Genomic DNA, 53487 nt, shown 5'->3' with positions numbered 1-53487 from the left:
AATGGCCGATCGACCATGGCCACCTCTCCGAGGCCGCATAATACGCGCTCCAGGAAATCAACAAGGTGCCGCGCTCTTCTGAGGGAGCAGAGGCGGTGCGGAAGCGCTTGCGCTCGGTAGAAGAAACCTGAACACGCACGTGTCGGCGGAGATGAAGATATTGATCGTCGGCCGGCCCTGCCCGATTCCGGATTCTCTGTCAGATTATGTCGCTGACTGTCCAGAAGCCGGCAGGAACCCAAAAGGGTGCGTGCTATGCAAGAGCTATATATGTCGCTGATACCGTTTCGCCGTCGTGATCATTCAAGTCTCGTAGGGAGAAATGCTCTTATGGCACTGACTGGCGGCGGCGGTTCATCGTCGAGAATCCTTCCCGGCCTTCTGCCACGTACCGCGGCGCTGACGATCGCGTTCGGACTGGCGTTCGCGCAGTTCGGTCAACCGGCGACTGCCGGCACCGGCGCTCACAGCGCCCAAACCACCGCCTCGGTTGAGGGCGACGACATCGGACCAGCCACCGGGGTCGGCACCGACGTCATCGACGAGTCGGATGTCAGTGCGGCGGCCGCCTCAAATTGCCAGTGCGTCGCGTTCGTGCAGCGATACTACGGGCTGACCGGACAGATGAGGAACGCCACCGACATGGGAGCCGTCCTGAAGCAGAACGGGTTCAAGTATGTCGGGCACGGCATGGCGCCCAGGAAAGGTGACGTAGCCGTGTGGAAGGACACCTACTATCCACGCTATGGACACATCGCCATCGTCGAATCGGTGACCTGGGACTCGCCTGGTTGGATCGTCAAATTCCGCGGCGCCAACCAGGGCGGGTCACTCTTCACGCAGAAGAACTGCAGAAATGTCAGCATTAGGGGAAACATGGGCTACACGGCGGCGTACTACTACCGCCGCTAGGGATCGTCTGACAAATGCTTTCCGTCGCGAGCGCGGATCCAGATGATGCATCGTAAGGCGGGGAGGAGGCCCTAGCGGATCCTACGGCTGACATTCCCGGGCCTCGCGGAAAGTCCAAGCTTGCGAGGCGCCACATTCTTCTATTTGCGTGACCGGCGAGAGCATGGCATCCGGGGTAGGGGACGTCAGGATCTCGGGCGTCAGAGGTCTTCAACCTAGCCGGCGACGATGCCGTCGGGCGGGGTTCGAGTTCGGCGCGGTTGTGGCCGGAGGCCATCTCTTCACCGCCCGGTCCTGCCGTGCCAGGCCGGCGGAGGCCCTGACGGCGATCAGCTCGGATGCGGTGCCGTGTCAGCCGCCGCGTCAGTACGGCAATGGCCCGGTATCAGAGCGTTCGGCGATCGTGGATGCCATGAACGGTTCAGCGATCGTGGCCTCGGGGCTGCGAAAGGCATACAAAGACAAGATCGTGCTCGACGGCATCGACCTGGATGTCCGGACTGGCACGATCTTCGCCCTGCTCGGGCCCAACGGCGCCGGCAAGACCACGACGGTGAACGTGTTGACCACGCTGCTGGCCCCCGACGCCGGGAAGGTGGTCGTCGCCGGGCACGACGTGGCCACGGAAACCAAGGCGGTGCGCGCGGCGATCGGGGTCACCGGGCAGTTCGCTTCGGTGGATGACCTGCTCACCGGCGAGGAAAACCTGCTGATGATGGCGGATCTCCTACACCTGCCCAAGGCGGAGGGCAAACGTATCGCCGACCGGTTGCTCGACCGGTTCGACCTGGTTGAAGCGGCGAGCAAACCGGCGGCGTCCTACTCCGGCGGCATGCGCCGCAAGCTGGACCTTGCCATGACGCTGGTCGGCGACCCGCAGATCATTTTCCTGGACGAGCCCACGACGGGACTCGATCCGCGCAGCCGCCGCACCATGTGGGAGATCATCCGGGAACTGGTCGCCGAGGGTACGACCATCTTCCTCACCACCCAGTATCTCGAGGAGGCCGACGAACTCGCCAACCGCATCGCCGTACTCGATCAGGGCCGGCTGGTCGCCGAGGGCACCGCCGATGAGCTCAAGCGCCGCGTTCCCGGCAGCCATGTCCGGCTACGGTTCACCGATCGGCACGAACTCGACGTCGCGGCGCGGGTCCTGCACGAGTCCACAAGGGACGACGAAGAGCTGACCTTGCGTGTACCCGGCGACGGCGGGGTGAGGTCACTGCGAGCGCTGCTCGATCGACTCGATGCGCAATCCATAGAAGTCGAGGAATTGTCGGTGCACACACCGGACCTGGATGACGTCTTCCTCGCCCTTACCGGTCACGGAAACAAGGAGATCAGCGCACGATGAACGCCATCGCAGCTTCCCTGGCGGATTCCGCGACCATGATGCGGCGCAACTTCCGACACACGATGCGGAACCCGCTGACACTGCTCAACGCCATCATCATGCCGATCTTCGTGATGTTCCTCATGGTCTACGTACTCGGCGGCGCATTCAGCGTCGGTACGGACTACGTCGACTACGCGACGCCAGGAATGATCATTATGACCATCGGCTACGGCATCGGTCCCACCGCGACCGGGGTGAATTCCGATATGACGACCGGGTTCATCAACCGGCTTCGCGTCATGGACGTATCACGGGCCGCGGTGCTGAACGCGCACGTGATCGCGACCATGCTGCGGACCCTGGTGGCCATCGCGTTCATCATCGGGGTCGCGTTCCTGATGGGATTCAGCCCGTCGGCGAGTTTCCCAGAGTGGCTCGGTGCGATCGGCATCGTCGTGCTGACGGTACTGGCGATCAGCTGGCTGACCGTCGCCGCGGGTCTCGCGGCGAAGTCACCGGAGAGCGCGGGCATCCTCGGCGTCCCGCTGATGCTCCTTCCCTTTTTGAGCAGCGCATTCGTACCGGCCGACAAGATGGGGCCGGGTGCGCGGCAGTTCGCCGAGTACCAACCGTTCACTCCGATCATCGAAACCCTGCGCAGGTTTCTGACCGGCACACCATCGACGGGCACGGCCATCACGGCGGCCGCCTGGTGTGTGGGACTCGCGCTGATCGGCTACCTGTGGGCGCGCGCGTCGTTCAAGAAGCGAGCGTGATCTCGGCCAGCTCACGCCAGTCCCGCCGCTGTCCGTCGCGGGTCGCCTCGGCGAACACCGTTTCGCCGAGGCGATTTCGCGTGTCCGCGGCGATCCTGGAGACGTCCGGCTGTGAACGATCCGGCGTACCGCGCACACCGTCGCTGGCCGCGAGCAATCGCACGGCCTGCTCGTACTGTCCCTGGCGCAGTGCGAGATCCGCGATCCCGATCAACACCTCGGCGATCAGCGGCGGATACGTCGCGCCCACAGCAGCGCGGAACGCCTCGCTCCGATGCGCGCGGGCCTTGTCGAGGTCCTCGGCGAGATAGCCGTACAGGTCCATGGCCTTGGCGCGGATGAAGTCGTTCGTTTCCGCGTGGCCCGGCGTCGCCCGCACCGTGGCCAGGTGCCGGCGTGCCTCATCGGGATCGCCGCGCCAGCGCGCCAGCTGCGCCTTCGAGAGCGCCAGCTCAGCAAGCGCGTCCGGCCAGGTGATCCCGCCCGCGCACCGCTGCGCTTCGGCCATGGCGGACGTGCTGGATCGCTCATCGCCGAGCAACCAGTACAGCTGAGCCTGCCGCACCCGCAGGCTGACCGCTTCCTCCCGCACGCCCAGCTCGCTCAGCGCCGTGCCCGCCTCTTCGTAGTGCTCACACGCGCGGGCGAACTCGCCGCGCATGGCGAGCCGATCGGCCAGGAACGCCAGCGCCAACGAGATCCCCATCCGGTCACCCAGCGCGCGGAACTCGGCAAGGGCGATTTCGGCGTCGATGTCCACATCGGTCTCGTCGCCGCCGAGCGTGAGCCGGAACCGGCCACGAGTGAGCCTGGCCTGCGCGCGCACCCATGGATCATCATCCGCGAGGAGCGGCTCCAACGCGGGCAGGAACCCCGTCGGCTCGTGCAGCATCCGCTCCCAAAGCCCGACGAACCCGAGCATGGGGTGGCGAGACCCGCTGCGCCGGGTGACCCGGTACGCCTCGTGGATCCACTCCTGCGCCTGATACTGATCGCTGCCGACCCCGGAGGTCAGGAACACTGTCACGATGGTGTACGCCAGCGCCCGCACCTCATCGGGCACCTCACCGGGCATCGAGGCCGCCGCGAGGCTCAATTCGGTGCCCTCGGCCCGGTGCCCGCTGAGGAACCAGTGCCAGCCCGCTGCCCCGACCAGCCGCATCGCCTCGTGGGCCCATCCCTCGGCGATCGCCCCGCGCAGGGCCGTACTGATGTTGTCGTGCTCGGTGTCGAGCGTGACCAGCCATTCCAGTTGTTCGGCCCGGCGCAGGTGCGGATCGGCCGTCTCGGCCAGCTCGGTGAAGTAGGCGAGGTGCGCCCGGCGGGCCGGCTCGGTCTCCCCGGCTTCGGCGAGCCGGTGCGCCGCGTACTCCCTGATGGTGTCGAGCATCCGGTAGCGCGGCGTGCCCTCGCCGTCGGCGAGCAGCAGCGACTTCTCGATCAACGCGGTGAGCACGTCGAATACCTGCTCCCCGGCGAACGCCTCGTCCCCGCACACCCGCTCGGCCGCTTCCAGGCTCGCCCCGCCGGAGAACACCGAGAGCCGCCGCAGCACGCCGCGTTCGGCCTCGGTCAGCAGATCCCAGCTCCAGTCCACGACCGCGCGCAGCGTCTTGTGCCGGGAGAGCGCCGTACGGCTGCCACTGGTCAAGAGGCGGAATCGGTCATCGAGCCGATGCGCCAGCTGATCGACGGTCATGGTGCGCAGCCGTGCCGCGGCCAGTTCGATCGCCAGCGGTATCCCGTCAAGTGCCCGGCAGATCCGCGCCATGGCCGCCAAGGTGGGCGCGTCGGAGCCGATGTCCTTGCGTACCAGATCCGCGCGGTCCCGCAGCAGCCGCACCGCGGGCGAGGACCCGACCTCGGAGGGGTCCGCTCCCTTCGCGGGCAGCGCGAGTGGCTCGACCTGCCACAGCACCTCCCCGGTGATGCCGAGAGGTTCCCTGCTCGTGGCCAGAATCCGCAGCCTCCGGCACTCCCCCAGAAGCCGATCGGCGAAAGCCGCGGCCGCCTCGATCACGTGCTCGCAGTTGTCCAGGATCAGCAGGATCGCGCGCTCCCGGACCGCGGCGATGAGCCGATCCATCGGTTCTCCACCCCGCGCGTCTCCGAGCAGCGGCTGGTCACGCAGGCCGATCGCGGTGAGGGCGGCCTGCGCCAGGTCACCGCCGGCCCGGACCGAGGCCAGTTCGACCAGCCACGCCCCGTCCGGCAGTTCGGCGAGCATCGTCCGCGCGGTCTCGGTGGCCAGCCGGGTCTTGCCGGAGCCGCCCGGCCCCGTCAAGGTGACCAGCCGGTGCTTGATGGCCATATCGGCGACCGCGGCGATGTCATCGGCCGTGCCGACGAAACTCGTCAGCTCAGCGCGCAGGTTCGTCCTGCGGTTCTCCGCCCGCTCGCCCAACTCGCCCCGGAGCAACGCGGTGTGCAACGCGGAAAGCTCGGCCGACGGATCGGCGCCCAGCTCCTCGGCGATCCGCTCGCGCGTCCGCTGGTACACGGTCAACGCCTCGGTCCCACGCCCCGCCTCGGCGAGCGCTCGCATCAAGGCCGCCACGAACCCCTCACGCAGCGGATACGTGGCGACCAGCTCGGTCAGCTCGGAGACCAACTCCGAGCCACGCCCGAGGCGAATATCTGCATCCACCCGATCCCCGAGCGCGGCAACGTGGAGTTCGTCCAGACGCGTGACCGCGGCGTCGAACGCATCGCTGCCTTCCAGTGCGATGTCCGCCATGGCCGTACCGCGCCACAATGCCAAGGCCGAGCGCAGCTGATCCGCCCGCGCCGCAGGCTCGGCGGTACGGGCCTGGCCGACCAGGTGCTCGAACCGGCACACGTCCACGGCATCAGGAGCCACGGCCAGCCGGTACCCGCCGGAATCCGCCTCGATCACACCGTCTGGCAACACCCTGCGCAGTCTGGACACCAGCGCCTGCAAGGCGTTCACTTCGTCCGCGGGCGGCCGTGGCCCCCAAATCCAGTCCACCAGCCTCGCACGCGTGACGATCCGGCCAGGTTCGAGGGCGAGTGCAGCAAACAGTGCGCGCAGCCGAACCCCAGGAACCTCCACCACGGACCCATCGCGGTTTCGGACCTCGAACGGTCCGAGCAATCCGACTCGCACGTCAGTCATTGTGCCGAACCGTGGCGACGGCGAGTGGATCGGAGGCCGGGCGACGGAGGGCTATGGCCGTCTGAGCCGCCCACCTTCCGGGAATCCCTGACGCGCATGCCACGACTGATCAGGATGGCGATGCCGATGATCAGGGTGACGCCTCCCGAAAGCGTGGCGAGCATCGCTATGACGGCTTCGCCGTCCGGATCGCCGACTCCAGAGGGGCTGCCCTCGACCCATCGTTCCGCGGCCGCCGCCTGCGTCATGACCAGAGCCCCGAACGCGGAGGTGATGCCTCCCAGAACGAAGCCGGGAGGCGCCGGGCGGGGCCGCTTGCTCCAGGGGCTGGCCCTCCAGGCGCCGAACACCAGCATGAGCGGAACGGTGAGGAACTGGCCGATGTCCAGACCCATCAGCGCGGCCAGCCGTACGTGATCGAAGCCGTCACCTCGTTGGAGCCATAGAAGCGGAACCAGCGCGATCCCGCTGAGAAGCCCGATGGCGAGGAATCGGATGATCCACATGTCCGGCATGATGCCCGACGGCGGAGGTGGCCGGTCAAGCGATGGGAGGCGGAAGCCCGGAGCGGCGAGGCCGAATCCAGGGCCGCCCCGCCTCACGAAGCGTCTCGTGGGCCCGGCTCAGGAGATGTCGCGGGTGGCGGCGGTCCGGATCCTGGCCACCTGGGATTCCAGGGCCTGGACGTCGAAAGGCACGGCTGAGCTCTCGAACTCCCGGCCCAACGCGTGCAGCATGTCCATGCCGTCCCAGCTCGCGGCGAACTCCTCGTCGATCGGCTGAATCAGGTCACCGAGCACGCTCTCGACCCGGTGACGCAGCACGAGGATCCGCCACTTCCCAAGGAACCTGCGGAACTCGGCCAGCCGCTCGCCCGCTTCGGCGACGTCGGAGACCACGTCGCGCAGTGCCTGGTTCACCTGCTGTGCCCTGGCCGACATCTCCAGCACGCTCTCGTGTACGGCGTCGCAGAGTTGGGGCACCTCGCGCAGCGAGGTCGGCGGCGCGATGCCGTCCACGACCTCGGCCGCGAACGCGGCGACCATGTCGTTGTGCAGGCTCGCCAACGCGATCCGGAACCGCAGGTCCGAGACGTATGAGCGAAGCGCGGCGAGCCGGGGCACCAGCCGCTCCAGCGTGACCACGGCGGTGTGCGTCGGCGTGGCCATCACCCGGGCGACGTTGCCCAGCACCGGCGCGGTGTCGGCGACCACCGCGGAGGCGTCCTGGGCCTTGGCGACCGTGCCGTCGAGTCGACGGGCGACGTCGAGGACCTGGGTGGACGACCCTATGAGCCGCTCGCTGAACTCCCGGTAGCTCTCCAGCCGCTCCACCAGGTCGGTCAGCATCGTTTCCAGGGCTCCCGCGCCGGCCAGCACCTCCGCGATCGGTCCCTGGGCCCGGGGGCGGGCGTAGGTCGCGGAAGCCAGCCGGCCGCGCGCCGCGACCTCGGTGGTCAGCGCCTCGGTGAGGAACTCGTCGTGTGAGTCGAACCCGAGCTCGCCCAGCAGCTGTTCGATCTGCTCCATGCCGAGCTGCGCCACATCGCGCCGGTTCATCCCGTTGCGTTTGGCCGCCTCGTACTCGATGTCGGCCACGTACTTGTAGACGCGCTTGACCGCCTCGAACAGTTCGGTCCGCGGCGCCATCCGTACCGACAGGAAGCCGTCTGACGAGGGCGTCATGGTGGCGAAAACCCAGTAGTGGCTGCCGTCCTTCGCCAGGTTCTGGACGTAGGCCCCCGCCGGGCGGCCGGTGAGCAGGCGGTCCCACATCAACCGGAAGACGCCGGCCGGCATGTCGGGGTGGCGCACGATGTTGTGCGGTGCCCCGGTGAGCTCATCGAGGGAGAACCGGGAGGTCCGGACGAACATCGAGTTGCCACTGCGGACCAACCCGTGCCGGTCGGTCGTGGAGAAGAAGAGCTCCTCCGAACCGATGACCTGCTCCACGCCATTGGGCACGATCAACTCGCCAAGACTCATCGTCCACCTTCCGATCTTTCGAGAGAATATCGGTCGGGTTCTGTGGGCCCCGACACGGCCTTGCGCGATCACCTGCTGCTCGCCCGGGTCTGCGTTGTGAGCAGGACAAAGAGCAGATCGAGCAGACGCACCCGACGATGCTCCCGGCGATTATGGTCATCCGAAATCCAGGCTCGGTCCCATCGCGAGCATGGCCACACGCCGTGGCGTGACTCTCAACGGTGGAGGTTGGACGATCGGAAACGACCTCACCGCCCGACAGGGCGGGCGGGCATGCCACAGGCCCACGCACGATCTGGATCGACCGCGGCACTCGGCCAGGTCAGGAGCACGATACGGATCACGTCGTCTCCGACGCGATCAAGGATATGGGCATTCGATCCTGTCATCGCCCTGAGCCTGGTGCCGGAGATCGGGGCGAGATCGCTGATCGCGGGTATGGTCGCTGACCATCCCCGGCCGCCTGACGGCCCGCTGAATTCCGCTGCGTTCCGTTCCTGCGGTCATTTGGAGCGGGCGTCTCCGCCGGGGAGATTCCTGACCCTTTCTGTCGACCGAATGACGGGGATCCCGTCGCGGTCAGGACGGTCGTCCCCGTGGCCGAGGAGATGAGTTCGGACAGGTCCGGCACAGTCCGTCGAACAATATGGCGTCCCGTAGACGACGGTCGGTCCCATGGAAAGTACGGTTGTGTCGCCGAACGGTCCGACAACGAATTCTGTGCGTGAGTTCGACACGGTCGCAGCCGTTCGCCAAAGAAACGGTCCTGCCCGAAAACGGTCCCGCCTGATCGGCGGCGGTGACACGCCGCGCTTCCTGTCACGGTGTTTGCCGGTGTACGGCGATCGACGCGCCGCACTGAGCGTGAGCGGATCTGTCGCGCTCTTCCGATGCAATTTCCCTGCCTGCTGCCCATAGGCGAGGCACCGGATCCGTCTCCACGGTTAGTCGTGACTTCGCCTGATCGCGCGAACTCCGCCCGAGAGCCGGGCATGAGAAGAAATCCGTTATAGCTGGGGGGTTATCGCGAAGCGAGATTACCTTCGATTCGAACGAGCGCTCACTCTGGGGTCGAAACGCCACGCCCACCCCCCAAGGAGACGTTGTGCGCCATCCCCTCAGACTCGCCTTGAGCGTGCTGACCGCCGCCACCGTCGTCGCCGTCGGAACTCCGGCGTCCGCCGACACCCCGCCGCCCCGCCCGACATCCACGGAATCGGTGGAGGTCTTCTCCCCCGACGGGAAGATCGGCCGAGTCGACATCCCGAAACGGGAGGAATCCATCACGACGTTCGCCGCGCCGCCGCCGGCGAACGTCACCGCCCTTCAGCAGACGGGCCCTTCCTCCCAGCGCTTCGACCTGGTCTTCGTCGGCGACGGGTACACCTCGTCGGAACTCGCCACGTTCCACGCCCATGCCGCGAGCCAGTGGGCCGTCATGACCAGCGTCGAGCCGTTCAAGACGTACAAGGACTCCTTCAACGTCTGGATGGTCGACGTCATCTCCACCGACTCCGGCGTCGACAACGACCCCACCCAGGGCGTGAGCAAGAACACGGCGCTCGGGATGTACTTCTGGTGCGGGTCGATCGAGCGCCTGCTGTGCGTGAACGAGTCCACCGCCCTGGCGTACGCCGCCAACGCTCCCGCGGTCGATCAGGTGGTGGCACTCGGGAACACCACCAAGTACGGCGGAGCGGGCGGCACTGTCGCCACCGCAGCCGGCGGCAACGCGAGCGCCGGCCAGATCGTCGTCCACGAACTCGGCCATTCGATGGCCGGCCTCACCGACGAGTACGAGGACGGCTACGGTCGCTACCGCGGCTCCGAGCCTTCGGCGGCCAACGCGACCATCTACACCGCCGCGCAGCTCACGTCGGGCAAGCGCAAGTGGTACCAGTACCTGGGGCAGGCCACTCCTGACGGTGGCGTGATCGGTGTCTACGCGGGCGCCAGCGGTTACTCGTCCGGCATCTATCGTCCGTCCCAGAACTCGCTCATGCGCACCCTCGGCCAGCCCTTCAACCTGATCGGTCTCAACGCGATGACCAAGGCCATCCTCGCCAAGACGGGATAGCCGGGAACGAGTGAGCGGCGCGTGTTCGGGATCGGCCTTCGGGGGCGATCCCGAACACGCGCCGCCATTCCCGTGGTTCGGATCAGATAGAGATATGGCCGCCGGTCACCTCGGCGACGCGTACCGCCTCCCGCAGGAGGTCCATCCGGGCGAGCAGTTTGTCAGGAGAGGAACGCCGGCGTCCCGCTCATCGACGTGATCGTCGTCATGAATCGTCTCGACCCAATGGGCGACGAGCGTGTTCAGCTCGGTCGAGAAAGCGGTCAGTTCCTCATGCGGGACCGTGAGGTTTTCGCCGGGCAGTTGCGCGAGAAACGGTAACCCGAGCAGTTGTGCCCCGCCCGCCTGCCCCGTCACCCGGCCCATGGACCCAGACGTCGTACGACATGGGTCCGAAGGCTATCGCGCGCGATCAGATGAGACGGGAGCCGAGGCGGCCGAGATCACCTTTTCCGGCCGGCGCGGATCGCGAGCCTGATGGCGAGAACGAGAAGGCCGACGGTAAGGCCGAAGATGACCAGCAGGATGATTCCGAAGATGGCGAGTTCTAGGGGGCCGACATTGCCCATGTGGACTCTCCTCACGTCACACCGGACTGCCTGATCCGTTCGTGATGATGGCATGTTCCGGTTCGGCCGGAGGCGAGATCGGGTAAATTGCCCGGATTTTCCGTGTCGCTCCATCGCGTAATCGAGCATGATCATGCTATGTCTGTTCCGATACAGCATAATGACGGCCTTATGGTGACACGTGTCTTGACAATGGGCGGATCCGGTTCTCGATGAACGGCGACCGGGCCGCGCTCGACGAGTACGTGCCGGCAGCCACGGAGAAAGAGCGTCCATCGGTCTGCGTCGGTCGTTTTCACGTCGCCTTCGAGTTGTCGCCCTGCGCTCCGACGCACCTGAGTCGTTGACACGCCGGATGCCCACAAAACGGTGGACGAAGCGGCTGGTCCCGGTCGCCGCCGTGACTCTCGCGGCGGCGGCCGTACTGATCTGGCAGCCGTGGAGAGAAGCGCTTCCCGTGCCGGTGGCGTGCCCGGAGCGATGGGGCGGAGACGCAGACGGTTTCGGTTTCGGTGATTGGGTGCCCGCCGCGGCGGACCTTCCCGGAGTCGAGGAGTCGCTGGTGCCCGGCACACCGAGCGAGGTGATGATCTGCGCGTATCCGGGCAGCAACACGCGTCCGGGGAACGAGCGTCTCGCCGGGAGCCGGATCCTGACCGACGGCGCCGGACAGATGGCGCGCGACCTCGCCTACCTGCCGGTGGGTGCGGACCTTGGAGGGTGCACTCTCATGGGCGGCCCGATGACGAACTATCTCATCCGGTTCACCTATCCCGATCAGCGGAGGCTGTGGGTCGGAAGCGCCGACGAGGTCAACGCCTGCGTGACGACGACGAACGGCACCGCGACCAGTCGCGCGTACGTGTGGTGCGGCACAGGTCCGGAGGGCGGACCTCCGAACCTGTGCCGGCTGATGCCGTACCGGGAACGTCCGCCTGGGAAGCGGCGCGGTTCCACCGGTCGGCGTGGTTCTGTGGTTCTAGCGCGGACGTCCGGACTGGCCGGTGTCGCCGAAGTCGTCGCGCTTGGCGCCGGGACTCTCCTTGCGCGACTGTTCCGGTGTCAGGTATCTGCGCAGGCGGGTGCCCAGCGACTCTCTCCTGTGGCCGGCCCCTGTCTCGCCCGGGCGGCCTGTCTCTCCCGGGCGGCCCGTCTGGCCCGAAGGCGTGGGCTCGCCGGGCAGTCCGCCCAGGCGCTCGCGTTCCTGCTGGCCGCCGGTGTGCGCCCAGCCCTGGCCGGGCCGGTTGGCCTGATCCCAGGACGCGTCCCAGTTCATGTCGTAGTAGCGGTAGAGCTCACGTTCCTGCTCCACGGACAGATGCCCGCCGGCGTCGACGTCGACGTTCGGAGCGCCCTTGACACGTTCCTTGTCGTACGGGACCTCTACATGGTCTTCGACCAGGTCCGCGTTGCGGATCGGAACGAACGTCTCGTTCATGCCGAACAGCCCGGTCTTCACGCACAGCCATTCCGGCTGCCCCGTGTCGTCGTCGAGGAAGACGTGTTTGACCTCGCCGAGCTTCTGTCCGCCGGTGCCCTGGACCGGGATGTCCAGTACCTGCGGAATCTGCTCCTGCCTGATCATCTTCTCCTCCGTCCTTCGCTGTCCTCCTCGGCCCTACCGCTGGACCTTGATGGGAAACGCGACGCACTGGATGGAGCGCCTAGATCTTCTGTGGTCCCTCTGTGGCGGTGGGCGTCACCGGTCGACGTCACAGCGCGCGAGCCATTCCCGCGTGAGGTCACGGAAAACCCGAGCTTGTTCGAACGGCACGTAATGTCCCGCATCGGTCAACGCGCTGAAGGTCGCGTACGGATAGGACGGCAAGGCACGGAACTGGTCGGCGTATCCGCCGATCCGGTCCTGCCGCCCGTTGACGAGGCTCGTGGGGCCCGAGTAAATCGCGTCGGCGCCCTCGTCGGAGACCGGATAACCCGTCGCCTGGAGCCGCGCCTGGTAAGCGTCGTCGCCTGTGGCCGAGGAGGCGAGTACGGCGGCCACGCGCTCGGCGACCTCGCGGTCCCGGTTGCCGAGCGCCAGGGAGAGATGGTCGCGCAGGTCGGCGGGCACGCCCGACAGCCACCCGTCGGGGTCGGCACGGTCCGGAAGCTCGGGAAGATCCCGATCTCCCCTCCCGATCTTCACTCCTGAGCAGACCAACAGAAGGCCGGCCACCTGTTCCGGGCGTCGGCGGGTGACCGCGGCGGCGATGTATCCCCCGTAGGAGCAACCGGCGAGCAGGAACCTCTCGGAGCCGATCCGCGCGTCGACGAACTCCAGCACGGCGTCCACGACTCCGTCGGAATTCTCGGGGCCGCCCGGCGACCGGCCATGCCCCGGCAGATCCGGATAGAACCGGCGCAGGGCGATCGTGTCAGTCAGGGCGGGTTCCATCGCCGCCGCCATGGCGTCGCCGTCCAGCCCGAACCAGGACAGGCAGACAAGGGGGAAACCGTCGCCGTACGTTGTCGATGCCAAGCTCATGCTCTGTGATCCAAGCACACCGGAAATCGCGCGGCGAAGCCGAAGGCCGGGCTAAAACCGTTTGAACCGCTGGTGGACGCACGGCAGGATTTCAGGCGCCCGACGCTCGGCCGGACCGGTTCGTCACTCGACCCCGCCGATCACGACCGTCGTCCTCTCACCGGATCCACTCCGACCCGAAGGAACCACGTGACCGACCAGCTGATCGCCGGCTCCGCCGTACGCGTCCTCGATGTCGGTGACCTGCCTGCGTGCCTGCGCCTGGGCGAGGACCGCGAGTGGTCGCCCGAGGAGCGCAAGTGGCGGTTGCTGTTCGAGGTCGGCGACGTCTACGGGATCGACGATCCCGACGGTGGGCTGGCCGCGACGGTCGTGGCCACCCGCTTCGGCCGGAAGGTCACCGCCATCGGCATGATGCTCGTCGCCAAGCGGCACGAACGCCGTGGACTCGGCGGCGGCCTGTTGCGGTACGCGCTGGACCGATCGGGCACGTCGAGCGCCTGGCTGACCGCCACCGCGTACGGGCGGCCGATGTATGAGAGGCAGGGCTTCCGGCCGGTCGGCGAGTGCGCCACCTATACGGGACAGGCGGTGGGGCTGCGCCGAGGGTCGTCCCGGCCCGCGACACCCTCGGATCTGCCGGCGATCCTCGCTCTGGACGCCGAGGTCTTCGGTGCGCCACGCGTCGAGTTGCTGACCCGGTTGCGGTCGTTCTGGGAGCAGTTCCGCGTGGTCGACGGCCCCGGCGGGCCGGCCGGGTTCGGCGGTGCCTGGCGCAACGTGAGCGACACGGTCCTCGGACCTGTGATCGCGCAGGACGCGGACATCGCGCTGGAACTGCTCTCCGATCTGGCCTCCGAGGTCGAGGGGCGGGTGCGCGTCGACATCGACACAGGCAGGCCCGAGCTGGTCGCCTGGGCGATGGAGCACGGTCTGACCCACGGCTTCTCCACCACGATCATGGAGTACGGCGAGGAACTCCCCGGGGACCGAGCTCGCCTGTTCACCCCTGTGATGGTCGCCCTCGGCTGATCGTTCCCCACGTTCGGCGCGGCGCCCCGCGGTCCTCACTCATAAGGCTCCACGGGCTGGGGAATCTCGGTGACGTCGGTGGCCACGAGCTCGGGGGCGACCATCCCGTTGGGAATCCTGTCGGACGTGGGGCGCACCCACGTGCCGGTGACCTCCACCCAGCTGTCCACCGGCGGCCGGGCAGCCTTGAGGACGGCCACCTTCAGCGGGATGCCGTCGGCGGCGCAGCAGTTCATCTGGATGCGCGTGACATACCACCGGTTCTTCTTCGCGGACGGCACCACGAACCCGGTGAGCCGGACCCGCTTCCCCGTGAGGGAGTAGGTCGAGTCCGCCCAGGCCCGGCCGATGAACTCCCCGATCGGCATCGCGGTCACCGTGTCCCCGGCGAGGGCGCTGTAGGTCTCCGCGGTGATCGGCGGCCGCGGCGGAGGCTCCTCGGAGCGGGCGGCGAACGCCCCGAGCGCGGGCGGGGCGATGAGAAAGATCGCGAACACCGGCAGGCAGAGCAGCCACGCCACCCGCGGACCGTGCGAGTGATCGTGTCCGCCGTGCTTGCCGTGTTCATCGTGGCCGCGGTGTTCATCATGGCCGCCGTCCGGGTGGTGGTCCGGGCCGGTGAGGTGCGGCTTGCGCCACTCCTGGATCAGGCCGATGACCCCGAGCGCCAGCACCACGGCGCCCGCCGCGATCAGGAACGGGCGGAACCCGGGTTTCACATAGTTGAGATAGGTCGTGGAGAACACGGTGATCCGCAGCACGGCTCCGCCGAGGAACACCATCACCAGGCTCTGCGACATCCGGTTCACAGCAGGACGCCTCCGACGGCCATGCTCACCAGCACCGCCAATATGAACGTCAGGGGGACGAACCGGGCCGCGAACGCCCGTCCGAACGTCCCGATCTGGAGAGCGATCAGTTTCAGGTCCACCATCGGCCCGACCACCAGGAAGGCCAGCCGTGCGGTAGGGGAGAACGCCGTCAGCGACGCCGCCACGAAGGCGTCCGCCTCCGAGCAGATCGACAACAGGACGGCGAGCAGCGCGAGCACCACGATGGACAGCAACGGCACGTCCGCCACCGTGGTCAGCCAGGAGCGCGGCACCACGACGTTCAACGTGGCCGCGGTCATTCCACCGACGACCAGGAAGCCCCCGGCGTGGAGCAGATCATGCTGCGCGGCCTCCCGGAACGCCTCCCATTTCGAACCGGCGGCAGCCGTACGGGTGGGGACGCGCAACCAGGTGGAGCGGCCGAAGCGCAGCCAGAGCCACCCGACGAGGACGGCCACGATGAGGGAGGCGGCGAACCGCGCGACGGCCATCATCGGCTGGCCGGGGAACGCGACCGCGGTGGACACCACGACCACCGGGTTGATCGCGGGTGAGGCGAGCAGGAACGCCAGCGCGGCCGCGGGCGTGACGCCCCTCGACATCAGGCCCGAGGCCACCGGGACGGACGCGCACTCGCACCCGGGAAGGACCGCGCCCGCCGCCCCCGCCACGGGAACGGCGGCGTACGGATGCCGGGGGAGGGCACGGGTCCAGAACGAGGCCGGCACGAAGGCCGTGATCGCGGCCGACAGCAGCACGCCGAAGACGAGGAACGGCAGTGCCTGGACGGAGATCGCCACGAAGATCGTCGCCCAGGTCTGGAGCGAGGGGAACGCCAGCAGAGGAGTCAGGACGAACCGGCCCGCGACCAGCAGGACGACGATGGCGGCGAAGATCCACGGCGTCGCAGGAGGCGCCGCGGACCTGCGCCCCCACTCGGAGGGCGGCAATTCCGTTGGTGCGTCGGCCAGGGCCCGGTCGGACATGAGGTCATCCTGGCAGACCTCCGGCGCCCGTCGGCCGGCCCTGTGGATAACCGGGTTCCGGTTCGTCCTGGGCGGCCGGCCCGGTGTCCATCCGGCGGAGTTCGCGGCTCGGTGCGGGGCCACAGGGCCGGATCAGTGGCGTGTCCACGAGCTGTTCCCGCCCGGTTCGAAGCGGCTCGGCCCCCGGTTCGGACCCGGTTCAGCCGGCACCAGCGGGCTCCGGTGAACGACGCGCCGAGGGCCTCCACCCGTCAGAGTTGGTTCAGCAGCCAGCGGGGACCGGTGAACGACGCCCCGAGGGCCTCCACCCGACGGCGGAGTTCGCGGTCCGCCGTGACGACGAGCATCTTCTCCCAGGGCATCGTGTCGCGTACCAGGGCCACGATCGCGTCGTCCCCACTGCCCGAAGCCTGGACCACCGTGACTCCCGAGACGTTGGAGACCGCCGAGATCTCCGACACCTCAGATGCGGCCTCCGGCACCGAAGAGACGCCGGTTGCCCCCTCTGAAACAGCCGGTACGGCAGGGCCTCCGATGGCTCCCCGCGCCGCCCCTTCGACCACGACGGTCAACCGGGGGAACCACTGGGCGAGTTCCGGCAGGCCGTCCGGAGGACGGCGCAGACCGTGCGCCGCGAGCGTGCCGAGCTCACCGATCAACCGGGCGGTCGCCCCGGCACGGTCCTTCCACCAGCCGTGCTCGGCTCGCGCGCCGATGACGTTGGCCGCGTCCACGACGACGACGAGCGGGGTGAGGGCGAGCCGTATCCGGGGCCAGGTCTCGGCGAACCCGGGATGCAGCTTTCTCGCCGCGATCTCGTCGGCCGCGATCCATCGCATGTCGGAGCTCTCGCCGTTCGCCGGGGAGGCGTCGAGCAGGCCCTCGGCCTGGGCGATCACGGTCTGGAACGACCAGCCGCCGTGGTCGTCGAGATAGACGCCCTGGACCCGGAGGAGGTCACCGGTCAGCGCCGCCTCCTCGTGGGCTTCGCGCAGCGCGCCGGTGATCGCGTCCTCGTGGCTGTCGCGGGCGCCGCCGGGAAGCCCCCATGTGCCGCCGTGATGGCTCCACCAGGAGCGTTTCTGCATCAGGACGTACGGCATGCCGTCCAGCGTGTGATGGACGGCGAGTAGGCCGGCCGCGCCGTGGATCCCCCAATGCCGGTGCCCGCGATCGCAGAGGGCCCAGCCGTCCCCGTCCTTAGCCGCCATGACCCTCGTCCTGTCGTGTCAGAGACTCACCACTGCTCGGCCGGGATGCTGGTCCCGGAGGCCAGGTCGTAAAGGATGGCGCCGTCCTCGATCCGGATGGCCTGCATCTGCGTCACCAGCCCGGTGTCCCTGAGCCGGAGCACGGCTTCGTGCGCGTTCTTGGCGAAATGGTAGCGATCGGTGGAGGAAAACTCGGGGCTCGGCCGCACACAGCGGACTTCGAAGCGGTCCGGTGGCCACAATTGGGCGATTGGACCTGAATTGTTCCAGCCAGACATCTGGTGCTTCTCCTGTCACGCTGTCGTCAGATAAAGCAATTGATCTATGGGGCGGCGTGGCCGGTCCGTTGGAACGTGACTGGCCCGATGGCTGATCGTTATGGAGTGGTAAGCGTTCCTTCCCGTTCCTCCTGCCACATCCGTTAGCGTGTGAGCCCTCGCTCGCGGTTCCCGGCGGCTCCGGGCACCGCGAGTTGTCATAGCACGGCACAGACGCCCGCCCCTTCGGCCGGAGGAGCGGGCGTACGCGTTTTCATGAGGATGCCTCCCCTGGCCACATGGCTGTGTCAGCTCCCTCAGTGTCTGGCCGAACTCCGGCCGAAGGTCGGACCAGAGGGTCAGCGTGACACGCTCGGTCCCGCTAGCACCAGTGCGATTCCCGGCGCGGGACGACTACCTGCCGCTCTTGGAGAAGTGCTGGTAGTCCTTGGCGCCGGACCAGTAGCCGCCCCAGCCCCAGCTGATCGTCTCGAAGGCCCGGACCACCCGGTCGCCCGCGTTGATCACTCCGGGCTTGTGCAGCGGGCGCTTGACGTACGCGTCGGCGTTGCGGTGGGCGTGCGACCCGTTCGCGTACACGTACGGGTTCTCGAGGGGGTTGAGGTCGACCGCCTGGCCGTACGCGTGCTCGGACCAGTTGGTCGTCCCCGTGGCGGCCCGGCAGTTGAACGCCGAGGTGTTGTCCGCGTCGATCGAGGCGTAGTCGTCGCCCTTGTAGGCGTCCACCGGCTCCATCCTGCGGATCGGATAGCGGAAGCCGTACAGCTTCTTGAAGACCGACACGACGTCGTCGGCGACGGTCTGGTTGACGACGAGCCTGCCGGTGTGCACCTTGCCGTCGAACCCCCAGTGGGGCATCGTGATCATGCGCAGACCGTTCAGAGGAACCGGGCATCCCTGCCGCCAGGAGTACCGCACCTGGTCTCGCGAAACCTTGGTGATCTTGGCCGAGAACGGCGGCGGGCCCGACGGAGAGGGTTTCTCCGTCGCCCCCGGGCTCGCTGTCGCCCCCGGGCTCGTTGTCGAAGCCGGTGAGGGAGTCACCGCGGCGCTTCCCGTGGGCGTGGCCATGACCGGAGCGGACATCGCCGACTTCCCCTCGGCGCTGCACGCCGTCACTCCGGCGATGGCCAACATCACTATCGCTGATCTGCGGAAATGTGTGGTAGCCATACGTCAGGGTAACTCCGCCGCGGCCACGGGACCGGACAATGGGGCGCCGGAACCGTCGGAGTGCCCCGCTATGGTGACGATCGTGCTTCCCGAGCTGCGCTTCGGCGGGCTGGCCGTCCCCACCCACGGCTTCTTCGTCGGTCTCGGCGTGGTCGTGGCGGCCGTCGTCTTCGTCCTCGAGGCCCGCCGCAGGGGGACACTGCACGAGGACTCGCTGGTCGCGGTCACCGGCGCGCTCGTGGGCGGCGCGATCGGGATGCGCCTGTCCGGCTGGGCCGAGCACCTGGACCCGCACCTGAACCCCAGCCTTCTCGAAGCGTGGATGTTCGGCTCCCGCAGCATTCTTGGCGGGCTCACCGGCGCCTACGCCGGCGTGCTGACCGCCAAGCGGATCATCGGCTATCGCGGCAAGACAGGCGATCTGTTCGCCCCCGCCGTCGCGCTCGGCATGGCCGTGGGCCGGATCGGCTGCTTCCTCACCGAGGCGCCGGGGCGTCCCACCGGCCTCCCATGGGGTGTGCACGCGCCTGCCACCGTCCCCGAGTGCCCAGGGTGCCTCGCCGGGCAGGCCATGCATCCGTCCTTCCTGTACGAGGTCGCCTTCCAGCTGGCCGCTTTCTTCGCCCTGCTCTGGGCGCGTGACCGGGTCAGCCGGCCGGGCGAGCTGTTCACGCTGTACGTCGGCGCGTACGCGGTGTTCCGCTTCCTCGTCGAGTTCACCCGGGCGAACGAGACGGTCTGGCTCGATCTGACCCGGCCTCAGTGGTTCCTCGTCCCCGGCCTCGCGCTCGTCTTCTTCAGGATCCTTTACGGCTACCGCCACGGTTATTACGACATGCTGGTACACAGGACGGACCGCCGGATCTACACGCGACAGGAGGAAGGCGCCTCTCCGGGCCCGAAGACGCCATGACCACTCCCCCCGAGCCTCCCGGCGAACCCCGGGACGACCGGGGCTCCGAGCAGGAGCCCAGCACCCCGAGCCGGAGCGGCCCCCAGCCGCCCCCGCACCACCAGCCGCAGGGACCCGGTCCCCAGGGCCCCCAGGGCCCCCAGGGCCCCCAGGGGCCGTACGGGCCGCCACCCCCCGGCTACGGCTGGCCGCCGCCACCGCAGCCGCCGAAGAACACGACGGGGGTCGTCGTCGCCATGACCTTCGTCGGGCTGGTGGTCTTCATCGTCGTCAATTTCGCGGCCGTCCTGCTCACGTTGACCCTCGCGGACACCGGCGACCACGCGGGTACGATCATCGGCGCGGGTGCGCTGATCCTGGCGGCCTTCGCGCTCGGCGGCGGCGCAGGGCTCGTCTTCCTGCGCAGGCCGTGGTCCAAGGGGCTCGGCCTCGGTCTCATGATCGGCTGGGCGCTGGTCTCGATCGTGTCCGTCGGATACTGCACCGGGATCAACCCGTCCATCTACGCGGGCGGTGTCCTGTGAGCGGCATGCCCCTGCGCGGTGATCGCATCCTGCGCTACGTCAACGCGTTCTGCCCCCGTTGCCACGACGAGCGTCCGGACCGCCCGCTCGACCAGGTCCCCCGGCTGTCGGGCTGGCTGGCCGCCAGGAACGACCGGGTCTATCTGGAACGCGGCTGCCGTACGCACGGCATGGTCCGTACCATGTACGACGAGGATCCGGAGATCCTCGCCTATCTGGAGGAATGGACCGCTCCCACGAAGGCCCACATCCCCGACGTCGCGGGGAACTTCGCCCCGATCCCCGAGGCGTACCTCCACGGGCTCCCGGAGATGCAGACCCAGCACACCTGCATTTTGCTGGAGGACATCGCCGAGACCTGCAACCTCCGCTGCCCGACCTGCTTCACCGAGTCCTCGCCCGATCTGCGCGGTGTGGTGCCGGTCGAGGAGATCCTGGCCAGCGTCGACCAGCGGCTCGCCCGCGAGAACGGCCGCATCGACGTGCTCATGCTGAGCGGCGGCGAGCCGACCCTGCACCCCGCGCTGCCGGAGCTGCTCGGGCGACTCGTGTCCCGGTCCATAACCCGGATCCTGATCAACACGAACGGCGTCCTCATAGCCAGGGACGACGCCCTGCTCGACCTCCTGACCGAGCACCGGGAGCGGGTCGAGATCTACCTCCAGTACGACGGCGTCAGCGCGGAGGCGTCCCGCCACCACCGGGGCGGTGACCTGCGGCGGTTCAAGGCGCAGGCGCTCGACCGGCTCTCCGAGCGAGAGATCTTCACCACGCTCGTGATGACCAGCGCCCTCGGCGTGAACGACGGTGAGATCGGCGACGTCGTGCGGCTCGCGCTCGACACGCCGTACGTCGGCGGGGTGTCCATCCAGCCCCAGTTCGGCTCGGGCCGTTCGGGGCTGATCGATCCGATGGACCGGCTGACCCACACGGGCGTGCTGAAGCGGCTCGGCCCGCAGACGGACGGCCTGGTCACCTGGCGTGACCTGACCGCGCTGCCGTGCTCGCATCCGCACTGCTGCTCGGTCGGTTACATGATCAAGGACGACGCCGGACAGTGGCGGTCGCTCACCGCGCTCATCGGCCACGACCGGCTGAAGGACAACCTGGGTCTGGTCTCCAACCGGATCGCCGACTCGGAGATCCCGCGTGAGCTGCGCCTCGCCGTACAGGAGTCGCTCCTCGGGCTGCTCTCCGAGCAGTCGTCGCTGTCCCACCCCGAGGTCGGCAAGCTCTGGCGCGACATCTGCGAGAACTGCGATCTCGGCCTGTCCACCCTGCTGACCCTCGCGTCCTCGGCGCTGCCCGGACGTAAGCGCCGCCTGCGGCGGCTGCTCGGGGAGCGCGTGGTCCGCATCACGATCAAGCCGTTCATGGACATGTCGACCATGATCGAGGAGCGGTTGACCCAGTGCTGCGTGCACGTCGGCACCCGCTCCGACCAGGACCAGTGCGCGCCCTTCTGCGCGGTCCAGGCGTGGCCGGCGCTCGCCCGCCAGCGCCTGTCCGCCGTCGCCTCCGTCGACGCCGGCGCACCGTTCCCGCTGGTGGAGCTCACGTGACGTCCGATCGGGGGAGGGCGCCGCTGACCGGAGTGGCGTACGAGGAGGCACTCGCGGCCCAGGCGTCCGCGGCGCGCGGCGAAACGGCGGGCGGGTTCACGGTGGGCGGATCCACGGTCCACGGCGCCCGGAGAGGGCCGGGCGCCGCCCCGTTCGATCCATTGCGGCTGTGCGTCTACACGACGGTGGCCCTGCTGGGCTGGTTGCTGGGCCCGCTGGCGGTGCTCGGCTTCGCCGTCGTCGGGTTCGCGGGTTACGTCCGGGCCCGAAGGGCCGGGCTCGTGCGGAGCAAGTGCCTCCTGCGCGACACCCGCCTGGTCCTGGCCTATCTCGCCCTCATCGTGATCGCCGCTGTCGCCGCCATCGTCCTGCGCTTCTTCACCTAGCGGACGCGGCGCGTCCCTTCTTTGCGGTGGCTTTTTTCGCAAGACGTCGCGCACATGTTCGAGGGAGCGCTACAGTCTTCGACATCGGATCGAACAGGGGTTCGGTCACCGAGTCTGCAGGTGAGGTGTGCCATGGCGTTGCTCGCGGCACCGATGGCGTCCCGGGAACGGACGCCGGTCACCTCGGGGCGATGTGTCCCGCTCCGGCCCGGAGCGACACGCCGTAGCGCTTTCTACGGAAATCTACGACGGCCGCTATATCCGGTCATAAAGTCCGAGAGCGTGGACCCCGTGCGTAACCCCTACGCCCCCGGTGCGGGGCAGCGCCCACCCGAGCTCGCCGGGCGCGATCGTGAGCTGCAGCAGTTCGAGGTCGTGCTGGAACGGGTGGCCCGCGGCCGCCCGGAGCGGAGCATGGTGCTCACCGGGCTTCGTGGCGTCGGCAAGACCGTCCTGCTCAACACCTTCAAGTCGATGGCCATCCAGCGGCTGTGGGGCACCGGCAAGATCGAGGCGCGGCCGGAGCAGTCGATCCGCCGCCCGGTCGCCGCCGCCCTTCACATGGCGATCCGCGAGCTGGCCCCCCGGCATCGCGCCCCTGACCGCATCGAGGAGTTCCTCGGCGTGCTCAAGGCCTTCGCGATGCGTGACCCTGCCGCCGCCAAGGGCACCTCCCACTGGTCACCCGGCATCGACGTCCCCGCGTCGCGCGGCCGGGCCGACTCCGGCGACCTGGAGATCGACCTGACCGAGCTGTTCGTCGACGCCGCGGGCGTCGCGACCGATCTCGGTGTCGGCATCGCGCTGTTCATCGACGAGATGCAGGACGTGCAGGCTCCGGACATCTCCGCACTCTGCGCCGCGTGTCATGAGCTGTCCCAGAACGGCGGCCCGCTGATCGTGGTCGGCGCCGGGCTGCCGCACCTCCCCGGCGTCCTGTCCGCGAGCAAGAGCTACTCCGAGCGGTTGTTCCGGTACGCGCGGATCGACCGTCTGGACCGGGACGCCGCCGATCTCGCGCTCATCGCCCCCGCCGAGCGTGAGGACGTCGAGTTCACCGCGGAGGCGCTCGACGCCCTCTACGAGGCGGCCGACGGCTATCCCTACTTCGTCCAGGCGTACGGCAAGGTCGCCTGGGATCTCGCCCCACGGAGCCCGATCACGGCCGACGACATCAAGGTGTCGGCGCCCGAGGCCGAGGAGGAGCTCGCGGTCGGGTTCTTCGGCAGCAGATACGAGCGCGCCACCCCGGCCGAGCGTGACTACATGCACGCGATGGCTCAGCTCGGTGATGACCCGGTGCCCACCGCCGACGTCGCCGACGTGCTCGGCCGCAAGCCGTCGAGCCTGTCACCGGCACGGGACAGCCTCATCAAGAAGGGCCTGATCTACAGCGCGGAGCGTGGCGTGATCGCCTTCACCGTGCCCCATTTCGGGAGGTTCCTGCGTGCGCAACCGCTGTAGCGACCCCCGCCATTGACCTCTCTACGGCTTTCTAGTGGGGAAGCTAGAGAGCCGTAGAGAGCTGAATTCGCCTGCCCGCATTCGAAAATCTACGGATGTCTAGTGTCAGGCCGATACAGCGATAGATTCCTGTATCGGCTGGACGAGGGTGCCGTCTTGGCCGACGACCGCCACCCTGACGGCCGGGCGCCGCCCACTCAGATAGACGGCGAAGACCACCTCCGTGCCTCCCCGGCCGGGGAACGCCAAGAACCGCCAGCACAGCTCGCGCCATGAGTCGAACGGCTCGTCGGACTCCAGCACATCGGCGTGCGCGCGCCATTCCGTACTCGACCTGAGCCGCGACAGGGCGCGGCCGGCGGGGATGGACCGTTCCTCGCAGGGGGCCCGGTGGCGGAGTCGGGAGAAGGTCTCCTCGACCTCGGGCGAGAGCGACAGCAGCAGCGCGAGGCCGCACGCGGCCCAGGCCGCGGCCGTCCAGGATGCTCTGGACAGGGCCTCGGCGGGGCCGACGTCGGTCGTCGCCACCACCGCGGCCAGCACCGCGAGCACGGCCGTACGTGCGACAGACCGTAGGCCGACCGGGGCGGAGCTCACCTCGCCGAAGCAGCCGCATCCCACGTCGGGACGGCGGCGCCGCAGGTCCCACAGCACGTACGTCGAGATGGTGAAGAACACGACGGTGAGCCAGCGGGCGACGGCGAGGTCGGCGACGAGTTGCCCGGCGACCAACGCGAACTCGCCGAGCGCGCAGCAGAGCATGGCGGCTCTCCTGAAACGCTCAGGCACGAGTACGGCGGGGCCGAGCCGGTTCAGCGCGCCCTGCCGGGCATCGTCTCCGGCGCTGATCAGCTTGGCCACGCCGCCCATGATCAGGAGCAGCGTCAGGATGGGCAGGGCGGCCACGGCCGCGGTTATCAGCACACCTCACCCCAATCCGACCTGGGCGTTGAAGCAGCCCTTGGTCAGGTCGCCACCGAGTCGTACGTACGAGAGCGCGGACAGCTCCACGATCCTGCCGCGCGGAGACGTGTCGCAGTCGAGGCAGCGGTCGCAGAAATGACCGGCCATGCAGCCGCACCCCACGATCGGAACGGTTCCCGACCGCCGCGCGCAGACATTGCGCACGAAGAGCATCGACCCCAGCGAGAGGTACGGCAGGCGGGCGCAGGAGACCACCCCCTGGTCGCAGCCGGTGTCGGAGCTCTCCAGCATCGGATAGGCCGCGCCGTGGTCCGTGTAGTCGGACCACACGGCCGTCCCGGAGATCCTGGTCCGCGTCCCGCCGAACGCCGGAGGCGGGGGAGGCAGCGCCTCCGCCCGGTACGGAGGCTGCGACGTGGCGGGGACCTGGGCCACGGCGGCGCCGTCCTGCATCGTCCCGATGGCGTCGAAGAGATATCCGGGCTCCAGCCGTGGATGCCGTACCAGGATCCGGCCGGTCGACCGGTAGGGGATCACGATCGAGCGCCGTCCCCGATGCGGTCCGCCATCGATCTCGACGGTGAGGTCACGCCTGCCCCGGACGTCGAGGATGATCCCGGTCATCCGGGTCATGTCCGCCCACACGCAGTCGGCGACCCGGCCCGCACGCGTCCTGATGATCACACGGGAGCCGATGGGCAACCTGGTCGGGGGGACGGGGCCGCCGCGCCAGGCGGTCGCCCACGGGGCGACGACCAGACGTTCCTCCTGGCCGTCGTCGTTCTCGACCACCAGGAGGTGGGTGGTGGCGTCGACGATCTGGCCGCTCACGGCGTCGATCGCCGTGCCGTCGTCGTCCTCGGCCGGCCGGGGCGTCTGGACGTCGCGGCCCAGGGCCGCCGCGGACAGCAGGTGCCGGCGCTCGACCCGTGCGTGCGACATCGGAACTCTCACCCACCCAGCGTCACATGACGCCGATGACCGATAGAGACGTATTCGGGACCGATGGTGGATTCGGGAGCAATATTCCTCCACTTGGTGGAAGCTGTTTGTCTCCCGAACCCCGGTGAACCCGGGCCGACGGGTACCGAACGGGGCCCATGAGCGCCGTGTCGCTCCGCCACCGATCTGCCGTCTCTTTGCACTTGACGGTACGAAACCTGGATGACGGTTCAGTCGGATCGCGGGTCCCAACTGCGATTCTGGCGACGAAGCAGCCTCTCCACGGCCGGACCGGTGATCGTTTTATGGGGAATCATGAGGAGTTCCGCGAGTACGTCGTGACGCGCGGGCCGGCACTCCTGCGTGCCGCCCATCAGCTCACCGGGAACCCCTCAGACGCCGAGGACCTGCTGCAGGCCGCGCTGGCCAAGACATATGTCGCCTGGGACCGGATCCAGGATCGTTCCTCACTCGACGGGTACGTGCGCCGGGCGATGGTCAACATCAACATCTCGTGGTGGCGGCGGCGCAAGCTCCAGGAGTATCCCTCCGACGAGCTCCCCGAGGTGCCCTTGCAGCAGGACGTACGGCATCACCACGAGGACCTGGAACGGGCCCTCGAACGGCTCCCGGTGCGGCAGCGGACCGCGATCGTGCTGCGCTACTACGAGGACATGACCGAGCCCGAGATCGCCAAGGCCCTCGGGATCAGCATCGGAACGGTCAAGAGCACGGTGTCACGCGGGATGGCCAAGCTTCGTGGGGACATGGCCGTCCAGCCTTCGTTGAACTGACCGCTTCTCCGGTCATTCGACCTGGACGGGCTCCGTGACCCCCGCCGTGGCGCAGGGCCGTACGACGTCGCGGATGAGGCGGAGCGTGGTCAGGAAGTCGGTGAGCTGCTCGGGGGTGAGCAGGCCGGTGAACCACGTCTCGATGTCGTCGAGGTGCTGGGGAAGCACGCTCAGCAGCCGGTCCCTGCCCTCGTCGGTGAGGACCGCGTACGACGCGCGGCGGTCGCTGTGGCAGGCCCGGCGGATCACGAGGTTGTCGCGCTCCAGCCGGTCGACCACGCGGGTGATCCCGCTGGTGGACAGCGACGTCTGTGCCGCCAGGTCGCTCATCCGAAGGCCGTGTTCAGGGGAGCGGGCGAGCCTGATCAGCGTCTCGAAGTCGGCGTCGGACAGACCGGCACCCGCGAGGGCGGGGCTCATCTTTCCGGAGATCCCCGACATGACCTCGGCGAGCAGGCCCATCGCGGTGAGGCGGGGATCATCAAATGGGCTCATACGGCGCAGTCTACCGCGTCTTATTTGACATGCGGAATATTCCTCCTGTAGACAATTGCTTGCTCAGACATCCACACGGCAAGTACATCGGGAGGCCAGCATGAGCATCCGTGAGTGGGAAGGCATCAAGATTCCGACGGCAGGGACCTTCGCCCTGGACATCGCGCACACGCGCGTCGGATTCGTCGTCAAGCACATGATGGTCAGCAAGGTCCGCGGCAACTTCGCCGAGTTCGAGGGCAAGATCGTCATCGCCGAGAACCCGCTGGAGTCGGGCGTCGAGGCCGTGCTCAAGACCGCGAGCATCCACACCGGCGTCGGCGACCGCGACAACCACCTCCGCAGCGACGACTTCCTCTCCGCCGAGAAGTTCCCGGAGATCATCTTCCGCAGCGCCCGGGTGGCCGACCACTCCGACGACGAGTTCGTCCTCGTCGGCGACCTCACGATCCGTGACGTCACCAAGGAGGTCAAGCTCAAGGTCGAGTTCGGCGGTGCCGCGCAGAACCCGTGGGGCCAGGAGATCTTCGGCTTCAGCGCCGAGACCGAGATCGACCGCGAGGACTTCGGCCTGACCTACAACCAGGCCCTCGAGACCGGTGGCGTCCTGGTCGGCAAGAAGGTCAAGATTGAGATCGAGGGCGAAGCCGTACGGCAGGCCTGAGCGAGTTCCCCAGCTTTACGCACAGCTCTTGTCCACAGGCTGTGGACAAGAGCTGTGCGTTCGGGATCGCGACCCAGCCGACGGGTGATCGCGGGGTGATGTCGTCCACCTGCCGGCATACCCTCCTCACGCTGTCGCCTGTCGGGATCGATCAAGGCCGGTTTCGCTTTGCTGGCTGGCACAATCGCCGGTACTCTGTCTTGAGCCGATCGGCAACCAGGAGGCTTCGCCTAGTCAGGTCTATGGCGCCGCACTGCTAATGCGGTTTGGGTCTTAAGCCCATCCGGGGTTCAAATCCCCGAGCCTCCGCAGGTCAGAGCCCCTCTCGCGACTTCAGCGAGGGGGGCTCTTTGGATCTTCACAGGCGCCGTAGTTGCAGTTTTAGTTGCAGTTGCTCTCAGGACTCGCCCCAGAGGGCTGCCCCCATGCGCTCGCTCGCGTCCTGCATCAGCGCACCTGCCACATGGGTGTATCGCTCGGTCGTGGTCACCCGCGCGTGGCCGAGGATCTCCTGAACGACGCGGATGTGCACGCCCTGTTCCACAAGGAGAGTCCCGGCGGTGTGGCGGGCGTCGTGGAGACGGGCTTCCCTGACCCCGGCCTGCTTGAGCAGTGCCTTCCACATCTTGTAGTCCTCGCTACGCTCCATCGGCCGGCCCCGCCTCGTCGGGAACAGCAGGTCGTGATCCTCCCAGAGGCCCCCGGCTTCCGCGCGTTCAGCGTCCTGGAGCTTCTTGTGCTCGCGGAGGACGGGCAGCAACTCCGGCGGGCACTGGAGGGTCAACCTGCTCCGGCCCTTGCGTTGCCGAAAGACGATGCCCCCGCCGGTGCGCTTCGGGCAGCGGTCGGCGTGGCCGGTGCATCCCTTGCGGCATGTCCTCGTCGGGCAGACGTGGCCGCGCCGCGTGCAGTCCTGTGGACAGCCGGGTTCGTGCCTGTGGTCTTTGCACCGCGGCTTGCACGGCCATCGGTGCCACTCCTTGCCGCACTCGTGGGGATTGTCGCAGCCGTGCCGCCACGGGGACCGCTGCGCCTGGTACCAGGCTTTGATCACACCTGTTTGGAGATCGACGAAGGACCAGCGGAGGCCGAGTGCTTCGCCCTGACGGATGCCGAGGGAGAGCGCGACGGACCATCGGGCGGCGTTCCTGCGTGGCTTGGCGGCTTCCAGGATCTTCCGTGCCTCGTTGCGGGTCAGCGGTGCGAGGTCAGGGTCGGCGGCGACGGGCGCGTCAATCAGGGTGGCGACGTTCTTCGTGACCTTGCCCCGGCGCATCGCGATCTTCAGCGCGCGCGACAGGATGCGATGGACCTTGAGAACTGTGCTGGAGGAGAGTCCCTGTTCGAGCATCGTGGCGTACGCCTTGTCCAGGTGCTCAGGGGCGAGCCGGTCGAGGCGATGACGGCCGAGCAGCGGAATGATCCAGTGCCGGGTCTTGGAACAGTAGTCCTCCAGCGTCCGAGGCGCCATCTTTCCGGAGGCGACGAGGCGATCACAGATCACGTCGAGGTACTCCGTCATCCACTCCGCGACGTTGGGAATGCGGCCCGGCTTGCTGACGTGCCCGGCCTCTCGCTTGCCCTCCAGTTCGCGAACCCTACGGGTGACCTCCGCTTCCGTCTTCGCCATGCGGTGGCGACGATCGGGGGAGCCGTCCGGCTTGATGCCGATGGTGACCCAGCCGTGCCAGTAGCCGTCATTGCCGAGATAGATGGAGGAGCGGCCGTTCGGCTTGCGGTCGGCCATCACGCCACCTCTTGCAGGTGACGGGCGAACTCCTGAAGGGCCTCGGCCGGGACGAGGCGATAGCCCTCGTACTTGACCGAGCGCAGTTCGCCCGACTTGATCAGTCGGAACACCGCCGTACGGCTCATTCCGAGCACGACCGCCGCATCCTTGGGCCGGTAGAAAAGCCGATCCATCACGCCGCCCTCCCTTCAGTTGCCGAAAGTTCTTGTCCGTCTGCTTGGGCCTGGAGCTGGTTCAGGTGGTTGCGCCATCGCTGGCGTTCGTGGACCGAGCGCAGGAGCCGGACGCCGATGGGGTCGAGGCCGGGGTCACCAGGCTTGACCGGCCGCCAGACGTACCGGTGCGGATCGATGGGTGCGTCGGGGAGGCCGAGGGCTTCCAGCACCCAGGTACGGCGGTCGTGCTTGTGCTCGGTCAGGGTCTTGTTCGACCACTTCCGGGAGACGAGCACGCGCCGTCCGGCGTAGCCGAGGTGTTCGGGCTTGTGCGCCTTGCCCCTGCATCGGCCGGGGATCATGCCCGGCTTGGCGCCCTTGGGCTGGACTCCGTATCGGAGCCAGTTGGGGCAGGTGGGCGAACACGGCTTGTAGCGGAGGGCATTGCCGAGGCGTTCCGCGTGCTCCCGTTGCGCGGAATCCTCCGGGTCGATCGCGTCCCCGATGGACTTGGTCAGGTACTTGGACAGGTAGCGGATGCAGGTGTCCGCGTCCGTGGTCCCGGCGAGAACGCCTTGGACGTCGAGCTGTGGGCCGAAGGTCAGCACGTGCAGCGGTTCGGCGTCGTCGTCCTGGTCGAGTTCGTCGAGGGCTTCCTCCCAGGTGGGCAGGAGCGCGCCGGTTTCCGGGTCAAGGTAACCGGCGTCGTCCTCCCAGACCGGCAGGTGGTCCCCCTCGAATCTCACGGTGTCGACAGACGGCGACCACACCTGGTGATAAGTGGCCGCCGCTATCTGCTTGATCTCCGCACGCGGCAGGTGGCCCCGGACCGCCATGTGTAGGTGCGGTGCGAGCCGCTTCTGAGGTTCGACGGCCGCGAAGTACTGGACATCGAACCCGGCGACCCGGCGGAGGTTCTGCACGAAGCGGTCCACCAGCTTGGAGAAGTGCAGCGCATCCCGAGCCGCACGCGCGTAGTCATACGTGGCCGGGTCGACGGGGGCGCCGTTCTTCCTAACCCGCCCGTATGAGGGCAGGGTGAGCGTGATGAACATCGACGGTCGGAAGGTCTTGCCGTCCGCACTGGTGAAGGTCCGGCCGAGCGTAGTGTTGCTCATGGTCCGCTTGGGCAGGTCCGGGGCGTCCTGCCGCCGCCTCGTCGAGCGCGATCGCTTGCCAGTGGTTCGGCCGAGGACGTTGCCGCGCATTCCGGCCCGGTTGATCTCGTCATCGAGGTCGGCTATCGCGGCGTCCAGGTCGGTGGTGTCGTCGCCGGCCTTTTCGGCGTCGTCTCGCCAGGCTTGGGCGTCGGCTCGAAGTTCGACGAGGTAGCGCTGATGCTCGTCGGCCTCGTCGGAGGTGTTGACCGGCTCGTGATCGAGGTGCCAGCCCTCCCGGCACTGGGCCATGCGAAGCTGCCGGTTCCGCTTGGCACACGGCGGGCACTTGCTTTCCAGGGTTGCCCCGCATGGCACGTCAATGGTTTCGGCCTGACCGGTGAGAACGTCGAGCCGCCGGAGGGCGATCGGGCGGATGCACACGCCGTACTGCTTAGCGATTTCTTCGACAACCTCGCGGGCGAGTGGTTGGGCCATGCGCAGCGCGCGGGGCGTGGCCCGACCGGTGAGCCGGGCCGAGGTCGAGGAGTCGGAGGTGGGGTCGGGGGAGATCGTGGTGTCTCCCCCGGCCGGGTTGGCGTCGGTGGTGTCGGTCAACTGTCCTCCTTTCCGATCTCGGGGGAGGTGAGCGCGGTCTGTCCGCATTCGTGGCACTCGATCAGGCCGCGTACGGGGTCGAGCCAAAGCACGTCGAGCACTCCGCAGCCGGAGCAGCGCAGGCCGTCGAGGAGGTAAGCGATGGCGGTCATGCTGCGCACCACCAACGACGCTTGATGTCTCGCACGGCCTGTGATCTCATCGCCGCACCTACGTGAGGGACGTCAACCGCCCCCAGAGGAAGGGGTTCAAACTGATGAATTGGGCGGAGTCGGCAGGAGGCCCATTGGCCGTGATGGAGTCGAAGGCCCTGGAAACCTGGACGGGATACGAGGGAGATTACGAACGCGCCTGCACTGTCGAGTTCGTTGGCGTGATTCGCTTCGGCCAAGGTGCACAGGCCCTCATCCTCGGAGACGAACCAGCAGCGACCGCGTTCCAGCCCGCAAGCCGGACATTCGTCCAATGGATTTATGCCGATCCCGGAACGGATGTAGCTCGAACGCTGGAGGACGCGAAGGGTGCTCTGTGGGAGGCAGGCCCGAGGTTCGATGTCTCCGGCCCTCTGGTCCTCCTGGACGCTGCGGTGCCTGGCGTGGACGCTGTGATTGACCGACCTCGACAAGATGGCTTCGGAGCGGAAGCCATTAGCCTGGACATCGCTCCCGGTCGATATGACGTCGAGTCCGTAGACTTTCAGCCCGACGAACGGACCTGTTTCCGTCTTCACCGTTTCGTCCCCGTTGAAAGCAAGTGACGTACAGGTCATCAACCTTCGCCCTCCATCACTGGCGCGAAGTCAGTGACCATCACGCGGATGTCCTCGTCGGAGACGTACGCGGCCCGGACCCGGACGGGGTCGGGTGAGGTTTCCAGCCGGACCTATCCGACCCCAGCGCCCAGCTCCGGTATGGGTGAGATGTGGTCGGCCAGCGCCCCTCTATCGCGTGCGCCGTCGCCGAGGACCATGTCGACCTGTTCGGACTCATCGAGCCGAAGCGCGATCTTGTCCGGGAACAGGTTGCGGATGTTCATGACCTCCTTGCGCGGGTCCTGCAACGCGGCCATGACGCCGAGGCCGACCGCGCGCCCCTGGGTGGTGAGCGTGGCGAGTGCGGCCGTGATGCGCTGCTTGAGCGTGCGGTCGGACTGGTAGGCGGTCAGGAACGCCACTTCGTCGACGAGGACCAGGACGAACGGGTCCGCATTTGTCGGGATGTGGGAGCGCTGGAGTCCGGCGAAGCGGCCCGCGCGTTCCTGCATGACCTTGACCGCTTGGTCGAGCAGGTCGGCGCACTGCTCCGGGTCGGCCGCATACCGGGTGAAGAGGTCTCGGCCGAACGACAGTTCCATCAGCTTCGGGTCCAGCGCCCACAGTTCGACCAGGCCCGTCCGCATCGCAGGCAGTAAGCCGCGGATCGTCGACCACAGGAACGAGCCCTTGCCGGCCCCGGTCGCGCCCGCAATCAGGACATGCGTGCCGTGGACTTTGAGCCGGTACGGTGTGCCGTCCTCACGGGCGCCGATCTCGACCGGCCCGACCGAGACCACGTCAGGGATGGGGGCGGCGGGCAGGGGCACGGCGAGCGGGTCACGACGAGGGAAGGTCAGGACGAGCCGTCCAGCCCGCGCGATGGAAACGCGGCAGGTGCGGGAGCCGAAGCCGTGGGCGAGCTGGTCGGCACGGTCGGCCCAGTCCTTGACCGCCTGCCCGTTCAACATGCGCACGGTGACGCGGTCGGCCCAGCCGTCGCACTCGACCCCCATCAGCCGGGGTAGGTAGTCCCGGCCGCGTAAGTGCCGCCCGAGACCGGAGACGATCATTACGGGTTGCCAGTGGCGTCGGTAGATCCAGATGCGCCGCCAGAAGGCGAGCAGTCGCCAGCCGATGACCCGTCGAAACGAGGCTCGGTGCAGGGAGGCCCAGGACAGGCCCGCCAGCGTGACGAGGCCTACGAGGACCACGGCCGGGCGCCAGCCGTACAGCGTCCAGATCACGCCGGGCACGGCCGGGACGGTAACGGCGATCGGGTGCCGCCAAACGATGCGAATCAGGCCCGCGACCAGGCGCGATAGCCAGACCACGATCGTGACGAACGCCGGTGTGCGGACGACGGCCGGACGAAACACGACGGCGGTATCGGGAGTGGTGGAGACGAGGTTACGCGCCTCGTCTCCGGGGAGCTTACGGAACATTAGGCTTGGTTTCCTCTCTCAAGCATTCGCGTGTGTGGGAGATCAGGGGCCGCCGGAAGGACCAGTTCCAGCGGCCCTGCTTCATCTCTCAGGCCGCCTCACGCGCCAGGCACCGAGCGAACTCCACGTCCTCAGCCGTGACGTGGTCCCCGGCCGAGGTGGTGACGAGCACCTGCACGCCGCCGAAGACCAGCCCCAGCACCGGGGAGCGCTGCGGGTACGGGTGGTTGACCGCCGAGGCGCCCGGACCCGTCTTGAGGCTGATCGTGCTCACCGGGTGAGCCGTACGCCGCGCCATCACGCCGCGTCCTTCGCGCTCGCGGCGGCCTTGCCCGTCCGGACGGCGCGCATTTCGCGGACCCGGATCGAGTACGCCAGCCGGTTGGTGTTGCTGTTGACGTACGGCGTGACCGTGACGGCGTTGAACTCCACCGGCGTGAACGGCACCCCCGCTACCGGGGCCGGCGGAATGGGCTGAACCGCGGCCAGGATCTTGACCGCCACCGTCTTCTGCGATGGCTTGAGCGTCGGGTCGGCGTCCATGACCGCGACCTGCCAGACGAGCTCCCCCGTCTGCTTGTCGCGCGCCTGGACGAAGCGGCCGTTGGTCGAGGCGTCGAAGTCCTTGACCGCCTCGACCTCGCCCACCAGGTAGCAGCCGTGCGGGAACACCATGTCGAACGTGACCGGGATCGGTCCCTGTAGAGCCATGTCGCACACCTCTTTCTCTGTCGACCCCCCTAGACGCTTCGGCTTGAGTCTCGCCCTGTGCGAGAACTGTCTAGGGGGCTATGCGGATGACGATAACTCGGTTCTACCCCAACTGTCTAGGGGGGTAAACACAAGCTCTATGGCGTGTCCCATGGGGTGCCGTCCCGTGCTGGAATTACTCGCATGACGGAGATCATCGAAGCTGCGCATCGCGCCCTCTCCGCAGCGAATAGCGGCAGCGAGGAAGGCCGCATCCAGCTCGATCGCCTACGAGATCCTCTCTTGGAATTGGCTGCCCAAGGCGATGCCGAAGCGCAGAGCGTCCTCGGTGGAATCGCGTTGGAGCACGATGAAGATCCTGCTGCTGCATTGATGTTCTGGACGCTCTCAGCAGATCAGGGGCATCCCGCCGGGCAACGAGGACTCGGCCATCTTTATGTGACCGGTGCAGGCGTTCCTCGGGATTTAGAGAAGGCCGTGCAACTGTTTCAGGCCGCCGCCGCTGCTGGCGATCCCTTGGCGATGTTCAACCTGGCGATGCTCCACCTCAAGGGGGACGTGACCGATCGAATGCCGCCGGAAGAGGTGATGCCGCTCATGCAGGCTGCTGCGGAACTTGGGGTGAAAGAGGCGAGCGCCGTGGTCGGAGACTGGCTCGCCGCCATGAACGATGATCAAGAAGCCCTGTGGTGGTATGTCCGGGCGGCAGAGAGCGGCCACGTAGGGGCGATGTTCATAGCCGCCAGCCGGTATCGCGACGGGCTTGGAACTGCCTCGAATGCTGTCCAAGCCGTCCGCTGGTTCCTGAAGATGCTCGACTCAGGCAATGGTGATGGTGTTCACGAAGCCATCCAACTTGCTAGGTCGATGACGGATGAGCAAATCCGCGAAGCGGCAAACCTTGCAGGTCGTCGACCTGACGCCCAAGCCCTGATTTCCGCAGTACGCCCCAGGTGAAGTTGTGCACGGGGACTACAGCAAGGCGTGGAACGCAGTTGCGTCGTCGAAGGTCTTGCCCCGTGGCCAGCGCCAACCAGTAACGTCGGAGCGTTCGGCCTCACGGACTTGGCGGATAAGTTCGGCGGGGCCGTCCTGGTCGAGGATGTCGAGGGCTTGCCGCCAGGTTGCGAGGCCGAAGCGGTCGACGAGGCGGGATGCTCCGTCGCTGAGGAGCGCAGCAGCACGGATCTGGTCAGCGGGCAGTGTTCCTGTGAGGGCCTGTTCGGCGGCGAGGGGGTCGGATGAGGCGACCCAGAATCCGCCGTTGTGGTTGCGGTGCGCCCGCATGGCTTCCACGTACGCACGCAGAGCGGCGGCGTGATCGGGCGTGCCGGAGTCGAGGGCATCCATGGTCGTCCGGTAGCGCTTGCCGACCTGTCCTTCCCGGTCGTCGGTGATGGTGATCGGATCCTCTGTGCCGATCACGTCGAGCACGAGGACGGAGTCGGCCAAGACGAGATAGTCCAGATCATCACCGGTACGGCGGAGTATGACGACGGTTGCCGAGGGCGAGCCGGGGTGGTTGACGTCGCAGGTGAAGTCATGCAGAGACGTTGTGGCCTTGATCCCTTCGGCCAGGATCCCGGTCAGGGGGCCGGCGCTTTGGGTCAGGGACGCGATCAGTGTTGAGCCGAGGGTCCGCGCGTACCAGGCCACGCCATGCGTGCAGCCGGATTCTGAGCCCGCAGGCGTGCCCGCACCGTCGAGGAGGACCACGGCGTCCGGTGTGGCGGCGATGAAGTCTTCGTTGGGCCGGTCGGGGGATGCGGGTTCGGTGGCGAAGGTGACGACGCGCATCAGGTGTCCTCGTGGCGGTAGAGCGGGCTGGCGAGTTCCGCTGTGACCGGTTCCCCTGTCTGTGGGTCGTATTCGACGCCGACCACGGTGGAGAAGAGCCCGTCCCCGGCTTGGCCCCACAGGGTGGCGATCTCGGTGGTGATGAGCTGGACCACGCCGAGCGTGCCCTGTGGGTGGATGCCGGTGAAGACCAGGACGTTGCCCTTGCCGTCCGGCCGGGGCAGCCGCCCCAGGTACGCGTAGTCGACCGGCCGGGCCGGTTCGCTGTCGGAGCCGGACCGGTAGGTCGTACCGGTGCGGGTGTCGCGGAGCGTCCAGGTGCCGTCTTTGACCCACTCCAGGACGGGATCGGATTCGTACAGCGCGCCCATGACCGGGGAGAGCTTGGGACCGCAGATCACGATGAGGTTGGGCCGATTCAGATCGATCTCGCCGCCGAGGGGGACGTGTTCGAGTTCCATCGACAGGCCGAAGCCGCGGGCGAGGTCTTCCAGCCGCTTGGCCGCTGCGACGTCTTCCATCGCGATGACGGGGCGGGCGTTGGTGGCTTCGCGCTTGAGCGGGGTGGCAAGGGTGATGGTGCCGGTGCCGAGGAACGCGCCCTCAGGTGCTGGACCGGTGTGGCGGATCTGGTGGATCCGGCCACGGGTGAGCCCGGCCGCCTGGGCGATCTGCGCATAGGACATGCCTTGCGCGTGCAGTTCTTGGATCACGCGGCGGCGGAGCCGGGCAAGTTCGGTGACCTCTTGCTGAGCGGCATTCAGCCGTTCGGTGGCGGTCCGCAGCAGCAGGTACGGATCGTCGATGGCGGCTATGCGCTCAAGGTCGCTCGGTGGCATTGCTCCCCCAGGGTTGAACTCCGCTGAGTCTAGACCCCTGGACAGAATGCCGTCGATCCCCCTAGACGGTATGACTTCGCCCGTTTTGGGATTTGTTGCCCGTATGGCGGAGCGCCGATTGGGGACACCTCGCGGACTCATCTCGCCCGTCCGGCCATGATGTCCGCCCAGACCGCGCGGGCCTGCCGGAGCGGCCAGCGGTTCGTCTCGACGATCGAGACCGGAGTTCCCTGGATGGTGCGGCGGATGAATCCGACACCGGCCATCTCGTACAGCTCGTAGAACCGGGCCGTGCAGTCACACGTCCACGCCACCACCCTGCAGCGGTCGCCGGGCACGAACTCAAACCACTTCAGCTCGCGGCAGTTGGGTTGCGGCAGAGACAGGTGTGGGGCGACGCAGTCGCTCATCTGCCGGTCGCTGCCATGGCTGGGGCGGGGTCGAGGACGGCCCACACGGTGCGGCCGTTGTGGTCTCCCAGGACGCCCCAGCCGGTGGCGAGGGTGGAGACGAGCATGAGGCCGCGCCCGCCTTCGGCCTCTTCGTAGGCGGGGAGCAGTTCCGGGGAGCGGGGGCCGCCCTCGTCGGCGACGCCGAGCCACAGCCGCCGGTGGTTGACGCGGATGGTGACGATGAACAGCCCGCCGAATCTGCCGCTGGCCGAGTGCCGTACGGCGTTGGTGGCCAGTTCGCTCACGATGAGTTCGGCCGATTCCAGGGACGGCCAGCCCTTCAAGAAGGTGGTGACGAAGCGGCGGGCTTCGGTGATCGAGGCGGGGGAGCCGAGGAAGTGGCGGGACATTCGCCAGCCTGACATGGGCGTACTCCGTTGTATAGGGGGCTATACATCCATGTCGGCAGCGTATGACCAACGCTAGAAGCTACTCAAGGTATTCGACGTATAAATGCGCCAGGACTGGCTACTTGCTCGCGAGAGCGCGGTAGTCCGCCCCGATCTGCCCCAGAAGATCCCGTAAGGCATCGTCGTATACAGCGGCAGCCGCGAACGCCTCGAACACGTCCATATGCGTGTCGATCTCGCTGGACTCCGTCAGGGTGAGATCACCCGTCAGGCTCTCGACCACGCTCACCGCGCCGTCGTAGATCGTGAACCCGTGGAGAGGGAAGGCCGGCGCTTCCACGCTCCAGGGCACGACCCCCAGGCGCACATGGGGAAGCGTGGACACCTGGGCGAGCCGGTCGAGCTGCGCCGGCATCAGCGACGGCGATCCCGGCCACGTCCGCACCGCGCCCTCCGTCAGCACGAACGCGAACTTCCGACCAGGCTCGAACACTGCGGCCTGCGACTCGACCCGTACGGCCGCCGCCTTGGCCGCGTCGTCCTGGTCCACGTCGTGGCCGATCGAGAGTGCGAGCCGGGCGTACTCGGCCGTCTGCAACAGCGGCGGAATCATTGCCGAGGAGAACACGGCCATCCATTGAGCCGAGCGAACCCGTGCGGCGTTGGCCGCTTCTCGGCCGGCAAGTCCACTCTTCAACCGGGACACCTCGTCACGCAGTCGCAGCAGCAGCGTGTCCAACTCACGCCGCCTGTCTTCGTCGAGGTTAAGCGCCGCGGATACCCGCTCGACCGTCTCTGGAGTCGGCAGCAGCCGCCCAGTCTCCATCCGAGAGATAGTCGGCTGAGCCACCCCGGCCCGCTGTGCCAGGTCTTTACCGGTCAGCCCTGCATCCTTACGAAGCCGCCGCAACAGCTCCCCCAGCTCCCGCAACCGATCCCGTCGCTCCTCCACACAGAGGGTTCTATCACGGGCCTATCCGCTACTTGGGGAGAAACAGGGCAACGATTGCTGCGATACAGGAGATGAGGGATGTTAGGCCCGCGATACTCGCTAGGACCTCTTTGGGGGAAATCCATAGGCCGTGATTCATTCGGCGAAGCTTCTCCGAACCTAATCGCTTGAAGATATTCTGCCGCTTGTGCTGCTGTAATTGGCAGCCTGCCATCAGGCCGTATGCATTGTTTCTGCAAGGTCCCTCTCTGCCCTGCGCTCCACAGGGGCGAGGCACCCGAAACAGGAAGTAGTAGATCGCAAGAAGCGAACCCAGGATGAGGAACGGAGCAAGTTTTCCTCTGTCGTCCATCACCCACCAGGCCACCATAAGCCCGATCAGCAGCACGTAGCCCCAGTATTTTTCGACGAATCCCTTTTTCTTCCTCTTCTTGCTCTCGGCCACGCACGGAACGTATCGACCGAAGGCAGGCCCGAAAAGAGAGATCTTAATAACCAAGGGTAAGATGAGCCTGTATTGACAGGGGAGAGAACCGAGCTATCCCTGGCCAAAGCATGCTTCATGCATTGGAGGATGCTATGAGAAGCATCACCCGAGTTACAGAGGCGGACCCACCTGTCATACCTCAGAGGCGTCCACGGCTGCATGCCAGACAACGCGACGTCCACCAGTTCGACGCTCAGTGCCGCGCACTTACGAGCGCTGCAAGGCCCATCTTGCCGAATTGATCTTTTAGGGATCAAGGGCGGCGCTCCGCGCCGCCTCGCGGCCCTGCGCCCGCTCGGCGGCCGGGCATGCGGCCTGGGGGCCGGTCCCGGCCGCCAGCAGCTCGGGCAGCGGAGCAACGAGAATGCACACGTCTCCAGCGCACAGCTAAATCACTGCCCCCAAGCGCTACAGGCCCCCATCCCGGCCACTACCAAGAGCGGACCCGTGCCGATAGCGTCAAGCGCTATGGCCGAATCCTTCTACCTGTTCCTCATGTTCCTTCCCCTCTTAGCGCCAGTGACGGCTGCTGCGGCCATCGGGTTGGTGGTCCACAGCATCGTCGTCCGCGTCCGAGGACGTCAGGAACGAGCACGAGTGGTGTGGGCGAAACTCGCCATCATCGGAATTTGTGTCGCACTCGCGACCTACGGAGCAGGGTTGTTCTCAGGTGGCCTGCTCTATCTCGCTGACCCAGAGGATCTGTGCATGATCGCTGGGCCTGGCCACTCTTACTCGTCGGCGCCATCCCACCTGCTGCCACTGCGCAATCCCATATGCGTGTACGAGGGCCAGCGCGTCGACCTGGTTCCTGCCTTCGTCAATCCCGTCTTCTTTATCTCCATCAGCCTGTTCATTACTGGCGTGGTTGGAGTAGTCGCCTCACGGCGATCGCGAAGCCAAGCTACGCGGCATAGTCCGGCCGCATGATGCCCTTCCCGCCGAAGATGCCTCCGGCGAGGGCCTCGGCTCCGGGATGATCGCCCGAGCATGAGCCGGTCCGTAGCTGGCTGAGGTGGAAGCCTGATCGTCCCGCCAGCCACGACCCAGGCAAGCCCAGCAGACCGACTCCTACGGCTCAAGCCCGTCTGTGGCCGTAGGCATCCGATGGCCGAGGAACGGCGACCGGCTCGCGTACACGCGAAGACGGGCTTGCCCCTCCGTCGCCGGCCCGCTGCCGCTCCGCGGTGGGTCGAGGCAGACGGGAAGATCAGTCAGCCGAAGGCGTGCGCGGGCGCGCATTTCAAGATCCGGCACATACGCGGAACGCTGCCGATGGACGACGATCGACGCAGCGCCGGGCCGCAGGTCAGGAGCCCACTCCCCCATCAAGATCAATCCCACTCATAATCCGATGGCCCTTTGTCCTCCTCGCTGCTCAAGTGTCCCGGCCGCGCCCGCCGAGTCAAGGGCGCCTACGGCGTCGCTAGGCGATCAGCTTCGCTGACCCTTGACACGGCGGTCCCGTCCTGGGGGTCGGCAGCTACGAGGAGGACGGGAGCGGAGCAGGGGCCGAGCCGCGCGCATTGCGTACCGCCGCAGGTCGGCGCCTGACCGCCGGGCCATTAGCGGGCCATTAAGCAGGGTGACGAGGGGTCAACCACGGTCACTCATGACCCGACCGAAGCCCAGGTCAGCCGCCCTGCGAGGCATGATCCATGCAATTCCCAAGCTGGTAGCCCACCATCACTCAGGTCCATTGCGTGATCATTGGATGATGCGAGCACGAGTGAGCGACTTCCGCTGGCCTGATCTTGAAGGTGGCCGGAGTATCGGTGATCCCGCCCATGCCTGTGAGCTGTTGGAGATGTACGTCGGCCCGCAGGACGAGCCGGGCGAGGAACGGTTACAGCTCACCGTCTGCACTCCGTCCGCCCTCGCCGAGCGGTTGCATCATCATCCCTTCCTCATCGGTCGTCACTGGCTCTTCGTTCCTGAGCTCCGCCCTCCCGAGGTGGTCAGATGGTTGACTGATCGGATGGCTGCTCTGGAGGCCCCGACGTGGAGTGAGCTAGCCGCGAAGATCGGCCGGCTCGGAGAGTGGGAGTTCGAGGACGACGAGGGGTAACGCCTCCCGCCGTAGTTGCAGTTCTAGTTGCAGTTCTCCGCCGTACCAGGCCGTTCCAGGAGGACCGCCGAGCGGTGTTGGTCCAGGTGGAACGGATCGGGACGGGCAAGATCCGAGCTGCTAATGCGGTTTGGGTCTTAAGCCCATCCGGGGTTCAAATCCCCGAGCCTCCGCAGGTCAGATCCCCTCTCGCGACTTCAGCGAGGGGGGCTCTTCTGATTTCTGGGACCGGCAAGGTCGCGGTTTGAGTTGCAGTCAGTCGACTGGCGACGTGACGCCCTGAACGTCGACCTGAGCCCCGAAGCGGACCACATGCAGTGGCTCGACCTCGTCGTCCTGGTCGAGTTCATCGGCCCGGGATCGGGCCTCCGGGATCAGGTCGCGAGCGCGGTGCGGCGGCCGCGGCGGGCCACCTCGCGCTCCAGGTACCACTCCACGGCCAGCAGCGGGATCGTCCAGCCGAGCCAGCCGGACAGTCCGGAGATCGTCCACGCCATCAGGTCGGGGTCGCCGTGGAAGACGGTGTCCTGCAGCGGGGACAGGGCGATGATCAGGATCCCGGTCCACACCCGGTTGGTGATGATGGAGTAGGTCAGCACGGTGCTGCGCAGCATCCAGCGCCGGTGGTCGACGTACCGGCGGGCGCGGGCGGCGCGCCAGCCCGCCACGGCGAAGGCGAGCCACAGCAGGGCGAGGAGTACGTCGCTGACCGCGAGGAACGGCCCGAACGGGGTGCGCGCCCCGATGACCAGGCCGGTCAGCCCGGCTGGCAGCACCCCGGCGAACACGTAGACCCGCCCGGCGCGCCGGTGCCACACCGGGTGCCGCCGGCGGAACCACGGCCACACCTGGAAGAACGCGGTGACCATGGCGACCGAGGCGAACAGCACGTGCGCCACGAGCAGCGGGTAGTGCGGGCCGAACCCCTCTGGCTGCGGCACCCGGGACAGCGACGGGTCCCCGGTCAGGTACGGCGGCAGCGAGAACGCGAGGAACCCGGCCGTGATCAGGCCGAGCGGCACCGTCCAGCGGCGCCGCCACCACGGACGCCGGCGGGCCGGTACCGGCGGAGGACTGTCGATCGTCGTATGCATGACGGCTCCAGGGAGGACGGTCGAGTGGATGCGTATGTCATACGCTTATTGCGTATCATATACGCAAAGCGTAGGCCATACGCAAACTGATAAACTCCCTGGAATGCCGGACGACATCAGAGACGAGCTGCCGCACGCGCTGAACGTGCTGTGGGGGCGGGCCAAGCCGAAGGGGCGGGGACGCACGCCCGCGCTCAGCCTGGAGCGGATCGTGGCGGCGGCCGTCGCCCTCGCCGACGAGGAGGGCCTGGCCGCGCTGTCCATGGCCCGGCTCGCCGAACGGCTCGGCTGCGCGCCCATGTCGCTGTACCGGCACGTGGCCGGCAAGGACGACCTGCAGCTGTTCATGCTGGACGCTGTGCCCGGCCCGCCGCCGGAGTTCGACACGGCGCCGGCCGACTGGCGCGGCTCACTCACCCGGTGGGCCGTCCAGCTGTTCGGCGTCTACCTGCGGCATCCGTGGATCGTCCAGCTGGTGAACTCTCCGCCGATGGACCCCGGCCAGCTCGCCTGGCTGGACGCCGCGCTGCGCGCCCTCGGCGGCACGCAGCTGGACCAGCGGGCCCGGTTCTCGGTGGTCATGCTGGTGCTGCACTACGTGCGCGGCGCGGCCCAGCTCCTGACGTCCATGACCGCCGAACCAGAGGAAACGGCCGACAGGGCGTACGCCGCCCTGCTCACCGAGCTCGCCGACCCCGGCCGGTTCCCGGCGTTGGCCCGCGCGGTCGAGGCCGGGGTGTTCGCCCCTCAACCGGGGGCCGGTCCGGACGACGACTTCCGCGCCGGCCTGGACTACCTGCTCGACGGGGTGGGGGTGGCGGTCGAACGCGCCGCCCGGGCCTGAGCCGGGTCAGCCGGCCGGCGCGGCGGCGACGCGCTCGCGCCGGGTCGGGCATGTCCGTGCCAGGACGGCGCGTGGACGATGAAAGTTGCATCCGTCGGCTCGGCTCACCAGGGAGCCCGACGCCGCCGAATGACCCGCCTACCGCGCCGGGGACGCCTGAAGTCCGGGGTGTCTCGCTCACTGCGGTGCGCCTGCGCTGGGCGGCCGCCACCGACCCGGACGGCATCGCCTGCTACTCGGTGTACGAGGACAAGAACGGCACCGGCAGTCTGGTGGCCACCTTCCAGCCCGCAGTCACGGAAGGTACGGTCTACCTGCCGTGGCCTCCGGCCGGCGTCGCTTCGGGGACATCGTCACCCCGTCGCCCTCGGTCAGATGCGATGTGGAGTACGCCTCCTGGTCCTGGGACTCCGGGATGACCGTGAATGTGGGAATCACCGACACCGGCTCCACGGCCATCGCCGACTGGCGGCTCACCTTCACCTTTCCCGACGTCGGCCAGCATGTGACCTCGGGCTGGTCGGCCGAGTGGTCGCAGGCACCAACACGGGCGCCGACCCCACCCCGGCACGCTTCCTGATCAACGGCGCCGCGTGTAGTTAGGCGTGTGCGGGTCGCCCGTGCGGGTCGCATGGATGGCCGGCCGACCGCGGATCGTGGGTCGATCCGTCAGCCCGGGCCGCGGATGACGACTGTGGTGATCGGCCCGCCGGCGGCGTACGTCCCGAAGTACCACTGATGGCCCGGCGGTGCGGGCGGGTGGATTCCGCGAATGATGGCGACGATGGCCTCGCCGAAGGCCACCACCGGCTCGACCCGCACCTCGTCAGCCCCTCTCCAGATCACATGCAGGTCGTCCGATACGAGCCAGGCCGCGGCTTCTTCGGCGGTGATCGTGCCCCGCCTCCTGAGGCGTTCACATGCCGCCTCGACCAGAGCGATGAACTCCTCAGTGTGCCCGTCGACCCAATCGTCCAGCGAGAACAGAAGGTCGCTGATCGCCGCGTGGAGACACATGTCGTCCAGCACGGCGGACAGCCAGCGTGGTCGTGACCGCGGTTCCATGGCCTTGATGACATCGGTCATCTCGGCGAGCAGGATCCCCTTGGAGACATCGAACACCCAGAATTCGAAGTCTCGATATTCGCCCGGAGTCGTCTTGCTCACCTACGGAGTCTCTCAGCGCTGGAAGGGGCCTTGGGACACGCCTGCTCGGGCGTGATCACCTCGCTGAGCAGGCTGCGAAGTACGATCGGTTAATGACCGAAATGACCGAAACCACGCCCAGTTGGCTCAGCCCAGAAGAACTGGAGTCGACCCGCGCGCGGATGCCGATCCTCTACGTTGACGCCGTGCCGGTACGCGTCGACGACACAGGAGTGGTCACGCGTGTCGGCCTGCTGTTGCGCATCGGATCGGACGGGACGGTCAGCCGGGCCCTCGTCTCCGGCCGCGTGCTGCACCACGAGCGGGTCCGTGACGCGCTCATGCGCCACCTGGAGAAGGATCTCGGGCCGACGGCGTTGCCGCGCGTCCCCGCCTCTCCGCAGCCGTTCACCATCGCCGAGTACTTTCCGACGCAGGGCATCACGCCCTACCACGATCCCCGGCAGCACGCGGTGTCCCTCGCCTACGTGGTGCCGGTCGTGGGCGACTGCCGTCCCCGGCAGGACGCCCTCGACCTCGTCTGGTTCACGCCGGAGGAGGCCGCGTCGCCCCTGGTGCAGCAGGAGATGGCCGGCGGGCAGGGCGTCCTGCTGAAGCAGGCACTCGCGTACGTCGGGTGCCTTTCCTGACCGCTCAGGCGGGGTGGTGATCAAGGCTCCGGGGCGCCACGGTTCGGTGTCAGAGCATGAGCATCATCAGGATCTCGTCGCGATCGTCGCCGGGCGCGAGCCGCAGCGCGCCGGGCCGACGGCCGATCTCCTTCCAACCCAGCCGGCCGTAGAAACCTTCGAGTCCCACACCGCCGCGCGCGGCGAGGTGAAGCTGTTCAAGGCCCAACTCCTCGCGCGCCAGGTCGCGTACGCGGTGCATCAACGCGGCGCCGACACCCCTGCCCCGGAAGTCGGTGTGCGTCTGGACGTGGTGAACTGTGCCCCAATGCGCGATCAGCGGGTTGACGTCCCGGCGTACGTTCAGCCAGCCCGCCAGCACCCCGTCAACGAAGGCCAGAAGGAAACGGCTGCGCCGCGGATCGAGGCCGGCGATGAGCTGATCGGCCACCGACGCCACCTCGTCGAAGCCGACAGGAGGGAAGGGGAAGCCGGCCGCGCCTCCCGCGTTGCTCACTGTGACCCAGCACTCGATCAGCTCCCGTCTCAGCTCGGGAGACATCTCCCGCCGATCGGCGATCTGGCGGAAGTCCGGCGCATCCTTGTTCCTCACGGGCCATCAGCCTGCCAGCGGCCTCCGACAGAACGTGTTCCTCACCTCTTGATCACGCGGGAGGCGACATGTCAGTCGGACTCGGGGCGTCGCCTGAGGAGCCGCCAGCCCGCGAAGGCGAGTGCGGCGCCGGCGCCGGCCGCTCCCGAATAGATCCCGATCGGGGCCCGGCCGTCTCCCGAGGAACTGCCTGAGGTGTTGGGGGTGAGGGTGACCGCGGGCGACGGCGTGGGTGCCGGAGCCGCTGTCGGCTTGCCGAGTGCGGTGAGAAGCGCCTTGCCCAGGCGCTCCCCGCTGTAGCCGTCCTGGTCGCGTACGATCCCGTCCCTCGGGCGGAGCGGGCCCGTACCGGGGCGGACCATCTGGTCCCCCGAGCACAGCGAGGTGTGCAGGCGCACCCCGGGGTCGACCTGGAACAGGCCCGACTTGCCCGCCGAGGCGAAGACCAGGTAGCGCGAGCCGACCGTGAAGTTGTATCCGCACGCGGCGCTGTCGGCGTTGGTCGCGACCTGGAACTCCGCCTTGGCCGCGCCCTTGTAGATCTGGTCGGCTCGGAAGGTGTAGACGATCGGCGGCGTTGGGCCGAGAGGATCGCCGTCGATCCGGCGGATCGCGGTCACCGTTCCCGTGAACACGGAGGCCGACCCCTTCATCTGCTGGGACGGCTTGAGCGGCATGCAGGAGCAGGCGCATGCCGTACTGGGAGTGAACGCGACCGTCCCGATGATCAGCAACAGGACGGCGAGCAGTCGATATCTCATGCCCGTATCACGTACATGTCCGCAGGCCGGTTCGGTGGACGCCACGCTGATCGCCTGCGGCGCGGCGACCTACGGCTTGCGGCCGACGCCGCCGAACTGGAACACGTCGCGGTCCTGGAAGCTGGTCTCCGGCTCGGGCCGCCACTTCGGCAGTGACACCAGGCCGGGCGTCAGCAGTTCCATCCCCGCGAAGAACTCCTTGAGCTGCTCGGGGGTGCGCAGGGTGAGCGGGGTGGCCTCGCTGGCGTTCCACTTGGCCGCGGCGTCGTCCATCGACGAGCTGTGCACGCTGTGCGCGATCGCCATGTAGCTGCCGGAGGGGAGCGCGTCCCGCAGCGCGCCCACGGCGGCGTGCGCCAGCTCGGCGTCGGGGACGAACTCCAGCACGCCCATCAGCATCAGCGCGATGGGACGGGAGAAGTCGAGCGTCAGCGCGGCCGCCTCCAGGATGGGCTCGGGCTTGCGCAGGTCGGAGTCGATGTACGCGGTGGCTCCGTCAGGCGTGCTCTGCAGCAGCGCGCGGGCGTGGACCAACACGATCGGGTCGTTGTCGACGTAGACGATCCGTGCCTTGGGGTTGACCCGCTGGGCGACCTCGTGGGTGTTGTCCGCGGTCGGGATGCCCGTGCCGACGTCGAGGAACTGGTCGATGCCGGCGTCGCCGGCGAGGTGGCGTACGACGCGGCCGATGAACTGGCGCTCGGCCCGCGCGTTGACCGGCAGGTCCGGCATGACCTTCACGATCTCGTCGCCGACTTCGCGGTCCGGTCCGTAGTTGTCCTTGCCACCCAGCCAGTAGTCCCATACGCGGGCCGAATGCGGGACGGAGGTGTTGATGCGTGCCAGCACCTCATTGTCGATCTCGCGGGATTCCCCACCCATCACAGCCTCCTCAGCGGTGTCGAAGACGACATGCCCAGGAGATCAACTTAGACGATTAGCGCCTGATAGGCGGGCAAATCGCGACACATCAGCGTATTTCACCGCATTGCCGTCAAGTTGTACGACTGCGTGGTGTCGAGGCGAGGAGCGCGACAGGTAACGAATCCGAAGTGTGAGCATGGCGGTACGAAGGGTGAAGTAGGGAGATTGCGGGGGTACAGGAGACCTATCTTCCGCAACTCGGTTGGAGGGACCATGGGTCGCTTCGGGGTTGTCCGTATTGGGGTGGCGTGTGCGGGCTTGTTGGCGCTCGCGGCATGCCAATCCACAGAGACCAAGACGGCGGCGAACGCGACGCCCAACGCGAAGGCGGCGGCCGCTTCCGCCGAGCTGACGCGGAAGGCCAACGCGGCCGCCGCCGCCAAGGTGAGAGCCAACGAGCTGGGCAAGATTCCGGTGATCATGTACCACCGGATCACCGACAAACCCGGCGGGACCGACGACCGCACGCCCGCGCAGTTCCGGACTGAACTGGAGCGTCTGGCCTCCGAGAAGTACGTGCCGATCACCGCGACCGAGTACGTCACCGGGAAGATCGCCATCCCGGCGGGCACGCACCCGGTCGTGCTGACGTTTGACGACTCCTCGCCGTCGCAGCTCACGCTGGACGAGATGGGCACGCCCAAGGCGGACACCGCGGTGGGCATCCTGCTCGACGTCGCCAAGAAGCACCCGGGCTTCCGGCCTGTCGCCACCTTCTACGTGATCCGCGACATGTTCGGGAAGTTCAGCCCGGAGGAGCGGGCCCAGGTCCTCGGCTGGCTGTCCCAGAACGGGTTCGACATCGGCAACCACACACGGGATCACCTGAACCTGCTCGGAAAGTCGGAGAAGGAGGTGACCGAGCAGATCGCCGCCGGGCAGAAGCTGATCACCGATCTGGACAAGAAGGTCCAGGTTCACACCCTGGCCCTGCCGTACGGCAACCAGCCGCGTGACAAGAAGTGGGCGCTGCACGGCTCTGGGAACGGCGTCCGGTACGACTACCAGGGGGTCTTCCTGGCGGGGTACACCCCGGCGCCGTCGCCGTTCACCAAGGAATTCGACCCGGTCGGGATCCCGCGGATCCGGTCGATGGACAAGAAGGGCGACTGCGTGAAGTTCTGCTCGACGGCCTGGCTGGACGAGCTCAACGCGCACCCGGACGAGCGCTTCACCTCCGACGGCAACGTCGCCACGGTGGCGTACCCGAAGTTCAAGGCGCCCTTCGTGGACAAGAACTTCGCCGCCATCGCCCTGCCGTACTAGCGGAACCGGGCCGCGTCAGCTAGTCGCGGTCGTGTGCCTGCCTGCGGCCCTCCTCCAGGAACGCCGTGACCGCGTCGGCGCCGCCCAGCTCGGATATCGGGCGGGCCGCGCCGAAGGTCATGTTCCAGAACGAGCCCTCCCTGGACTGCCAGGGCCCGACGTAGGCGTACGGTTCCTCGATCTCGCTGTTCCCGAGGGACACGCCGTAGTTGATCTCGTCGCTGCTGATGCCGAGGTCGAAGTGCTCGGGCCAGAGCACCGGGGTCAACTCGGGGTCCAGGTGGCGCAGCGCCGTCTCGCCGATGGCCAGGCAGTCCGCGATGTACTCGGCGGCGGCGGGATCGACGTCGACCACCTCGTCGCTCTGGACGCCGGACCCGTCGCGGTAGAGCCCCTCGGGCGCGCCCGCCCGGACTCCGGCGGCTTCGGCCAGGGCGGCGAAGGTGACGTCCCTGAGGGGGAGGACCAGCCCGGTCCCCGTCACCAGCGTGTCGCCGTCGACCCGCAGGTCCGGCGCGGTGATCGTGGCGAATCCGCCGGAGGCGGCCCTGAGCCGGATGGTGCCGCTCAGCCGGTACTGCGGGCCGGCCATGACCAGTTCGGCCACTCCGTGCAGCGCGCGCCGGGTCCTCGGCAGGTCTTCGATGCGCATCCTCATCTCCTCCTCGGCTCGGCCGTACCCGTCCATCGTGTCTGACGGAGCGGCCGGGGAAGGGATTTACGCGCGGAGTAGGCTTGCGGTGAAGTCCGCAGTACGTCAAACGGGGGCGGGCCGATGGTGACCACTGAGCCCACATGCGAGCTTCATCTCCGGATGGTCGGGCAACTGCACGACCTCGTGTTGCGCGTGCACAAGCCGCCGCTGACCGAGGACGAGGTGGCCCGCTGGATGCAGTCGGGCGCGGTGATCCGGCTGGAGGTCTCCGAGATGGGCACCCAGGTCGCGCACAGCATGCTGGTCAACTTCGGCAACGTCGGGTTCGCCTGGCTGTTGCCTTATCGGGCGGGTCGCGGCCTGAACTTCTGACGGGTCACTCGCAGTGGTTCGCGTGCCGCTGCTCCGTACGGCCGATGGTCAGCACGTCCGGTGACGCGTGGTCCACCTGCAGCGTGGTGTGCCTGATGCCGTACTCCTCGTGCACGAGCCGCTCGGCGGCCAGCCGTACGGCGTGGCAGTCCGCGCCGGGGGTGACGAGGATGTGCGCGGACAGGGCGGGGTAACCGGAGGTCACCTCCCAGACGTGCAGGTCGTGCACCTCGACCACCGCGTCGAGCGCGGCCGTCCTGCGGCCGATCTCGGCCGGGTTGATCCCGGCGGGCGCCGCCTCCATGAACACCCGCGCCGAGGCGCGGACCAGGCGCCAGCCCGCCTTGAGCATCAGCGCCGCCACGACCAGCGCGGCGACGGCGTCGGCCCGGCCCCAGCCGGTCAGCCAGATGACCAGCCCGGCGATGGTGGTGGCGATGAACGCGTAGAGGTCGTTGAGTATGTGCTGGAAGGCGCCCTCGACGTTGAGGCTGCCCCTGTCGGCGCGGGCGAGCAGCCAGGTGGCGGCGATGTTGACGGCGATCCCGGCCAGGCCGGTCACCACGACGTAGACGCCCTCGACCTCGGGCGGCGTGATCAGCCGGTGCGCGGCCTCGTAGACGAAGTACGCGCTGAGCAGCAGCAGGGTGATGCCGTTCAGCTGGGCCGAGATGATCTCGGCGCGTTTGAGGCCGTAGGTGAACCCGCCCTGCGGAGGGCGGGCGGCGATCCGCATCGCGACCAGCGCGAGCACGATGGCGATGGCGTCGGTGAGCATGTGCCCGGCGTCGGAGATGAGCGCGAGCGAATCCGCGATGACGCCGACGGCCACCTCGACGGCCATGAACGTGACGATCAGCAGGAGGGCCGCCGTCAGGAGGCGCCGGTCGGCGGTCGGGCTGACACCGTGTCCATGACCGTGCCCCTGACCGCGTCCCTGACCGTGTCCCTGATCGTGTCCGTGACCGTGGCCGTGGTCCGCCATCGTACGGATCCCTCTCGTTTTGTCCCGTTATGCGAGCTTAGCGCGCGACGTTGGAAATAATCGAGACGTTTGTCAACGATATGTAAGTGAGCGACTACGCTTCGTGAGCATCATAGGTTGTATGGCAGTCAGCCTTCCCAACGCGCTGGGGACCACGCTCCTGGTGATCACGATGCTGGATCCGTCGCCGGGGCGGACCCAACTGGCCACCTCGTCGTCCTGTCCCGCTCCTCGGCTCGTGTCCCATCGCGGCTACGACGCGACGGAGAACACGCTCGCGGCCTTTGAGAACGCGCTGGACGCCGGCTCCGAGCGGGTCGAGTTCGACGTCCACTTCACCAGCGACCACCAACCCGTGCTGATGCACGACGCCACAGTCGACCGTACGACCACGGGAACGGGACGGGTCGCGGACATGACGCTGGCGGAGTTCCGCGCGCTGCGCACCGCGGACGGCCAGCGGCCCCCGACCCTGATGGGCGCGCTACGGCTGGTCCGTGACTGGGGCGGCCGCGCCATGGTGGAGCTCAAGGAGGTTCCGGACGCGGAGGACGTGCGCGCGCTGCGCGAGGTGTACGAGGTCCTGGACGCCCGCCGGTGGGCGAGCATCACGTCGTTCTCCGCCGCCGCGCTGCGGGCGGTGGGCTCCATCGGGGCCACGCGGGGGCTGCTTTCCTCGTCCACGCTCCGCGTGTCGGCCGCCGCGGGGTTCTCCTTCGTCGGCGTCCGGTACGACCGGCTGACCAGGGCGCTGGTGCGGGAGTTCCGCGCGGCCGGACTGCCCGTCTACGCGTGGACCCCCAACGACCGGGGCGACTGGCGGCGTCTGGCCGATTACGGCGTGAGCGGCGTCGTGACCGACCGGACGCCGGCCTACCTGGCCTGGGCCAGGTCGGCGTGTTCCGTCCCGGTCACAGAGTGAGCAGGACCTTGATCGCGCCGTCGCGCTTCTTCTGGAAGATCTCGTAGCCGTGCGGCGCCTGGTCGAGCGGCAGGCGGTGCGTGGCGAGATCCATCACGCCCAGCGGATCCCTGTCGTCGTCGACCAGCGGCATGATCTCGTCGATCCACCGCTTGACGTGCGCCTGGCCCATCCGCAGCGTGATGCCCTTGTCGAACATCCGCAGCATGGGCATCGGGTCGGCCATGCCGCCGTAGACGCCGATGATCGATATCGTGCCGCCGCGCCGTACGGACTCGATGGCGTGGTGGAGCGCGGAGAGCCGGTCGACGCCCGCGTTCTCCATCAGCGGCGCCGCGACCCGGCCAGGCAGCATGCCGGTGATGCTCTGGGCGAGCTTGGCCACGGGCGATCCGTGCGACTCCATGCCGACCGCGTCGATCACCGAGTCGGGCCCGCGGCCGTCGGTGAGGTCGCGGAGGGCCTCGGGGATGTCCCTGTGGCTCTGCGCGTCCACGGTCTCGACGCCGTGCCTGCGTGCCATGGCGAGGCGCTCGGGTACGCCGTCGACCGCGATGACCCGGTGGCCGTGATGCCGTGCGATGCGGGCGCACATCTGGCCGATGGGGCCGAGGCCGAAGACCGCGACCGTGCCGCCCTCGGGGATGTCGGCCCACTCGACGGCCTGCCAGGCGGTGGGGAGGACGTCGGAGAGATAGATGTACCGCTCGTCCGGAGGCCCCTCGGGGACCTTGATCGGGCCGAAGTGGGCCTGCGGGACGCGGAGGTACTCCGCCTGCCCGCCCGGCACCTCGCCGTACAGCTTGGTGTAGCCGAACAGGGCGGCGCCCATCCCGTGGTCGCGGACCTGGGTGGTCTCGCACTGGGCGAAGAGCCGGCGGTCGCACATGAAGCAGTGCCCGCAGGAGATGGTGAACGGGATGACCACCCGGTCGCCCGGTTTGATGTTCTTGACGTCGGACCCGACCTCCTCGACGATGCCCATCGGCTCGTGGCCGAGGATGTCGCCTTCCAGCATGAACGGGCCGAACAGCTCGTACAGGTGCAGGTCGGAGCCGCAGATCCCGGACGTGGTGACCTTGATGATGGCGTCGGTGGATTCCTTGAGCGCCGGGTCGGAGACCTCCTGGACCCGTACGTCGCGTTTTCCGTGCCAGGTGAGTGCCTTCATGAGGCCCCCGCTAACCCGGCCTGTGGTCGCCAAACGGGACAAATGCGATAAAAGGCGTTCTTTGCGAGAACCCGGTACGCCTCAGTGCTCAGTGGAGCCGATCGGTTCGCTGAAGGCCATCAGCCGGAACCCCGTGACGACCTCGGGATGGATGCGGATCACGTGGTCCATGTTCCCGAAGACCCACGGCCTGAGCATCGCGCTGTAGCGCGCGACCTCGGCCTCGTCCCTGACGAGCCGGGCCGTGCCGAGGACGATCACGCTCCAGCCGAGATGGTCGTCCGGGTCGATCGCGTCGGCCTCGTACGCGACCACGGTGCCGTCGCCGTCGGCCGCCGAGGTGATCGCCGCGCCCAGGTGGGTGCGGATGATGATGTCGCCGCCGTCGAGGATGTGGTTGACCGGCCGGATCGCGGGGAGCGCCTGCAGGGTGAACACCACGCGGCCCATCGCCACGGAGGCGAGCAGCCGCAGAGATTCGTCCCGGGGCAGTTCCCGGAGCTCTCGTTCGTTCATGCTGGTTCGCCGCGATTCACAAACCCACCATGCCATTGGTAACGCCATGTCCCGCTAGGGACCAAAGTCCCGGAGAAAGGGTCATTCCTCCCTGACATGCGCTCTTGGGCCGAAGGTCCCTCAAGCCGGGGACCTCTGTGCCGCCGCGGCCGAGCCGTACGGCACTGCCGCGGATCCGGCGGGAGCGATGGACTTGAGGCATCACAGACGACAGGGAGAGGGGCTCACGATGGCGATCATGGAGCGGAACGAGCAGCAGGCGATGCGTGTGGTCCCGGCACCCGGGGCACACGCCGCGGCGGCGGCTCGCAGGCCGGTGGATTACGTCTGGGGGGTCGCCCGCATGGCGATCGGCTGGATCTTCCTCTGGGCCTTCGTCGACAAACTTCTCGGCTTAGGGTTCGCCACCCCCGAGAAGAAGGCGTGGATCAACGGCGGCAGCCCGACCACCGGATTCCTCAAGGGAACGGCCGAGAACACCTTCGGCGGCTTCTTCTCCGGGCTCGCCGGCCAGGGGTGGGCCGACTGGCTCTTCATGATCGGTCTGGCCGGGATCGGCACCGCTCTGATCGTCGGCGCGGGGGTCCGCGTCGCCGCGATCACCGGCGGTCTGCTCCTCGTGCTCATGTGGGCGGCCGAGCTGCCCCTGGCGAACAA

Annotated in this window: 61 protein-coding genes and 1 tRNA gene (1 of these 62 cut by a window edge); 24 read left to right on the top strand and 38 right to left on the bottom strand. The window is 67.8% G+C overall.

Annotation, left to right across the window (positions count from 1 at the left end; all coding sequences use genetic code 11):
- The first annotated feature begins 330 nt into the window (after positions 1 to 330).
- The 3 genes from IMZ11_RS12670 to IMZ11_RS12660 all read left to right on the top strand — a co-directional run bounded on the left by IMZ11_RS12670 (position 331) and on the right by IMZ11_RS12660 (position 3027).
- The gene (locus IMZ11_RS12670; protein WP_228640984.1) at positions 331 to 912 is read left to right on the top strand and encodes a CHAP domain-containing protein; all 582 of its coding nucleotides are present in this window, start codon (positions 331 to 333) and stop codon (positions 910 to 912) included.
- A gap of 412 nt (positions 913 to 1324) precedes the next feature.
- Positions 1325 to 2269 carry an ATP-binding cassette domain-containing protein gene (locus IMZ11_RS12665; RefSeq protein ID WP_228641024.1) on the top strand — a complete coding sequence of 315 codons (945 nt, stop codon included), beginning with the start codon at positions 1325 to 1327 and terminating at the stop codon, positions 2267 to 2269.
- A complete protein-coding gene (locus tag IMZ11_RS12660) occupies positions 2266 to 3027 on the top strand; it encodes an ABC transporter permease (protein WP_228640982.1) in 762 nt (253 codons plus the stop codon). Before IMZ11_RS12665 ends, IMZ11_RS12660 begins: the two co-directional genes overlap by 4 nt.
- Here IMZ11_RS12660 and IMZ11_RS12655 read toward each other — a convergent pair.
- The 3 genes from IMZ11_RS12655 to IMZ11_RS12645 all read right to left on the bottom strand — a co-directional run bounded on the left by IMZ11_RS12655 (position 3011) and on the right by IMZ11_RS12645 (position 8148).
- Positions 3011 to 6163, bottom strand: coding sequence for a BTAD domain-containing putative transcriptional regulator (locus IMZ11_RS12655; protein ID WP_228640980.1), 3153 nt, complete (start codon positions 6161 to 6163; stop codon positions 3011 to 3013). The genes IMZ11_RS12660 and IMZ11_RS12655 overlap by 17 nt on opposite strands.
- Positions 6160 to 6669, bottom strand: coding sequence for a hypothetical protein (locus tag IMZ11_RS12650; RefSeq protein ID WP_228640978.1), 510 nt, complete (start codon positions 6667 to 6669; stop codon positions 6160 to 6162). Before IMZ11_RS12650 ends, IMZ11_RS12655 begins: the two co-directional genes overlap by 4 nt.
- A gap of 117 nt (positions 6670 to 6786) precedes the next feature.
- A complete protein-coding gene (locus IMZ11_RS12645) occupies positions 6787 to 8148 on the bottom strand; it encodes a PAS domain-containing protein (protein ID WP_228640972.1) in 1362 nt (453 codons plus the stop codon).
- Positions 8149 to 9253: 1105 nt separating this feature from the next.
- On the opposite strand from IMZ11_RS12645, the gene IMZ11_RS12640 reads away from it, so the two are divergent.
- Complete coding sequence (locus IMZ11_RS12640) at positions 9254 to 10225, top strand: M64 family metallopeptidase (RefSeq protein ID WP_228640970.1); 972 nt, start codon at positions 9254 to 9256, stop codon at positions 10223 to 10225.
- 105 nt (positions 10226 to 10330) lie between these two features.
- Here the strand turns inward: IMZ11_RS12640 and IMZ11_RS12635 are convergent, their stop codons facing one another.
- The 4 genes from IMZ11_RS12635 to IMZ11_RS12625 all read right to left on the bottom strand — a co-directional run bounded on the left by IMZ11_RS12635 (position 10331) and on the right by IMZ11_RS12625 (position 13273).
- Positions 10331 to 10591, bottom strand: a complete 261-nt coding sequence (locus tag IMZ11_RS12635) for a hypothetical protein (protein WP_228640968.1) — start codon at positions 10589 to 10591, stop codon at positions 10331 to 10333.
- A gap of 77 nt (positions 10592 to 10668) precedes the next feature.
- Positions 10669 to 10794 carry a hypothetical protein gene (locus IMZ11_RS45195; protein WP_255706348.1) on the bottom strand — a complete coding sequence of 42 codons (126 nt, stop codon included), beginning with the start codon at positions 10792 to 10794 and terminating at the stop codon, positions 10669 to 10671.
- A gap of 979 nt (positions 10795 to 11773) precedes the next feature.
- Positions 11774 to 12379, bottom strand: coding sequence for a PRC-barrel domain-containing protein (locus tag IMZ11_RS12630; RefSeq protein ID WP_228640966.1), 606 nt, complete (start codon positions 12377 to 12379; stop codon positions 11774 to 11776).
- A gap of 114 nt (positions 12380 to 12493) precedes the next feature.
- The gene (locus IMZ11_RS12625; RefSeq protein WP_228640964.1) at positions 12494 to 13273 is read right to left on the bottom strand and encodes an alpha/beta fold hydrolase; all 780 of its coding nucleotides are present in this window, start codon (positions 13271 to 13273) and stop codon (positions 12494 to 12496) included.
- Between the two features lie 195 nt (positions 13274 to 13468).
- On the opposite strand from IMZ11_RS12625, the gene IMZ11_RS46175 reads away from it, so the two are divergent.
- Complete coding sequence (locus IMZ11_RS46175) at positions 13469 to 14311, top strand: GNAT family N-acetyltransferase (RefSeq protein ID WP_228640962.1); 843 nt, start codon at positions 13469 to 13471, stop codon at positions 14309 to 14311.
- 35 nt (positions 14312 to 14346) lie between these two features.
- On the opposite strand, the gene IMZ11_RS12615 is transcribed toward IMZ11_RS46175, so the two are convergent.
- From IMZ11_RS12615 to IMZ11_RS12595, 5 genes are all read right to left on the bottom strand, one after another.
- Positions 14347 to 15111, bottom strand: a complete 765-nt coding sequence (locus IMZ11_RS12615) for a TIGR03943 family protein (RefSeq protein ID WP_228640960.1) — start codon at positions 15109 to 15111, stop codon at positions 14347 to 14349.
- Between the two features lie 5 nt (positions 15112 to 15116).
- Positions 15117 to 16130 (bottom strand): permease, encoded by a 1014-nt coding sequence (locus IMZ11_RS12610; RefSeq protein WP_228640958.1) that lies wholly within the window; start codon positions 16128 to 16130, stop codon positions 15117 to 15119.
- A 251-nt stretch (positions 16131 to 16381) separates the two neighbouring features.
- Positions 16382 to 17341, bottom strand: a complete 960-nt coding sequence (locus tag IMZ11_RS12605) for an NUDIX hydrolase (RefSeq protein WP_228640956.1) — start codon at positions 17339 to 17341, stop codon at positions 16382 to 16384.
- Between the two features lie 26 nt (positions 17342 to 17367).
- Positions 17368 to 17550: a hypothetical protein gene (locus IMZ11_RS12600; protein WP_228640954.1), complete on the bottom strand. Its 183-nt coding sequence runs from the start codon at positions 17548 to 17550 to the stop codon at positions 17368 to 17370.
- 462 nt (positions 17551 to 18012) lie between these two features.
- Positions 18013 to 18486, bottom strand: coding sequence for a M15 family metallopeptidase (locus tag IMZ11_RS12595; RefSeq protein ID WP_228640952.1), 474 nt, complete (start codon positions 18484 to 18486; stop codon positions 18013 to 18015).
- Between the two features lie 76 nt (positions 18487 to 18562).
- Between IMZ11_RS12595 and IMZ11_RS12590 the strand changes: the two genes are divergently transcribed.
- From IMZ11_RS12590 to IMZ11_RS12570, 5 genes are all read left to right on the top strand, one after another.
- A complete protein-coding gene (locus IMZ11_RS12590; protein ID WP_228640950.1) occupies positions 18563 to 19705 on the top strand; it encodes a prolipoprotein diacylglyceryl transferase in 1143 nt (380 codons plus the stop codon).
- Positions 19702 to 20229, top strand: a complete 528-nt coding sequence (locus IMZ11_RS12585) for a hypothetical protein (RefSeq protein WP_228640948.1) — start codon at positions 19702 to 19704, stop codon at positions 20227 to 20229. Before IMZ11_RS12590 ends, IMZ11_RS12585 begins: the two co-directional genes overlap by 4 nt.
- Before the next feature lie 5 nt (positions 20230 to 20234).
- Complete coding sequence (locus tag IMZ11_RS12580) at positions 20235 to 21791, top strand: radical SAM protein (RefSeq protein ID WP_228641021.1); 1557 nt, start codon at positions 20235 to 20237, stop codon at positions 21789 to 21791.
- Positions 21788 to 22177 (top strand): hypothetical protein, encoded by a 390-nt coding sequence (locus IMZ11_RS12575; RefSeq protein WP_228640946.1) that lies wholly within the window; start codon positions 21788 to 21790, stop codon positions 22175 to 22177. Before IMZ11_RS12580 ends, IMZ11_RS12575 begins: the two co-directional genes overlap by 4 nt.
- A 282-nt stretch (positions 22178 to 22459) precedes the next feature.
- Positions 22460 to 23641 carry an ATP-binding protein gene (locus IMZ11_RS12570; RefSeq protein ID WP_228640944.1) on the top strand — a complete coding sequence of 394 codons (1182 nt, stop codon included), beginning with the start codon at positions 22460 to 22462 and terminating at the stop codon, positions 23639 to 23641.
- A gap of 105 nt (positions 23642 to 23746) precedes the next feature.
- Here IMZ11_RS12570 and IMZ11_RS12565 read toward each other — a convergent pair whose 3' ends face one another.
- Entirely contained in the window at positions 23747 to 24565 is an 819-nt protein-coding gene (locus IMZ11_RS12565; protein ID WP_228640943.1) for a MauE/DoxX family redox-associated membrane protein, read from the bottom strand.
- Positions 24566 to 24568: 3 nt separating this feature from the next.
- Positions 24569 to 25519 carry a hypothetical protein gene (locus tag IMZ11_RS12560; protein WP_228640942.1) on the bottom strand — a complete coding sequence of 317 codons (951 nt, stop codon included), beginning with the start codon at positions 25517 to 25519 and terminating at the stop codon, positions 24569 to 24571.
- Between the two features lie 293 nt (positions 25520 to 25812).
- On the opposite strand from IMZ11_RS12560, the gene IMZ11_RS12555 reads away from it, so the two are divergent.
- Positions 25813 to 26301 (top strand): SigE family RNA polymerase sigma factor, encoded by a 489-nt coding sequence (locus tag IMZ11_RS12555; RefSeq protein ID WP_228640940.1) that lies wholly within the window; start codon positions 25813 to 25815, stop codon positions 26299 to 26301.
- Between the two features lie 12 nt (positions 26302 to 26313).
- Here the strand turns inward: IMZ11_RS12555 and IMZ11_RS12550 are convergent, their stop codons facing one another.
- Positions 26314 to 26796: a MarR family winged helix-turn-helix transcriptional regulator gene (locus IMZ11_RS12550; protein WP_228640938.1), complete on the bottom strand. Its 483-nt coding sequence runs from the start codon at positions 26794 to 26796 to the stop codon at positions 26314 to 26316.
- A gap of 100 nt (positions 26797 to 26896) precedes the next feature.
- Here IMZ11_RS12550 and IMZ11_RS12545 point away from each other — a divergent pair, with 100 nt between their 5' ends.
- Both IMZ11_RS12545 and IMZ11_RS12540 read left to right on the top strand, forming a co-directional pair.
- The gene (locus IMZ11_RS12545) at positions 26897 to 27460 is read left to right on the top strand and encodes a YceI family protein (RefSeq protein ID WP_228640935.1); all 564 of its coding nucleotides are present in this window, start codon (positions 26897 to 26899) and stop codon (positions 27458 to 27460) included.
- Positions 27461 to 27679: 219 nt separating this feature from the next.
- Positions 27680 to 27769: transfer RNA gene (locus IMZ11_RS12540), tRNA-Ser, on the top strand.
- 88 nt (positions 27770 to 27857) lie between these two features.
- On the opposite strand, the gene IMZ11_RS12535 is transcribed toward IMZ11_RS12540, so the two are convergent.
- From IMZ11_RS12535 to IMZ11_RS12520, 4 genes are all read right to left on the bottom strand, one after another.
- The gene (locus IMZ11_RS12535; protein WP_228640933.1) at positions 27858 to 29207 is read right to left on the bottom strand and encodes a site-specific integrase; all 1350 of its coding nucleotides are present in this window, start codon (positions 29205 to 29207) and stop codon (positions 27858 to 27860) included.
- Positions 29207 to 29383 (bottom strand): helix-turn-helix domain-containing protein, encoded by a 177-nt coding sequence (locus IMZ11_RS12530; RefSeq protein ID WP_228641019.1) that lies wholly within the window; start codon positions 29381 to 29383, stop codon positions 29207 to 29209. Before IMZ11_RS12530 ends, IMZ11_RS12535 begins: the two co-directional genes overlap by 1 nt.
- On the bottom strand, positions 29383 to 30960 hold the full coding sequence (locus IMZ11_RS12525; RefSeq protein WP_228641017.1) for a helitron helicase-like domain-containing protein: 1578 nt from the start codon (positions 30958 to 30960) through the stop codon (positions 29383 to 29385). Before IMZ11_RS12525 ends, IMZ11_RS12530 begins: the two co-directional genes overlap by 1 nt.
- Positions 30961 to 31076: 116 nt before the next feature.
- Positions 31077 to 31232, bottom strand: a complete 156-nt coding sequence (locus IMZ11_RS12520; RefSeq protein WP_228640931.1) for a hypothetical protein — start codon at positions 31230 to 31232, stop codon at positions 31077 to 31079.
- 104 nt (positions 31233 to 31336) lie between these two features.
- Here IMZ11_RS12520 and IMZ11_RS12515 point away from each other — a divergent pair, with 104 nt between their 5' ends.
- Positions 31337 to 31837 carry an Imm21 family immunity protein gene (locus IMZ11_RS12515; RefSeq protein WP_228640929.1) on the top strand — a complete coding sequence of 167 codons (501 nt, stop codon included), beginning with the start codon at positions 31337 to 31339 and terminating at the stop codon, positions 31835 to 31837.
- Positions 31838 to 31962: 125 nt separating this feature from the next.
- On the opposite strand, the gene IMZ11_RS12510 is transcribed toward IMZ11_RS12515, so the two are convergent.
- The 3 genes from IMZ11_RS12510 to IMZ11_RS12500 all read right to left on the bottom strand — a co-directional run bounded on the left by IMZ11_RS12510 (position 31963) and on the right by IMZ11_RS12500 (position 33987).
- Entirely contained in the window at positions 31963 to 33276 is a 1314-nt protein-coding gene (locus IMZ11_RS12510) for an FtsK/SpoIIIE domain-containing protein (RefSeq protein ID WP_228640927.1), read from the bottom strand.
- An 88-nt stretch (positions 33277 to 33364) separates the two neighbouring features.
- Positions 33365 to 33550 carry a hypothetical protein gene (locus tag IMZ11_RS12505; RefSeq protein WP_228640925.1) on the bottom strand — a complete coding sequence of 62 codons (186 nt, stop codon included), beginning with the start codon at positions 33548 to 33550 and terminating at the stop codon, positions 33365 to 33367.
- A gap of 23 nt (positions 33551 to 33573) precedes the next feature.
- Entirely contained in the window at positions 33574 to 33987 is a 414-nt protein-coding gene (locus IMZ11_RS12500) for a plasmid replication, integration and excision activator (RefSeq protein WP_228640923.1), read from the bottom strand.
- Positions 33988 to 34170: 183 nt separating this feature from the next.
- Here IMZ11_RS12500 and IMZ11_RS12495 point away from each other — a divergent pair, with 183 nt between their 5' ends.
- Complete coding sequence (locus IMZ11_RS12495) at positions 34171 to 34944, top strand: tetratricopeptide repeat protein (RefSeq protein WP_228640921.1); 774 nt, start codon at positions 34171 to 34173, stop codon at positions 34942 to 34944.
- A gap of 15 nt (positions 34945 to 34959) precedes the next feature.
- Here the strand turns inward: IMZ11_RS12495 and IMZ11_RS12490 are convergent, their stop codons facing one another.
- The 7 genes from IMZ11_RS12490 to IMZ11_RS45185 all read right to left on the bottom strand — a co-directional run bounded on the left by IMZ11_RS12490 (position 34960) and on the right by IMZ11_RS45185 (position 39236).
- On the bottom strand, positions 34960 to 35784 hold the full coding sequence (locus IMZ11_RS12490; protein WP_228640919.1) for a protein phosphatase 2C domain-containing protein: 825 nt from the start codon (positions 35782 to 35784) through the stop codon (positions 34960 to 34962).
- Positions 35784 to 36623, bottom strand: coding sequence for a sigma-70 family RNA polymerase sigma factor (locus IMZ11_RS12485; protein ID WP_228640917.1), 840 nt, complete (start codon positions 36621 to 36623; stop codon positions 35784 to 35786). The genes IMZ11_RS12490 and IMZ11_RS12485 overlap by 1 nt, the downstream gene beginning before the upstream one ends.
- Before the next feature lie 137 nt (positions 36624 to 36760).
- Complete coding sequence (locus IMZ11_RS12480; RefSeq protein ID WP_228640915.1) at positions 36761 to 37033, bottom strand: hypothetical protein; 273 nt, start codon at positions 37031 to 37033, stop codon at positions 36761 to 36763.
- Positions 37030 to 37440: an ATP-binding protein gene (locus tag IMZ11_RS12475; RefSeq protein ID WP_228640912.1), complete on the bottom strand. Its 411-nt coding sequence runs from the start codon at positions 37438 to 37440 to the stop codon at positions 37030 to 37032. Before IMZ11_RS12475 ends, IMZ11_RS12480 begins: the two co-directional genes overlap by 4 nt.
- A gap of 103 nt (positions 37441 to 37543) precedes the next feature.
- The gene (locus tag IMZ11_RS12470; RefSeq protein WP_228640910.1) at positions 37544 to 38377 is read right to left on the bottom strand and encodes a helix-turn-helix transcriptional regulator; all 834 of its coding nucleotides are present in this window, start codon (positions 38375 to 38377) and stop codon (positions 37544 to 37546) included.
- A 28-nt stretch (positions 38378 to 38405) separates the two neighbouring features.
- On the bottom strand, positions 38406 to 38822 hold the full coding sequence (locus IMZ11_RS12465) for a hypothetical protein (protein WP_228640908.1): 417 nt from the start codon (positions 38820 to 38822) through the stop codon (positions 38406 to 38408).
- A 288-nt stretch (positions 38823 to 39110) separates the two neighbouring features.
- Positions 39111 to 39236 (bottom strand): hypothetical protein, encoded by a 126-nt coding sequence (locus IMZ11_RS45185; RefSeq protein WP_255706347.1) that lies wholly within the window; start codon positions 39234 to 39236, stop codon positions 39111 to 39113.
- 96 nt (positions 39237 to 39332) lie between these two features.
- On the opposite strand from IMZ11_RS45185, the gene IMZ11_RS12460 reads away from it, so the two are divergent.
- The gene (locus IMZ11_RS12460) at positions 39333 to 39794 is read left to right on the top strand and encodes a hypothetical protein (RefSeq protein ID WP_228640906.1); all 462 of its coding nucleotides are present in this window, start codon (positions 39333 to 39335) and stop codon (positions 39792 to 39794) included.
- Between the two features lie 721 nt (positions 39795 to 40515).
- Positions 40516 to 40932: an Imm8 family immunity protein gene (locus tag IMZ11_RS12455; RefSeq protein WP_228640904.1), complete on the top strand. Its 417-nt coding sequence runs from the start codon at positions 40516 to 40518 to the stop codon at positions 40930 to 40932.
- Between the two features lie 374 nt (positions 40933 to 41306).
- Here the strand turns inward: IMZ11_RS12455 and IMZ11_RS12450 are convergent, their stop codons facing one another.
- Positions 41307 to 42026 carry a DUF2306 domain-containing protein gene (locus tag IMZ11_RS12450; protein WP_228640902.1) on the bottom strand — a complete coding sequence of 240 codons (720 nt, stop codon included), beginning with the start codon at positions 42024 to 42026 and terminating at the stop codon, positions 41307 to 41309.
- Positions 42027 to 42129: 103 nt separating this feature from the next.
- Between IMZ11_RS12450 and IMZ11_RS12445 the strand changes: the two genes are divergently transcribed.
- A complete protein-coding gene (locus IMZ11_RS12445; RefSeq protein WP_228640900.1) occupies positions 42130 to 42870 on the top strand; it encodes a TetR/AcrR family transcriptional regulator in 741 nt (246 codons plus the stop codon).
- 319 nt (positions 42871 to 43189) lie between these two features.
- A complete protein-coding gene (locus tag IMZ11_RS46685) occupies positions 43190 to 43450 on the top strand; it encodes a cellulose binding domain-containing protein (protein ID WP_228640898.1) in 261 nt (86 codons plus the stop codon).
- Positions 43451 to 43539: 89 nt separating this feature from the next.
- On the opposite strand, the gene IMZ11_RS12435 is transcribed toward IMZ11_RS46685, so the two are convergent.
- Positions 43540 to 44037 (bottom strand): hypothetical protein, encoded by a 498-nt coding sequence (locus tag IMZ11_RS12435; protein WP_228640896.1) that lies wholly within the window; start codon positions 44035 to 44037, stop codon positions 43540 to 43542.
- Between the two features lie 92 nt (positions 44038 to 44129).
- Between IMZ11_RS12435 and IMZ11_RS12430 the strand changes: the two genes are divergently transcribed.
- Positions 44130 to 44666, top strand: coding sequence for an NUDIX hydrolase family protein (locus IMZ11_RS12430; protein ID WP_228640894.1), 537 nt, complete (start codon positions 44130 to 44132; stop codon positions 44664 to 44666).
- A 49-nt stretch (positions 44667 to 44715) separates the two neighbouring features.
- Here the strand turns inward: IMZ11_RS12430 and IMZ11_RS12425 are convergent, their stop codons facing one another.
- The 3 genes from IMZ11_RS12425 to IMZ11_RS12415 all read right to left on the bottom strand — a co-directional run bounded on the left by IMZ11_RS12425 (position 44716) and on the right by IMZ11_RS12415 (position 46901).
- Positions 44716 to 45258, bottom strand: coding sequence for a GNAT family N-acetyltransferase (locus IMZ11_RS12425; RefSeq protein WP_228640892.1), 543 nt, complete (start codon positions 45256 to 45258; stop codon positions 44716 to 44718).
- A gap of 71 nt (positions 45259 to 45329) precedes the next feature.
- A complete protein-coding gene (locus IMZ11_RS12420) occupies positions 45330 to 46019 on the bottom strand; it encodes a hypothetical protein (protein ID WP_228640890.1) in 690 nt (229 codons plus the stop codon).
- A gap of 69 nt (positions 46020 to 46088) precedes the next feature.
- Positions 46089 to 46901: an SAM-dependent methyltransferase gene (locus IMZ11_RS12415; protein WP_228640888.1), complete on the bottom strand. Its 813-nt coding sequence runs from the start codon at positions 46899 to 46901 to the stop codon at positions 46089 to 46091.
- Positions 46902 to 47201: 300 nt separating this feature from the next.
- Here IMZ11_RS12415 and IMZ11_RS12410 point away from each other — a divergent pair, with 300 nt between their 5' ends.
- Entirely contained in the window at positions 47202 to 48209 is a 1008-nt protein-coding gene (locus IMZ11_RS12410) for a polysaccharide deacetylase family protein (protein WP_228640886.1), read from the top strand.
- A 19-nt stretch (positions 48210 to 48228) separates the two neighbouring features.
- Here the strand turns inward: IMZ11_RS12410 and IMZ11_RS12405 are convergent, their stop codons facing one another.
- Positions 48229 to 48861, bottom strand: coding sequence for a hypothetical protein (locus tag IMZ11_RS12405; protein WP_228640884.1), 633 nt, complete (start codon positions 48859 to 48861; stop codon positions 48229 to 48231).
- 123 nt (positions 48862 to 48984) lie between these two features.
- On the opposite strand from IMZ11_RS12405, the gene IMZ11_RS12400 reads away from it, so the two are divergent.
- Positions 48985 to 49236 (top strand): hypothetical protein, encoded by a 252-nt coding sequence (locus IMZ11_RS12400; RefSeq protein ID WP_061261641.1) that lies wholly within the window; start codon positions 48985 to 48987, stop codon positions 49234 to 49236.
- A gap of 4 nt (positions 49237 to 49240) precedes the next feature.
- Here IMZ11_RS12400 and IMZ11_RS12395 read toward each other — a convergent pair whose 3' ends face one another.
- Entirely contained in the window at positions 49241 to 50221 is a 981-nt protein-coding gene (locus tag IMZ11_RS12395; protein WP_228640882.1) for a cation diffusion facilitator family transporter, read from the bottom strand.
- Positions 50222 to 50342: 121 nt separating this feature from the next.
- Between IMZ11_RS12395 and IMZ11_RS12390 the strand changes: the two genes are divergently transcribed.
- Positions 50343 to 51143 (top strand): glycerophosphodiester phosphodiesterase family protein, encoded by an 801-nt coding sequence (locus IMZ11_RS12390; protein ID WP_228640880.1) that lies wholly within the window; start codon positions 50343 to 50345, stop codon positions 51141 to 51143.
- Here the strand turns inward: IMZ11_RS12390 and IMZ11_RS12385 are convergent.
- Both IMZ11_RS12385 and IMZ11_RS12380 read right to left on the bottom strand, forming a co-directional pair.
- Positions 51133 to 52314: a zinc-dependent alcohol dehydrogenase gene (locus tag IMZ11_RS12385; RefSeq protein ID WP_228640878.1), complete on the bottom strand. Its 1182-nt coding sequence runs from the start codon at positions 52312 to 52314 to the stop codon at positions 51133 to 51135. The genes IMZ11_RS12390 and IMZ11_RS12385 overlap by 11 nt on opposite strands.
- Positions 52315 to 52395: 81 nt before the next feature.
- Complete coding sequence (locus IMZ11_RS12380; RefSeq protein WP_061261645.1) at positions 52396 to 52830, bottom strand: pyridoxamine 5'-phosphate oxidase family protein; 435 nt, start codon at positions 52828 to 52830, stop codon at positions 52396 to 52398.
- A gap of 238 nt (positions 52831 to 53068) precedes the next feature.
- Between IMZ11_RS12380 and IMZ11_RS12375 the strand changes: the two genes are divergently transcribed.
- Positions 53069 to 53487 carry the 5' portion of a hypothetical protein gene (locus IMZ11_RS12375; RefSeq protein ID WP_374462263.1) on the top strand. 136 nt of this gene lie beyond the right edge of the window, so only the first 419 of its 555 coding nucleotides appear in the window; the start codon lies at positions 53069 to 53071; the stop codon falls past the right edge of the window.

The sequence above is a fragment of the Microtetraspora sp. AC03309 genome (genome assembly GCF_020826795.1).
GTDB classification, from domain to species: domain Bacteria; phylum Actinomycetota; class Actinomycetes; order Streptosporangiales; family Streptosporangiaceae; genus Microtetraspora; species Microtetraspora glauca.
Note: the sequence above shows the minus strand (reverse complement) of the source record. Positions and strands in the feature narration are given on the sequence as shown.

Bases quoted from the DNA above. Each gene is read 5' to 3' on its own strand.
- IMZ11_RS12605 (WP_228640956.1), bottom strand. From the start codon at position 17,341: ATGGCGGCTAAGGACGGGGACGGCTGGGCCCTCTGCGATCGCGGGCAC.
- IMZ11_RS12395 (WP_228640882.1), bottom strand. From the start codon at position 50,221: ATGGCGGACCACGGCCACGGTCACGGACACGATCAGGGACACGGTCAG.
- IMZ11_RS12555 (WP_228640940.1), top strand. From the start codon at position 25,813: ATGGGGAATCATGAGGAGTTCCGCGAGTACGTCGTGACGCGCGGGCCG.
- IMZ11_RS12630 (WP_228640966.1), bottom strand. From the start codon at position 12,379: ATGATCAGGCAGGAGCAGATTCCGCAGGTACTGGACATCCCGGTCCAG.
- IMZ11_RS12390 (WP_228640880.1), top strand. From the start codon at position 50,343: ATGGCAGTCAGCCTTCCCAACGCGCTGGGGACCACGCTCCTGGTGATC.
- IMZ11_RS12610 (WP_228640958.1), bottom strand. From the start codon at position 16,130: ATGTCCGACCGGGCCCTGGCCGACGCACCAACGGAATTGCCGCCCTCC.
- IMZ11_RS12405 (WP_228640884.1), bottom strand. From the start codon at position 48,861: ATGCGCATCGAAGACCTGCCGAGGACCCGGCGCGCGCTGCACGGAGTG.
- IMZ11_RS12645 (WP_228640972.1), bottom strand. From the start codon at position 8,148: ATGAGTCTTGGCGAGTTGATCGTGCCCAATGGCGTGGAGCAGGTCATC.
- IMZ11_RS12510 (WP_228640927.1), bottom strand. From the start codon at position 33,276: ATGTTCCGTAAGCTCCCCGGAGACGAGGCGCGTAACCTCGTCTCCACC.
- IMZ11_RS12500 (WP_228640923.1), bottom strand. From the start codon at position 33,987: ATGGCTCTACAGGGACCGATCCCGGTCACGTTCGACATGGTGTTCCCG.
- IMZ11_RS12580 (WP_228641021.1), top strand. From the start codon at position 20,235: ATGCCCCTGCGCGGTGATCGCATCCTGCGCTACGTCAACGCGTTCTGC.
- IMZ11_RS12550 (WP_228640938.1), bottom strand. From the start codon at position 26,796: ATGAGCCCATTTGATGATCCCCGCCTCACCGCGATGGGCCTGCTCGCC.
- IMZ11_RS12430 (WP_228640894.1), top strand. From the start codon at position 44,130: ATGACCGAAATGACCGAAACCACGCCCAGTTGGCTCAGCCCAGAAGAA.
- IMZ11_RS12615 (WP_228640960.1), bottom strand. From the start codon at position 15,111: ATGTCGCAGAGCCTGGTGATGGTGTTCCTCGGCGGAGCCGTGCTGCGG.
- IMZ11_RS12650 (WP_228640978.1), bottom strand. From the start codon at position 6,669: ATGTGGATCATCCGATTCCTCGCCATCGGGCTTCTCAGCGGGATCGCG.
- IMZ11_RS12380 (WP_061261645.1), bottom strand. From the start codon at position 52,830: ATGAACGAACGAGAGCTCCGGGAACTGCCCCGGGACGAATCTCTGCGG.
- IMZ11_RS12460 (WP_228640906.1), top strand. From the start codon at position 39,333: ATGGCCGAATCCTTCTACCTGTTCCTCATGTTCCTTCCCCTCTTAGCG.
- IMZ11_RS12545 (WP_228640935.1), top strand. From the start codon at position 26,897: ATGAGCATCCGTGAGTGGGAAGGCATCAAGATTCCGACGGCAGGGACC.
- IMZ11_RS12415 (WP_228640888.1), bottom strand. From the start codon at position 46,901: ATGGGTGGGGAATCCCGCGAGATCGACAATGAGGTGCTGGCACGCATC.
- IMZ11_RS12585 (WP_228640948.1), top strand. From the start codon at position 19,702: ATGACCACTCCCCCCGAGCCTCCCGGCGAACCCCGGGACGACCGGGGC.
- IMZ11_RS12420 (WP_228640890.1), bottom strand. From the start codon at position 46,019: ATGAGATATCGACTGCTCGCCGTCCTGTTGCTGATCATCGGGACGGTC.
- IMZ11_RS12525 (WP_228641017.1), bottom strand. From the start codon at position 30,960: ATGGCCCAACCACTCGCCCGCGAGGTTGTCGAAGAAATCGCTAAGCAG.
- IMZ11_RS12635 (WP_228640968.1), bottom strand. From the start codon at position 10,591: ATGGGCCGGGTGACGGGGCAGGCGGGCGGGGCACAACTGCTCGGGTTA.
- IMZ11_RS12535 (WP_228640933.1), bottom strand. From the start codon at position 29,207: ATGGCCGACCGCAAGCCGAACGGCCGCTCCTCCATCTATCTCGGCAAT.
- IMZ11_RS12485 (WP_228640917.1), bottom strand. From the start codon at position 36,623: ATGCCACCGAGCGACCTTGAGCGCATAGCCGCCATCGACGATCCGTAC.
- IMZ11_RS12450 (WP_228640902.1), bottom strand. From the start codon at position 42,026: ATGCATACGACGATCGACAGTCCTCCGCCGGTACCGGCCCGCCGGCGT.
- IMZ11_RS12475 (WP_228640912.1), bottom strand. From the start codon at position 37,440: ATGTCAGGCTGGCGAATGTCCCGCCACTTCCTCGGCTCCCCCGCCTCG.
- IMZ11_RS12665 (WP_228641024.1), top strand. From the start codon at position 1,325: ATGAACGGTTCAGCGATCGTGGCCTCGGGGCTGCGAAAGGCATACAAA.
- IMZ11_RS12515 (WP_228640929.1), top strand. From the start codon at position 31,337: ATGAATTGGGCGGAGTCGGCAGGAGGCCCATTGGCCGTGATGGAGTCG.
- IMZ11_RS12655 (WP_228640980.1), bottom strand. From the start codon at position 6,163: ATGACTGACGTGCGAGTCGGATTGCTCGGACCGTTCGAGGTCCGAAAC.
- IMZ11_RS12480 (WP_228640915.1), bottom strand. From the start codon at position 37,033: ATGAGCGACTGCGTCGCCCCACACCTGTCTCTGCCGCAACCCAACTGC.
- IMZ11_RS12455 (WP_228640904.1), top strand. From the start codon at position 40,516: ATGATCCATGCAATTCCCAAGCTGGTAGCCCACCATCACTCAGGTCCA.
- IMZ11_RS12385 (WP_228640878.1), bottom strand. From the start codon at position 52,314: ATGAAGGCACTCACCTGGCACGGAAAACGCGACGTACGGGTCCAGGAG.
- IMZ11_RS12530 (WP_228641019.1), bottom strand. From the start codon at position 29,383: ATGGATCGGCTTTTCTACCGGCCCAAGGATGCGGCGGTCGTGCTCGGA.
- IMZ11_RS12495 (WP_228640921.1), top strand. From the start codon at position 34,171: ATGACGGAGATCATCGAAGCTGCGCATCGCGCCCTCTCCGCAGCGAAT.
- IMZ11_RS12670 (WP_228640984.1), top strand. From the start codon at position 331: ATGGCACTGACTGGCGGCGGCGGTTCATCGTCGAGAATCCTTCCCGGC.
- IMZ11_RS12490 (WP_228640919.1), bottom strand. From the start codon at position 35,784: ATGCGCGTCGTCACCTTCGCCACCGAACCCGCATCCCCCGACCGGCCC.
- IMZ11_RS12400 (WP_061261641.1), top strand. From the start codon at position 48,985: ATGGTGACCACTGAGCCCACATGCGAGCTTCATCTCCGGATGGTCGGG.
- IMZ11_RS12660 (WP_228640982.1), top strand. From the start codon at position 2,266: ATGAACGCCATCGCAGCTTCCCTGGCGGATTCCGCGACCATGATGCGG.
- IMZ11_RS12445 (WP_228640900.1), top strand. From the start codon at position 42,130: ATGCCGGACGACATCAGAGACGAGCTGCCGCACGCGCTGAACGTGCTG.
- IMZ11_RS45195 (WP_255706348.1), bottom strand. From the start codon at position 10,794: ATGGGCAATGTCGGCCCCCTAGAACTCGCCATCTTCGGAATCATCCTG.
- IMZ11_RS12520 (WP_228640931.1), bottom strand. From the start codon at position 31,232: ATGACCGCCATCGCTTACCTCCTCGACGGCCTGCGCTGCTCCGGCTGC.
- IMZ11_RS12595 (WP_228640952.1), bottom strand. From the start codon at position 18,486: ATGATCACGATGCCCCACTGGGGGTTCGACGGCAAGGTGCACACCGGC.